This window comes from Massilioclostridium coli (assembly GCF_900095865.1).
Taxonomy (GTDB): domain Bacteria; phylum Bacillota; class Clostridia; order Oscillospirales; family Ruminococcaceae; genus Massilioclostridium; species Massilioclostridium facile.
This window is the reverse complement of the sequence record NZ_FMIZ01000006.1, coordinates 345,101-402,771: the sequence shown is the minus strand read 5'-3', so window position 1 is coordinate 402,771 and position 57,671 is coordinate 345,101. Positions and strand designations below refer to the sequence as shown.

General features: G+C 38.4%; 64 protein-coding genes (2 of these 64 running past the window's edge). 50 read left to right on the top strand and 14 right to left on the bottom strand.

The genetic code is table 11. The annotated features are described in order from the left end of the window. A protein-coding gene (locus BQ2683_RS04140) for a sensor histidine kinase (RefSeq protein ID WP_069987491.1) crosses the window boundary here: on the bottom strand, positions 1-925 show its 5' portion. 185 nt of this gene lie to the left of the window's left edge; only the first 925 of its 1,110 coding nucleotides appear in the window; the start codon lies at positions 923-925; its stop codon lies beyond the left edge, outside the window. Positions 926-1,481: 556 nt separating this feature from the next. Here BQ2683_RS04140 and gap point away from each other — a divergent pair. From gap to BQ2683_RS04050, 18 genes are all read left to right on the top strand, one after another. After that, positions 1,482-2,495 carry a type I glyceraldehyde-3-phosphate dehydrogenase gene (gene gap, locus BQ2683_RS04135; protein ID WP_069987490.1) on the top strand — a complete coding sequence of 338 codons (1,014 nt, stop codon included), beginning with the start codon at positions 1,482-1,484 and terminating at the stop codon, positions 2,493-2,495. A gap of 470 nt (positions 2,496-2,965) precedes the next feature. Further along, the gene (locus BQ2683_RS04130; RefSeq protein ID WP_069987489.1) at positions 2,966-4,150 is read left to right on the top strand and encodes an ABC transporter substrate-binding protein; all 1,185 of its coding nucleotides are present in this window, start codon (positions 2,966-2,968) and stop codon (positions 4,148-4,150) included. A 260-nt stretch (positions 4,151-4,410) separates the two neighbouring features. Continuing rightward, complete coding sequence (locus BQ2683_RS04125; RefSeq protein ID WP_069987488.1) at positions 4,411-5,310, top strand: DUF5685 family protein; 900 nt, start codon at positions 4,411-4,413, stop codon at positions 5,308-5,310. After that, positions 5,279-5,986 carry a J domain-containing protein gene (locus tag BQ2683_RS04120; protein ID WP_069987487.1) on the top strand — a complete coding sequence of 236 codons (708 nt, stop codon included), beginning with the start codon at positions 5,279-5,281 and terminating at the stop codon, positions 5,984-5,986. Before BQ2683_RS04125 ends, BQ2683_RS04120 begins: the two co-directional genes overlap by 32 nt. A 31-nt stretch (positions 5,987-6,017) precedes the next feature. Then, a complete protein-coding gene (locus BQ2683_RS04115; protein ID WP_069987486.1) occupies positions 6,018-6,545 on the top strand; it encodes a hypothetical protein in 528 nt (175 codons plus the stop codon). A gap of 390 nt (positions 6,546-6,935) precedes the next feature. Next, positions 6,936-8,270, top strand: coding sequence for a prenyltransferase/squalene oxidase repeat-containing protein (locus BQ2683_RS04110; protein WP_069987485.1), 1,335 nt, complete (start codon positions 6,936-6,938; stop codon positions 8,268-8,270). Next, a complete protein-coding gene (locus tag BQ2683_RS04105; RefSeq protein ID WP_069987484.1) occupies positions 8,267-10,411 on the top strand; it encodes a ComEC/Rec2 family competence protein in 2,145 nt (714 codons plus the stop codon). The genes BQ2683_RS04110 and BQ2683_RS04105 overlap by 4 nt, the downstream gene beginning before the upstream one ends. A gap of 3 nt (positions 10,412-10,414) precedes the next feature. Then, the gene (gene holA, locus BQ2683_RS04100) at positions 10,415-11,461 is read left to right on the top strand and encodes a DNA polymerase III subunit delta (protein ID WP_069987483.1); all 1,047 of its coding nucleotides are present in this window, start codon (positions 10,415-10,417) and stop codon (positions 11,459-11,461) included. Beyond that, positions 11,458-12,054 carry a ribonuclease M5 gene (locus BQ2683_RS04095; protein ID WP_069987482.1) on the top strand — a complete coding sequence of 199 codons (597 nt, stop codon included), beginning with the start codon at positions 11,458-11,460 and terminating at the stop codon, positions 12,052-12,054. The genes holA and BQ2683_RS04095 overlap by 4 nt, the downstream gene beginning before the upstream one ends. Continuing rightward, the gene (locus BQ2683_RS04090; RefSeq protein ID WP_069987481.1) at positions 12,051-13,439 is read left to right on the top strand and encodes an MBOAT family O-acyltransferase; all 1,389 of its coding nucleotides are present in this window, start codon (positions 12,051-12,053) and stop codon (positions 13,437-13,439) included. Before BQ2683_RS04095 ends, BQ2683_RS04090 begins: the two co-directional genes overlap by 4 nt. A gap of 83 nt (positions 13,440-13,522) precedes the next feature. After that, on the top strand, positions 13,523-14,575 hold the full coding sequence (locus BQ2683_RS04085; protein ID WP_186996725.1) for a DHHW family protein: 1,053 nt from the start codon (positions 13,523-13,525) through the stop codon (positions 14,573-14,575). A gap of 52 nt (positions 14,576-14,627) precedes the next feature. Continuing rightward, positions 14,628-15,392, top strand: a complete 765-nt coding sequence (locus BQ2683_RS04080; protein WP_069987479.1) for a polysaccharide deacetylase family protein — start codon at positions 14,628-14,630, stop codon at positions 15,390-15,392. Positions 15,393-15,402: 10 nt separating this feature from the next. Continuing rightward, positions 15,403-15,678 carry a GIY-YIG nuclease family protein gene (locus tag BQ2683_RS04075; protein WP_069987478.1) on the top strand — a complete coding sequence of 92 codons (276 nt, stop codon included), beginning with the start codon at positions 15,403-15,405 and terminating at the stop codon, positions 15,676-15,678. A gap of 151 nt (positions 15,679-15,829) precedes the next feature. After that, positions 15,830-16,129: a Dabb family protein gene (locus tag BQ2683_RS04070; protein WP_069987477.1), complete on the top strand. Its 300-nt coding sequence runs from the start codon at positions 15,830-15,832 to the stop codon at positions 16,127-16,129. A gap of 353 nt (positions 16,130-16,482) precedes the next feature. After that, on the top strand, positions 16,483-16,896 hold the full coding sequence (locus BQ2683_RS04065) for a bis(5'-nucleosyl)-tetraphosphatase (RefSeq protein ID WP_069987476.1): 414 nt from the start codon (positions 16,483-16,485) through the stop codon (positions 16,894-16,896). A 104-nt stretch (positions 16,897-17,000) separates the two neighbouring features. Beyond that, positions 17,001-17,816, top strand: a complete 816-nt coding sequence (locus BQ2683_RS04060; protein ID WP_069987475.1) for a hypothetical protein — start codon at positions 17,001-17,003, stop codon at positions 17,814-17,816. Positions 17,817-17,832: 16 nt separating this feature from the next. Then, positions 17,833-18,669, top strand: a complete 837-nt coding sequence (locus tag BQ2683_RS04055) for a hypothetical protein (RefSeq protein WP_069987474.1) — start codon at positions 17,833-17,835, stop codon at positions 18,667-18,669. A 139-nt stretch (positions 18,670-18,808) separates the two neighbouring features. Further along, complete coding sequence (locus BQ2683_RS04050) at positions 18,809-19,726, top strand: AEC family transporter (RefSeq protein ID WP_069987473.1); 918 nt, start codon at positions 18,809-18,811, stop codon at positions 19,724-19,726. A 1-nt stretch (position 19,727) separates the two neighbouring features. Here BQ2683_RS04050 and BQ2683_RS04045 read toward each other — a convergent pair whose 3' ends face one another. Next, a complete protein-coding gene (locus BQ2683_RS04045; protein WP_069987472.1) occupies positions 19,728-20,018 on the bottom strand; it encodes a sigma-70 family RNA polymerase sigma factor in 291 nt (96 codons plus the stop codon). A gap of 209 nt (positions 20,019-20,227) precedes the next feature. Between BQ2683_RS04045 and BQ2683_RS04040 the strand changes: the two genes are divergently transcribed. The 5 genes from BQ2683_RS04040 to BQ2683_RS04020 all read left to right on the top strand — a co-directional run bounded on the left by BQ2683_RS04040 (position 20,228) and on the right by BQ2683_RS04020 (position 25,023). Beyond that, entirely contained in the window at positions 20,228-20,599 is a 372-nt protein-coding gene (locus tag BQ2683_RS04040) for a helix-turn-helix domain-containing protein (protein ID WP_069987471.1), read from the top strand. A 12-nt stretch (positions 20,600-20,611) separates the two neighbouring features. Further along, positions 20,612-21,061 carry an ImmA/IrrE family metallo-endopeptidase gene (locus tag BQ2683_RS04035; RefSeq protein ID WP_069987470.1) on the top strand — a complete coding sequence of 150 codons (450 nt, stop codon included), beginning with the start codon at positions 20,612-20,614 and terminating at the stop codon, positions 21,059-21,061. A 390-nt stretch (positions 21,062-21,451) separates the two neighbouring features. Continuing rightward, entirely contained in the window at positions 21,452-21,727 is a 276-nt protein-coding gene (locus BQ2683_RS04030; RefSeq protein ID WP_069987469.1) for a hypothetical protein, read from the top strand. Positions 21,728-21,889: 162 nt separating this feature from the next. Continuing rightward, positions 21,890-22,663, top strand: coding sequence for a 23S rRNA (guanosine(2251)-2'-O)-methyltransferase RlmB (gene rlmB / locus BQ2683_RS04025; protein ID WP_069987468.1), 774 nt, complete (start codon positions 21,890-21,892; stop codon positions 22,661-22,663). A gap of 14 nt (positions 22,664-22,677) precedes the next feature. Continuing rightward, positions 22,678-25,023: a hypothetical protein gene (locus BQ2683_RS04020; RefSeq protein WP_069987467.1), complete on the top strand. Its 2,346-nt coding sequence runs from the start codon at positions 22,678-22,680 to the stop codon at positions 25,021-25,023. Between the two features lie 674 nt (positions 25,024-25,697). Here the strand turns inward: BQ2683_RS04020 and BQ2683_RS04015 are convergent. After that, complete coding sequence (locus BQ2683_RS04015) at positions 25,698-26,213, bottom strand: GNAT family N-acetyltransferase (protein WP_069987466.1); 516 nt, start codon at positions 26,211-26,213, stop codon at positions 25,698-25,700. Between the two features lie 161 nt (positions 26,214-26,374). Further along, a complete protein-coding gene (locus BQ2683_RS13795; RefSeq protein WP_069987465.1) occupies positions 26,375-27,715 on the bottom strand; it encodes an immunity protein Imm33 domain-containing protein in 1,341 nt (446 codons plus the stop codon). Between the two features lie 296 nt (positions 27,716-28,011). On the opposite strand from BQ2683_RS13795, the gene uvrC reads away from it, so the two are divergent. From uvrC to BQ2683_RS03995, 3 genes are all read left to right on the top strand, one after another. Continuing rightward, complete coding sequence (uvrC, locus tag BQ2683_RS04005) at positions 28,012-29,832, top strand: excinuclease ABC subunit UvrC (RefSeq protein ID WP_083256368.1); 1,821 nt, start codon at positions 28,012-28,014, stop codon at positions 29,830-29,832. A gap of 14 nt (positions 29,833-29,846) precedes the next feature. Further along, the gene (locus BQ2683_RS04000; protein WP_069987464.1) at positions 29,847-30,518 is read left to right on the top strand and encodes an HD domain-containing protein; all 672 of its coding nucleotides are present in this window, start codon (positions 29,847-29,849) and stop codon (positions 30,516-30,518) included. A gap of 411 nt (positions 30,519-30,929) precedes the next feature. Continuing rightward, the gene (locus BQ2683_RS03995) at positions 30,930-31,577 is read left to right on the top strand and encodes an Ltp family lipoprotein (protein WP_069987463.1); all 648 of its coding nucleotides are present in this window, start codon (positions 30,930-30,932) and stop codon (positions 31,575-31,577) included. Positions 31,578-32,076: 499 nt separating this feature from the next. Here BQ2683_RS03995 and BQ2683_RS03990 read toward each other — a convergent pair whose 3' ends face one another. From BQ2683_RS03990 to BQ2683_RS03975, 5 genes are all read right to left on the bottom strand, one after another. After that, positions 32,077-32,340, bottom strand: a complete 264-nt coding sequence (locus BQ2683_RS03990; protein WP_069987462.1) for an HPr family phosphocarrier protein — start codon at positions 32,338-32,340, stop codon at positions 32,077-32,079. Positions 32,341-32,585: 245 nt separating this feature from the next. After that, complete coding sequence (trmD, locus tag BQ2683_RS03985) at positions 32,586-33,323, bottom strand: tRNA (guanosine(37)-N1)-methyltransferase TrmD (RefSeq protein ID WP_069987461.1); 738 nt, start codon at positions 33,321-33,323, stop codon at positions 32,586-32,588. Beyond that, positions 33,313-33,834, bottom strand: a complete 522-nt coding sequence (gene rimM / locus BQ2683_RS03980) for a ribosome maturation factor RimM (RefSeq protein WP_069987460.1) — start codon at positions 33,832-33,834, stop codon at positions 33,313-33,315. The genes trmD and rimM overlap by 11 nt, the downstream gene beginning before the upstream one ends. A 13-nt stretch (positions 33,835-33,847) precedes the next feature. Next, the gene (locus BQ2683_RS13035; RefSeq protein ID WP_083256366.1) at positions 33,848-34,105 is read right to left on the bottom strand and encodes an acetate and sugar kinases/Hsc70/actin family protein; all 258 of its coding nucleotides are present in this window, start codon (positions 34,103-34,105) and stop codon (positions 33,848-33,850) included. Next, positions 34,086-34,622, bottom strand: a complete 537-nt coding sequence (locus BQ2683_RS03975) for a type III pantothenate kinase (protein WP_083256365.1) — start codon at positions 34,620-34,622, stop codon at positions 34,086-34,088. Before BQ2683_RS03975 ends, BQ2683_RS13035 begins: the two co-directional genes overlap by 20 nt. Positions 34,623-34,929: 307 nt before the next feature. Here BQ2683_RS03975 and BQ2683_RS03970 point away from each other — a divergent pair, with 307 nt between their 5' ends. The 6 genes from BQ2683_RS03970 to BQ2683_RS03945 all read left to right on the top strand — a co-directional run bounded on the left by BQ2683_RS03970 (position 34,930) and on the right by BQ2683_RS03945 (position 43,102). Further along, positions 34,930-36,063, top strand: coding sequence for a cysteine desulfurase family protein (locus BQ2683_RS03970; protein ID WP_069987459.1), 1,134 nt, complete (start codon positions 34,930-34,932; stop codon positions 36,061-36,063). 41 nt (positions 36,064-36,104) lie between these two features. Continuing rightward, complete coding sequence (thiI, locus tag BQ2683_RS03965; RefSeq protein WP_069987458.1) at positions 36,105-37,286, top strand: tRNA uracil 4-sulfurtransferase ThiI; 1,182 nt, start codon at positions 36,105-36,107, stop codon at positions 37,284-37,286. A gap of 62 nt (positions 37,287-37,348) precedes the next feature. Further along, positions 37,349-38,599 (top strand): competence/damage-inducible protein A, encoded by a 1,251-nt coding sequence (locus tag BQ2683_RS03960; protein ID WP_069987457.1) that lies wholly within the window; start codon positions 37,349-37,351, stop codon positions 38,597-38,599. 18 nt (positions 38,600-38,617) lie between these two features. Next, a complete protein-coding gene (gene srtB, locus BQ2683_RS03955; protein WP_069987456.1) occupies positions 38,618-39,544 on the top strand; it encodes a class B sortase in 927 nt (308 codons plus the stop codon). A gap of 29 nt (positions 39,545-39,573) precedes the next feature. Further along, positions 39,574-41,007 (top strand): SpoIID/LytB domain-containing protein, encoded by a 1,434-nt coding sequence (locus BQ2683_RS03950; RefSeq protein WP_069987455.1) that lies wholly within the window; start codon positions 39,574-39,576, stop codon positions 41,005-41,007. 580 nt (positions 41,008-41,587) lie between these two features. Then, positions 41,588-43,102 (top strand): hypothetical protein, encoded by a 1,515-nt coding sequence (locus BQ2683_RS03945; protein WP_069987454.1) that lies wholly within the window; start codon positions 41,588-41,590, stop codon positions 43,100-43,102. Positions 43,103-43,524: 422 nt separating this feature from the next. On the opposite strand, the gene BQ2683_RS03940 is transcribed toward BQ2683_RS03945, so the two are convergent. From BQ2683_RS03940 to BQ2683_RS03930, 3 genes are read right to left on the bottom strand one after another with little or no spacing between them, the layout of a single operon-like run. Continuing rightward, positions 43,525-45,054, bottom strand: a complete 1,530-nt coding sequence (locus BQ2683_RS03940; protein WP_076939115.1) for a YifB family Mg chelatase-like AAA ATPase — start codon at positions 45,052-45,054, stop codon at positions 43,525-43,527. After that, the gene (locus tag BQ2683_RS03935) at positions 45,044-45,496 is read right to left on the bottom strand and encodes a HEPN domain-containing protein (RefSeq protein ID WP_069987453.1); all 453 of its coding nucleotides are present in this window, start codon (positions 45,494-45,496) and stop codon (positions 45,044-45,046) included. The genes BQ2683_RS03940 and BQ2683_RS03935 overlap by 11 nt, the downstream gene beginning before the upstream one ends. After that, complete coding sequence (locus BQ2683_RS03930; protein WP_069987452.1) at positions 45,489-45,785, bottom strand: hypothetical protein; 297 nt, start codon at positions 45,783-45,785, stop codon at positions 45,489-45,491. Before BQ2683_RS03930 ends, BQ2683_RS03935 begins: the two co-directional genes overlap by 8 nt. 233 nt (positions 45,786-46,018) lie before the next feature. On the opposite strand from BQ2683_RS03930, the gene BQ2683_RS03925 reads away from it, so the two are divergent. After that, complete coding sequence (locus BQ2683_RS03925) at positions 46,019-47,728, top strand: proline--tRNA ligase (RefSeq protein WP_069987451.1); 1,710 nt, start codon at positions 46,019-46,021, stop codon at positions 47,726-47,728. Between the two features lie 385 nt (positions 47,729-48,113). Then, positions 48,114-48,413 carry an IS3 family transposase gene (locus tag BQ2683_RS13890; RefSeq protein ID WP_420806769.1) on the top strand — a complete coding sequence of 100 codons (300 nt, stop codon included), beginning with the start codon at positions 48,114-48,116 and terminating at the stop codon, positions 48,411-48,413. A 537-nt stretch (positions 48,414-48,950) separates the two neighbouring features. Here the strand turns inward: BQ2683_RS13890 and BQ2683_RS03920 are convergent. Together BQ2683_RS03920 and BQ2683_RS03915 are read right to left on the bottom strand one after the other, a co-directional pair. Then, complete coding sequence (locus BQ2683_RS03920; RefSeq protein WP_069987450.1) at positions 48,951-49,412, bottom strand: hypothetical protein; 462 nt, start codon at positions 49,410-49,412, stop codon at positions 48,951-48,953. Between the two features lie 78 nt (positions 49,413-49,490). Next, the gene (locus BQ2683_RS03915) at positions 49,491-50,324 is read right to left on the bottom strand and encodes a putative ABC transporter permease (protein ID WP_069987449.1); all 834 of its coding nucleotides are present in this window, start codon (positions 50,322-50,324) and stop codon (positions 49,491-49,493) included. A gap of 502 nt (positions 50,325-50,826) precedes the next feature. Here BQ2683_RS03915 and rpsJ point away from each other — a divergent pair. The 16 genes from rpsJ to rpsH all read left to right on the top strand — a co-directional run. Further along, positions 50,827-51,138 carry a 30S ribosomal protein S10 gene (gene rpsJ / locus BQ2683_RS03910; RefSeq protein WP_069987448.1) on the top strand — a complete coding sequence of 104 codons (312 nt, stop codon included), beginning with the start codon at positions 50,827-50,829 and terminating at the stop codon, positions 51,136-51,138. 73 nt (positions 51,139-51,211) lie between these two features. Then, complete coding sequence (gene rplC / locus BQ2683_RS03905) at positions 51,212-51,847, top strand: 50S ribosomal protein L3 (protein ID WP_069987447.1); 636 nt, start codon at positions 51,212-51,214, stop codon at positions 51,845-51,847. A gap of 15 nt (positions 51,848-51,862) precedes the next feature. After that, a complete protein-coding gene (rplD, locus tag BQ2683_RS03900; protein WP_069987446.1) occupies positions 51,863-52,486 on the top strand; it encodes a 50S ribosomal protein L4 in 624 nt (207 codons plus the stop codon). Further along, positions 52,486-52,782 (top strand): 50S ribosomal protein L23, encoded by a 297-nt coding sequence (gene rplW / locus BQ2683_RS03895; protein WP_069987445.1) that lies wholly within the window; start codon positions 52,486-52,488, stop codon positions 52,780-52,782. Before rplD ends, rplW begins: the two co-directional genes overlap by 1 nt. Positions 52,783-52,855: 73 nt before the next feature. Continuing rightward, entirely contained in the window at positions 52,856-53,689 is an 834-nt protein-coding gene (rplB, locus tag BQ2683_RS03890) for a 50S ribosomal protein L2 (RefSeq protein WP_069987444.1), read from the top strand. 22 nt (positions 53,690-53,711) lie between these two features. Then, on the top strand, positions 53,712-53,996 hold the full coding sequence (gene rpsS / locus BQ2683_RS03885) for a 30S ribosomal protein S19 (RefSeq protein ID WP_069987443.1): 285 nt from the start codon (positions 53,712-53,714) through the stop codon (positions 53,994-53,996). A 19-nt stretch (positions 53,997-54,015) separates the two neighbouring features. After that, positions 54,016-54,351 carry a 50S ribosomal protein L22 gene (gene rplV / locus BQ2683_RS03880; RefSeq protein WP_069987442.1) on the top strand — a complete coding sequence of 112 codons (336 nt, stop codon included), beginning with the start codon at positions 54,016-54,018 and terminating at the stop codon, positions 54,349-54,351. A gap of 21 nt (positions 54,352-54,372) precedes the next feature. Then, entirely contained in the window at positions 54,373-55,080 is a 708-nt protein-coding gene (gene rpsC, locus BQ2683_RS03875) for a 30S ribosomal protein S3 (protein WP_069987441.1), read from the top strand. Further along, positions 55,080-55,505, top strand: coding sequence for a 50S ribosomal protein L16 (rplP, locus tag BQ2683_RS03870; RefSeq protein WP_069987440.1), 426 nt, complete (start codon positions 55,080-55,082; stop codon positions 55,503-55,505). Before rpsC ends, rplP begins: the two co-directional genes overlap by 1 nt. After that, on the top strand, positions 55,505-55,708 hold the full coding sequence (gene rpmC, locus BQ2683_RS03865) for a 50S ribosomal protein L29 (RefSeq protein WP_069987439.1): 204 nt from the start codon (positions 55,505-55,507) through the stop codon (positions 55,706-55,708). Before rplP ends, rpmC begins: the two co-directional genes overlap by 1 nt. Positions 55,709-55,729: 21 nt before the next feature. Next, a complete protein-coding gene (rpsQ, locus tag BQ2683_RS03860) occupies positions 55,730-55,987 on the top strand; it encodes a 30S ribosomal protein S17 (protein WP_069987438.1) in 258 nt (85 codons plus the stop codon). 40 nt (positions 55,988-56,027) lie between these two features. Further along, positions 56,028-56,396, top strand: a complete 369-nt coding sequence (rplN, locus tag BQ2683_RS03855) for a 50S ribosomal protein L14 (protein ID WP_069987437.1) — start codon at positions 56,028-56,030, stop codon at positions 56,394-56,396. Between the two features lie 21 nt (positions 56,397-56,417). Then, positions 56,418-56,735, top strand: a complete 318-nt coding sequence (gene rplX / locus BQ2683_RS03850) for a 50S ribosomal protein L24 (protein ID WP_141720185.1) — start codon at positions 56,418-56,420, stop codon at positions 56,733-56,735. 16 nt (positions 56,736-56,751) lie between these two features. Next, a complete protein-coding gene (rplE, locus tag BQ2683_RS03845; RefSeq protein ID WP_069987435.1) occupies positions 56,752-57,291 on the top strand; it encodes a 50S ribosomal protein L5 in 540 nt (179 codons plus the stop codon). A gap of 15 nt (positions 57,292-57,306) precedes the next feature. After that, entirely contained in the window at positions 57,307-57,492 is a 186-nt protein-coding gene (locus BQ2683_RS03840) for a type Z 30S ribosomal protein S14 (RefSeq protein WP_069987434.1), read from the top strand. Between the two features lie 27 nt (positions 57,493-57,519). After that, positions 57,520-57,671, top strand: the start of a protein-coding gene (rpsH, locus tag BQ2683_RS03835) for a 30S ribosomal protein S8 (protein ID WP_069987433.1). The gene runs 247 nt beyond the window's last position; the window shows 152 of its 399 coding nt (coding positions 1-152); its start codon is at positions 57,520-57,522; its stop codon lies beyond the right edge, outside the window.

Below are 57,671 nucleotides of genomic sequence, written 5' to 3'. Positions count from 1 at the left end.
AACATTCCGCTAATTTTTTGGTGTAGGGCAGTCCAAGGCCAATTCCACTATGAGTTCCAGTATTAGGGTTATAGGAATAATAAGGAGTGAATACCCGTTCAAACTGTTCTGTGGAAATTCCTTCTCCATGGTCGGTTACCCGAATAATCAAATCTTCTTTTTGGGTACAAACCGAAATGGATACCAAATTATCAGACCCCCCATATAAATATCCATTGGAAATTAAGTTTAATAGAGCAATGTGGAGTTTTTCTACATCCGTTTGCATCAAAATAGGAGAATCTGGAAGATGATATTCAAACGTTTTGTTGGAACGAAGCAGGTTTGCCTGTACCAAAATAAAAAGTTGCTCTAACTCTTTTGTAATATCCACTGCAGTTAAGCGGAGGGAATTAGGACTAAGTTTACGGTATGCCAAACTGTTATTTACCATTTTTAACAGATGGTAAGCATTTTGTGAGATCTGTTTCAAATAATCTAAGGATTCATATTGTTCCTGCTGTTCCATTTCTTTATAGAGAAATGGCAGTACATTAAAAATATTTGTCAGGTATATTCTGGTTTCAACGCTAAATAAATCAGAAGATTGCATGGAAAATTCGTGAAATCTGGATAAACTGTTCGAATCGGTTTCTTCTAAAAGCCACTCCAAAAAACCACCATTTCCAACCGGGATATATCTAAGCCAAGCACAAGTATCCCCACAAATAAAATGGAACGATAGAGTAGTGGTAGGGTCTGACTGTTGGAGGGAAAAAAAGAATTCTTCCCAGATAACAGAAATATCTTTCGTATATTTTTGCTCTATTTTTCCGGCAGCGGGGTTGGACCATAAAATTTCTAATTGATTGGAACAATAAAATACTGGATTTTGAAAAGAAGAATAGTGTTCTTTTAAAATATCTAATTCTTCAGAAGTTACCATAATTGTGTAACTCTCCTTTGTCGTATTTTGTCGAAACAAGTCACTTTTAATTATAGCGAGAGTAAAATCAAAAGTAAAGGGAAGGATGAACAAAAAGTAAAAATAGCACTGTGAACAATTGTTATAGTAAGAAACTGTCATGTTTGTAGAACAGTATTGCAACTATAACAAAAAATAATTGCTGAAAATAATATGTTCCATTTTTCAAGCGGCATGTATGAAAAAGTGTTGGTAGATTCCGCCAGATGGTTCAAAATGATTGTGGGCCTAAAAAATGATAAATCATTTTGCGTTGTTTTTACAGAACTACTGGCATAAAATCAATAGAATAGAAAAAATTATTTTATGGCTTATTTTGTAGTGGTAATTGCAATAAGGCTGGTTTTTACCGCTATTTTTTTGTTAAAAAAGAAAAATTCGTGATTGTTCATATTTCTGACGTTATTCTGATAAAAAAATTTTCCAAAAAAATTCTGTTAAAATGTTGTCAAACTCTTGTATATTTTTGAATTTTGGTATATGATAAGTATATAAACTTATTTGGAGGTTATTTAATATGGCTATTAAAGTTGGTATTAATGGTTTTGGCCGTATCGGAAGACTGGTTTTCCGTGCTGCTATGGCTCAACCAGATGTATTTGAAATTGTTGGTGTAAACGATCCATTTATCGATTTGGATTACATGGTTTACATGACCAAATACGACACAATGCACGGTCAATTCAACGGTACAGTTGAAGCAAAAGACGGCAAACTGGTTGTAAACGGTCAAGCTGTAAACGTATACGCTTGCATGAACCCAGAAGAAATTCCTTGGGGCGAATGTGGCGCTGAATACGTTGTTGAATCTACTGGTGTATTTACAACAACAGAAAAAGCATCTGCTCACTTCAAAGGCGGCGCTAAAAAAGTTGTTATCTCCGCACCATCTAAAGATGCTCCAATGTTCGTAATGGGTGTAAACAACGACAAATACACAAGCGATATGAACGTTGTTTCCAACGCTTCTTGTACAACAAACTGTCTCGCTCCTTTAACCAAAGTTATCAACGATAAATTTGGTATGGTAGAAGGCTTGATGACTACTGTTCACTCCACAACAGCTACCCAAAAAACTGTTGATGGTCCTTCCAAAAAAGACTGGAGAGGTGGACGTGCTGCTGCTGGCAACATCATCCCATCTTCTACCGGTGCTGCTAAAGCAGTAGGTAAAGTTATCCCAGAATTAAACGGCAAATTAACAGGTATGTCCATGCGTGTTCCTACTTTGGATGTTTCTGTTGTTGACTTAACTTGCCGTCTGGCTACACCTGCTACCTATGAAGAAATCTGTGCAGCAGTAAAAGAAGCTTCTGAAACTACAATGAAAGGCATCCTGGGCTACACTGAAGATATGGTTGTTTCTTCTGACTTCCTGTCTGACCCAAGAACTTCTATCTTCGATGCAAAAGCTGGTATTGCTTTGACCGACAACTTCGTTAAACTGGTTGCTTGGTACGACAACGAATGGGGTTATTCCAACAAAGTGTTGATGCTCATCCAACACATGTATGGTGTAGACCACAAATAATTAGAACTTGTTCTTTAACAGCGGAGAGAAAATTCTCTCCGCTGTTTTTTTGCAAAAATTAAAATTAGAACGATTGAGATTTGTTTTTTATTTAAAAAAGTAGCATATTTGGATAGAGTGACTAAAATAGATATTTAGTAATTAAGACCACATTGGTTTACATTTACCAGTGATAAGCTTTTGCAAATAATGCTTTGTATCCTTTTCATAGAGAAATTTTATATTTAAAAAGTACTTGTAACACATAAAAGTAATACAGAAGAAATAAAGCATGATTCACAATTCCATTTAAAAATAAATTGCATCCTTAATTGGGATATTTACTGAATAAAGTGAACAACCTAAAAGAAAGGCAAAGTGGTATCTGATTTCGTTGAAAAATAGGGTTTCAAAAGGTATCTGGTGATTACTACATTTTTTTGTTCCCTGTTGTTCTACAATATAGGTAAAAAATGTAAGGATGTGAAATCATGAAACGGATTGTAAAATGGATGAGTTGTATTGTAAGCTGTTGTTTGTTAACAGGATGTACTGTTCAGCCTTATTCTTTACCAAGCAAACAGGCTGATCTGCCTGCCAATGATGTAACAGTTCAGATTGTATTGAAAGGGGAAGAAGGGGAATTTCTGCAAACCGCAGCAGAAGCTTATCAGAATCTTCATTCTAATGTTCAGATACAAATTGACCGGCTGCCAGATAATGCGGAATATAATACTGAGTTATTGTCCCGTATCCAAGAGGGGAATATTCCAACTGCTTTTTCGGTCAGTGGAAAAACAGATTTATCTTTTTGGCAGGATGATGTTGAAAATTTGTCCAATCAGGAATGGATATCCCCTGTAGAATCCAGTTTGATGAATCAGGTTACAATAGGGGAAAATTACTTTGCTTTGCCATTGGATTTGGTTGGGTATGGTATTTTATATAATCAGAAATTATTGGACAATATGCAGATCAATCACGATTCTATCGGAACATTAAAAGGATTGCAGGACATTGTGCGGGAATTAAAATCTAGAAAAGAGGAAACTTCTTTATCTAGCCCTATTTGTGGGGATGGGGACTTTGAGGACCTGTTTGCTACTTACACCCAGCTGGATGAAACAAATCACGAGTTCCATTTGCCAGAATCCTTTCAATGGTTTACCGAACTTGTGGGAAAAAACGATGTCGGAATGGATAGCGTTGCCATGTTATCCAACCAGAACGCAGCTATTTATCTAGGTGGAAGCGACATCATGCAAAAAATGAAAAAATCCGACGTAGGGCAACCAGATTTATTTTGCATGGCTCCTTTCGTGATTGATGATCAGGATAAATTAGTAATTGGGTGTGATTACCTCACCATTTATCAACCAGCAGAAGGAGCCAAGAAGGATTGTTTGTTGGATTTTTTGAATTGGATGTATTTTTCGGACGAAGGTCAGGATTTATTGCGAGAAAGCGGTGTACTCTCTCCCTATACCAATACTGCTTCCTGCCAGGTAGATTCGATGATTTACAGTAAATGCCGGTTAAAACAGATAATCCCCAGTGGGGCAGGATCTGCTCCGATAGGATGGTGTGGAGGAAAATTTGACCAAGCCATACAGAATTATTATTCCGGAACATGGAACTGGGAACAGTTATTTGCGGATTTAAAGTCCAGATGGTAAATAAAAAGAAATGATTTTGTTTTGTCTTATGGTTTATCGTAGAGTTTTATAGATGGAATCCAGTTAGGAGTTTTTGTCTTTTCAAAATAAATTGTTTCCAGCTTAACAATCGGCTTTATTTGAGCGCTATCCACATTTTGATGAAAAAAATTTCCTGTTTTTATAAACCGATAAGATATCTTTACACTTTTTTCACCACTTTACGCCCTTTTTAGAGTAGAATATAGAGAAGAAATCTGAAATGAAATTGGGGAATGTATTTGTTTGGTTATGTAAAGCCTTATAAACCTGAATTGAAAATTGCTGAATTTGAATGGTATAAAGGGATTTATTGTGGGCTTTGTAAGCAGATGGGGCGATTGTATGGACCCATTGCCAGAATGATGCTCAGTTATGACATGACCTTTTTAGCATTGGTTTCCCTTTCCTTAAAAGATCAGTGCCATGGTTTAAAACGGCAGGTTTGTATCGCGCATCCACTTACGAAAAAGAATTGTATGTGCGCTTGTGATGATTTGTCATTTGCTGCCCATACCGCCATGATTATGGCCTACTATAAAGTAAAGGATAATATTCGTGACAGTGGTTTTTGGGGAAAAATAAAATATGCTTTAGCTTTACCAGTTGTCAGCTTTACTCATCGGAAAGCAAAAAAATGCCAACCCGAGATGGAAGAGGTCGTAGCAGCGATGATGGAGCAACAATGGAAAGCGGAACAGGAAACGGTTACCAGTATTGACAGGGCGAGTGACCCAACCGCAACTGCACTTGGAAAGATTGCGGCAATGTTGGGGACAGATGAAAAACAAAAATACATCTTGCAAAAAGTTGGCTATATGCTGGGAAAATATATTTATCTAATAGACGCCTTGGATGATTTGGAAGATGATATCAAAACAGGTAATTACAATCCTTATCTTTTAAAATTTTACACAAAGCAGCCAACAGAAGAACAAAAAAAGGAAATTATTCAGTATGCCGTGGAGGTAACCAATTTAACAATTGCTCAATTAGCAGCTGCTTATGAATTGCTCGATATAAAGCGGTTTAAGCCGATTTTAGATAATATTATTTATTTAGGGTTAAAAGATACTCGAACGATAATTTTACAAAAAAGGGAGAAACAAAATGACAGATCCATATCAGATTCTTGGAATTAGTCAAAACGCTACAGATGAACAAGTAAAACAAGCCTATAATGTGATGCAACGGAAATACCATCCAGATAATTATGATGACTCTAACATGAAAAAATTTGCATCAGAGAAATTACAGGAAGCTACGGATGCGTTTGATTCTATTATGAATGAGCGTCGTAAAACGCAGGCAAAGAATAATAGTAACCCAACCATAACAATTGACAACCCAGAAACTGGTGGCAATAACTCTTCATATTCTTATGAACAGGCACAGTCTGGGGGCTATACAAACTATAATGCCAATTCCTCAGCTGGATTTACGGATATCCGTAATATGATCCAAAACAATCGTATGGTAGAGGCAGAAGAACTGTTAGATGGCATGGGACCGGAGAGTCGAACTGCTGAATGGTATTTTCTGAAAGGCACAGTGTTTTTTTCCAGAGGATGGATTGACGACGCTACCAACTATTTTTCCACTGCGAACCGAATGGATCCCAATAATGCGGAATACCGTGCAGCATTAAACCGTATGGCTTGGCAGCGCCAAGGGAATTTTGGCTCCGCACAAAATGGCCAATATCGTACTCCGCAAAATAATGTGGGGGGCTGCAGTGGCTGTGATTTGTGCAGCGGCTTAATCTGTGCAGACTGTTGTTGTGAATGTATGGGCGGCGACTTGATTTCGTGCTGTTAATCTATCTGTGAAAAAGAGAGGGAATCGAGTAATGAAATTAAGCCAAAAAGTTGCTTTAGGTGGTATGGTAACTGCTTTAAGCATAGTATTGATGTTTTTTACGGGGATTTTTCCATTTGCCATGTTTGCCTTGCCCGGAATTGCGGGGGTATTATTGGTACTCATTGTAATGGAACTGGGGCGCAAATATGCGTTGGTTGTTTATATCGGCGTATCCATCCTTTCCATTTTTATTTCACCGGATCGAGAGGCAGCACTGTTTTATATTATTTTATTAGGGTATTATCCAATTTTAAAATCAGTATTGGAGCAGATACCTTCTCGTATTGTAGAATACCTATGTAAGCTACTTTTAATTAGTATTGTAACAGTAGCGGGATACTTAGCCGTAGTATATCTGTTCGGAATGGAAGATATTGAGACTAACCCCTGGCTGTTGGCGGGCGGTTTTGTATTTGTGATTATTACATTTTTTATTTACGATTTAGCAATTACGCAGCTTGTACAATTGTATCAAGAGAAGTTCCGGAAACAGATTTTTAAACGCATTTTCAAATAATCAAAACATCGAAAGGGAGGCCTTTCGATGTTTTTTTACGATTGGTTTCCCATTTAAAAAATATATCCAAATTGTTGTTTATGCGTCTTATCAAAAAGTTTAATTTGTTTTATTCGTATAAGAGGATATCAACATCATTTTTGTCCTAAATTATAAGCAATTGTTTTGTTCTGTAATGATAAAACAGTAAATTTTTTTTGTTTAAATTTATGCAAATAGCTAAATATCATGTTTGTTTGAGCCCATCTATAGAAAAAATAAAAAAATATTGTATAATAAAAATAAGGAGAAAAATCGTTTTTATAACAGAAACATTGTAAAAATGAATGATAAATTGACATTTTCGCCGTACTGGTATGGTATTATGATGAATCAAAGGGGGGGGATGAAATGATAAAAAGATGTTTGGCATGCTGCCTAGTTTTTGCCTTATTCTTTTGTTTTGTTACTCCTGTTTTTGCGGAAACAGAGTCTTCTGAGTCCAGCTCCTCCATGGCTTCTTCCCAGCCAGAATCTACGATAGAATCCAACAGTTCTTCCGAGCAAACCAGTTCTTCTTTAGAATCTAGTTCTTCCCAGTTATCTTCCACAGTAGCTTCTTCTAGCCAACAATCTTTTCAGAATTCGACAACAACTTCTATTCTAGACCGTTCTTCTAGCCAGAAGGAGCCTGTTTCCAATAGTGGAGGTTTTGATGGGTTCGAGAATCAGGACGAAGCTGGTTTTCATTGGGATGACCAGATGACCGCTGCCTTGAATCGAGCAAGTACTTGGCTGGGCTTAAACGAGAAAGATGAAACTTATTTAATTGTGACTGGAGTTTGTGGAACCACAACGGATGTTGCTACCGCTACCAAAATGAAACAGAAAATTGTGGAACGCAATGGGGAATACCATCAGGCGTTCCTTTTAGAGCAGGATATTTTAAGCCTGGTATTTAGTGGATTAAATCCAAAAGACTTCCAAGGTCTTGACCTCATTCAAGTATTATACCAATACCCTGATTTGCCAACAGAAGGGGTTTATAGCATGGCGTTTGCTTTAATTGCATATGATAGCAATGATTATAGCTTGTCAAGGAACGCCAGAAATTCTCGAAAACGTCTAGTGAACTGGTTGTTGGAAAGCCAGAACGAAGATGGCTCTTTTGGAATGCCGGGTTCTGAAATTCGGGATACCGCTACAGTGTTAACGGCATTGTCCAATTATGTAGATCAAAAAGAAGTGAGTGACGCTGTCCGAAAAGGGCTTGTCTATCTACAGGATACTCAAAATAAAGATGGCGATTTTTTACAGGATGGAATAGCATATTCTGAGAACTTGAGCTATGTTATGATTGCGTTGAATTCCTTGGGAATATCAGTGAATGACTCCAGGTTTGCTCAGAATCATCAAAACTTGATGGATCGTTTGCTTGCGTATCAAGGGTCAGATGGAGGATTCTCGGTTCAAATAGGTGAGGAAAGTACGGTTCGTTCTACAGGACAGGCTATTTTAGCTATGGTGGCAACTCAGCATCAAATTAATCCGTATATCCAGCAAAATAACCTAAACTATCAATCATCAAGTGAAGGACAATCCGATGGAATGTCAATTCAATGGATTATAGCAGTTGTAGTTGCTGTTTTGATGATTGTCGGTATAGTGGTTGTTATTTATAACCGCAAAAAGAAACTGAGAAAACTGCAACAACTGGAAACGGAGAAAGAGGAAACAAAAAAATGACACGACCAATGTTAAAACTAGGTGGCGGTTTTGCAGCTGGTTTATTGGTTGCATCCTTTTTTAGTGGAAAGCTGATTTGGATATTGGCAGTTTTGCCAGCATCCATCAGCTTTTTATTTTACTTTAAGCGAAAATTTCGTCCGTTCTGTCTATTTTGTTTTTCTTTGGCAGTTGGAGTGGCATATTTGGGGTTTTATCAAGTATTTGTGTACCAGCCAGCTGTAGCGTGGGACGGAGAAACTGTTCCAGTAAAAGCGGTAATGTATGATTGTACAGAAGACACGAATGGAACGATGGAATATTTATTCCGTGTAAAAGAAATTGATCACAAAAAAGTTGCGGGCTACTATTATTTACGCAGTAATACCTCTACTCAATTGCCCTGTCAATATGGGGATATATGCCAGTTTACTGGAGAACTAGTACGGATATCAAAATCAAACCAGTTGACAATAGATGACCAAGCAAAAACGAAATATTTTTTCTTGTCCACAGATTTTGATGAAGTACAGGATTTTGAAGTAGTATCCCATAACCGTTTTTCCTTCCAAGCGATGTTATTCCAATTAAGGGACCGTATTATACAGGTATTTGAAGAACATTTGCAACCCGAACAGGCAGCAGTTTTATCCGGTATGCTATTGGGGCAGAAAGAAAAGATACCCTATTCTGTCACAGAATCCTTCCGACTAGCTGGATATTCCCACATGTTAGCGGTAAGTGGTTTGCATCTTTCGATTTTAATGGCATTGATAATAGGGACTTTAAGCAAAATCCGTGTGCCTAGAAAAGTTTCTTCTTTATTAGGAATTGTTTTTATCTTTTTATTTGCGCTGCTAACGGGTTGCTCCCCATCAGTTGTCCGTGCCGGTATTATGATGGGGGCAATTTTAATTGGAAAGTTAATGGATGCTAAAGCGGATTCGGTCAATTCACTGGGCTTAGCTGCTGGGTTAATTTTAATCATATCTCCTTTTTCTATTTTAAACCTCAGTTTTTTGCTCTCCTTTTCCGCAACATTTGGATTGGTGTTGTTGGCACGTCCGCTATCAAAACGGATATTTGAAAAAATAAAACTGAAATCCAGTTTGGTCCGATTTTTGGTGGAAGGGTTTAGTGTTGGGGTAAGCGCAACCATATTTACGATTCCAGTAATTGTTGCGTCTTTTTCTCAGTTCGTTTGGGTTTCCCCGATTTCCAATTTATTAGCAATTCCGTTGGCGACTGTTATTTTGTGTTTTGGCTTTTTTATCGCTATTTTAGGATTGCTTCTGCCACAGGTATCCTTTTTATTGGCCCCTATTTGTTATTTGGAAAATGCTTCTATTTGGGGGTTGGAACAGCTGGCAAAACTATTTTCCCATGTACCGCCTATTCCGTTGCATTATGATTTTGTCCAGCTCTGGTGTGTTTTGAGCTTGGTGCTAGTTCTTATTGCCGTAGGGATTCATAAAAATAAATTCCTTGCATTGGTCGCTTGCGCTTCGGTTACTTGTTTAGTAGCTGGAGCGGTATCCTATCAAATTACAGTTTCCAATCAAATGATAATGGCTATTGTGGATGGAAGTTATGGGTATAGTGTAATACTTCAAAAAGATGGTACCACTGTGTTGTTGAACTGTGGAGGATATCAGGGAGGATATCATACCCTTTCCTATTTACAAGGCAAGGGTACCCAAAAAGTAGATTTGTTGGTTTTAACAGATGCCAATAAGAAAGAAGCGGCAGGAGTTCCATTTTTATTGGAGAATCAACAGGTGGATTGGATATGTGTTCCGGAAGAAGGAACAATGCTCGGCGATATTATGCAATCTGACCTGAGTAATACTCGTGTAGTAGAGGATACTTCTATCCAAATCAATCGGGATGATTTTTGTTTGATTTTGGATAACCAGTCTGTTTTTTGTAAATGGGGAGAGGTGACGGTTGCCATGGGAAATTATCCTCCAGTACCGGAAGGTGAAATCGTAACATTTTATTTAAAAAATGGGAAAACTACCAGGAAACCCGTGGATTTTTCTGTGAAATATGATATAATTTTAGAGAATAACCAAGTGTTATTGCAAAATGGTGAAACCGTATATCAAACGGAATCCAACTTAGTGGAATTGGTCTGTGATGAGAAGGGACAGGTGAAATAAAGGATGCCTTATATATCGGATAAAGAGCTGGTGAAGCAGGTTCGTCAAAATCAATTTTATTCTGTATACTTTTTGTATGGGCAGGAAAATTACCTGTTGGAAAAAACAGCGAATCTTCTGTTCCGAAAAGCGGTTACTGGTCAACCACTATTTAATTTTGTAAAGGTAGATGGGGCAAAAGCGACTTTGGAGCAATTGTCCAACGAAGTGGAAACACTGCCTATGATGTCAGAACACCGTTGTATCGCGGTGGAAGATATGGACTTAGAAAAATTAGGGAAATCACAACTGAAACAGCTAGAACAGATGATTCAGGATTTGCCAGAAACCACTATTTTGATTTTTTGGTATCCTGGACGGGAAGTTATATTAAAAAAATCCAGCACATACCGTAATTTTTCTAAACTGGTTGAGAAAATTGGTTGTGTAACTGAATTTGTGTTAAAAACCCGTTCTGATCTAGTAAAAATCCTTTGCAAACAGGCAGAAAAATTGGGGAGTGCTATCAGTACAAAAGCGGCATATGATTTGATTGACCTCTGTGGGACAGAGCTAAATTCGTTATTACATGAACTAGATAAGTTGGCCTTTTATGCTTTGGGGAGAGAAATTACTAGGGATGATATTTTCCAATTAGTGACCCCCAGTGTAGAAAGCTCTTCTTTTGACCTTGCGAAAGCGGTACTACAAGGACAATATCAAAAAGCATTTCAGATTTTGGATAGGCTGTTATCCCAGCAACAGGATGAGATATTGCTTTTATCTGCTATGAATACTTCTTTTTTGGATATTTATCGTGCCCGAGCAGCACAAAGCGCAGGGCAGAATGAAGATGCGATCTTACAGGCGTATTCTTATAAAGGCAGGGAGTTTCGGATGAGGAACGCTATGCGGGATTGTTCCCGCTTTTCTATGGGGCAGATAAAACGCTGTTTGGATTGCCTGATGGAAGCGGATATCAAGTTGAAATCTTCCAGGGTAGACCACCGTATTATCTTGGAAACAGCAGTTGGTAAAATGATTCTGGCTAGGCAAGAGGTGAAGGGATGATTCATGTAGACCAAGCAATCGTAGTGGAAGGAAAATACGATAAGATAAAATTAAAACATCTAGTGGATGGCTTGGTAATCCAAACAGATGGATTCCGCATATTTAAAGATCGGGAAAAATCCGCCTTGATTCGGAAACTGGCGCAAACGCAAGGGGTAGTTGTATTAACCGATAGCGATACCGCTGGACTGGTCATCCGCAATTATATCCAATCCATTGCCCATGGTGGACGGGTTACCAATGTATTTATTCCCGAAATTTTAGGGAAGGAAAAACGGAAAGAAAAGCCCTCTAAAGCAGGATTCCTGGGAGTGGAAGGAATATCGGATGAAATTTTGCGGAAACGGTTGCAACAGGCAGGGATAGGATGTGAACAGCCTATTCAACGGACGCCAGTGACAAAATACCATTTGTATGAAGATGGTCTAAGTGGTGGGGGAAACAGCAAAAATAGAAGAAAATGGCTGTTTAAACAACTAGGTTTGCCAGAATATCTTTCCACCAACCATTTGTTGGAATATTTAAATCATGCTGTGGGATATGAGGAATATCAAAGATTAATCCAGCTGTTAAAACAGGAGGAAAACCAATGATTTTTTCCACATTTAGCTTTCTATTCTGTTTTTTGCCAGTATTTTTTCTGATTTATTATCTACTCCCAGCTAAAGTGAAAAATTACTGGATTACCTTGGGCAGTATTCTATTTTACTCTTTCGGGGAACCTATTTATATTATTTTACTGGTAAATATCGCAATTGCCAATTATATCATTGGCCGGTTATATACCAAATTTCAAAAGGATAACAGGGCAAGGGTTGCATGGTTGGTAGTAGGGCTGGCGATTAATTTAGGAATTTTTATTTCCTGTAAAATTATGCCGGATTATATTAGCAGCTATGTAAAGGTAACTACGGTTTACCATATTCCATTGGGAATTTCTTTTTATATTTTATCCTGTATTTCTTATTTAGTAGATATTTATTGGGGAAAAGCAACCATACAAAAAAATTTTATCTCTTATTTTGTATATCTTGCTATGTTCCCAAAAGTGCTGGCGGGACCGGTAATTAGTTACCAAAATTTTTCTGGACAGCTTGAGAACAGGACAATCTCTTTTTTCAATATTTCAGAAGGGATTTTATTATTTGGTAAAGGGTTGGGGAAAAAGGTTTTATTGGCGGATAACCTGTATCCATTGTGCAGCCAGATTTTAGCGGCAGACGATAGTTCCCTCTCTATTTTAACAGCATGGTTGGGAATATTGGCAATTATTTTTCGTTTCTATTTCGATTTTTCCGGCTATACCGATATGGCAAGGGGATTGGCAAAGATGTTGGGATTTTACTTGCCACGTAACTTTCGGGCTCCCTTTTCCTCCAGGAGTGTGACAGAGTTTTGGCATAGATGGAATATATCCATAATCCGCTGGTTCAAACGGTATATTTTTTATCCACTCAATGGTATCCACAAAGGAAAACTGTGGTTGGTATTCAATCTTTTGATTGTAATCGCAGCTTATTGCTTTTGGCGTGGTTTTGGATGGAATGTGATAATAGCGGCAGTTTTTTATGTTACTATTTTATTGGGGGAACGGTTTGTTTGGGGCAATTTTTTAAAAAAGATTCCCCGGTTCTTAGGGCAGTTTTACACCTTTTTCATGACGGTATTTGTGTTTGTTATGTTATCCCACCCCAATGTAAGTTCTGCACTTTCCTATTTAGGGGTTATGTTTGGTTGGGGGCGTTATCCTTGGATCAATAACGAAACAATCTATTTTTTTGCATCCTATCTAGTTATCTTACTAATTTGTATCTTTATCAGTAGCCATTTTTTAAAACATTACAAAGAGAGCTTATACCTCTACTATCCAAAAATTTACCATCTTTTAAAGCCAATGGTCATTTTTATCATATGGATTTTTAGTATTGCTTTTTTAATGAATAGCAATACTATCCCCTTTTTATGTTTTACTTTGTAAGGAAGAAGTGAATTTTTATGAGGCACAAATTAATCGTGGGGCTCTTTACCATTTTAATTTTGTTTCCCACAGTTGGTTTTTTCATGAGGAATTTAAAAAATAGCCAATCAGCTGAGTTTCCTTTGCCTTCTGCGACAAAAGTTGTAAAAGGGAATTATGATGACCAGGTGGAAGAGTATTTAAAGCAAACAATTCCAGGGAAAGATTGGCTGTTGGGATTAAAAACAAAAGCGATGATTTTAATTGGGCAAAAAAAGATTAATGGGGTCTATTTGTCGGGAAACCGTTTATTAGAAGATCCACAATTGCCTTCTAACCAGGCCGTAAATTCGATGAAAGATTATATCAATGATTTTTCCAATCAGTTTAACGGGCAGTCCTACATTACCCTTTTACCCTCCGCAGCAGAATTATATAAAGAGCAGATACCATCCTATATTCCCAGAGAAAATGAAGTGACTTTTATCAATAGTATGTATGCGAAAATGGATCCCTCGATTACCTGTTTGGATTCTATTACCCCGTTAACCGCAGCAAAAACAGAACAGATCTATTATAATACTCAGGATAGTTTGACCAGTTTAGGGGCTTATACTTTGTATAGTTACATTGCAAAATCCCTTGGTTTAGTGACGACAGATTTATCGGATTATAGTATTGAACATGCCTCCGACTCGTTCCGAGGAGACTTATACGAAAAAACGCGGTATGAAGATGCCGCTTTCGATAATATTGATTTATACCACTATACTAAAAAAGAACTGCAAATACAAGTAACCGAAATAAATGGGGGCAGCGCTTCTACCCAAAACTCGATTTATTATCCAGAATATTTACATACATCAGACCAGACAGATGTTTTTTTAAAGGGAAGTTCTGCACCAGTAACCGATATTGTCACCAATAACACCGAAGGAAAGAAAATGCTGATTTTTGGAGATGAAAATGCAGGAACACTGGTACAGTTCTATCTGCCCCATTGTGAACAGATTACTGTAGTAAACCTGAATACCTGGAATACATCTTATCAGGATTGTATTGACCTTGATTCTTACCATACTGCGTTGTTCCTTTACTCTGTAAATTCGTTAAAGGAGAGCTCTCAGTTTGTAAAGCTAAAGCAGTTTTTTGAATAAATGGAATGGGGACAATCTAAAGCCGCATAAACTGGCATGGGAGTGATAGTTTATGCGTATTCTGTTAGGCGGAAATAAGAAGTTTTATTTTTCTTTGCTACTGATCATTTCATTGGCACTGGGAATGGTAGCAGGTATCTTTTTTTGTTTTTTTTATTCAGATGCGAAAGAAAACCGTTTGTTGCCAGTATATCAAGTGGAAACATCTGAAGCAAAGGTCGCTTTGACATTTGATGTGGCTTGGGAAGACTCTGATTTAGAAGAAATTTTGGATTTATTAGAGAAATACGGAGCAAAAGCAACCTTTTTTGTCACAGGTGATTGGCTAGACCGGTGTCCAGCGGGGGCGCAATTGATTGTGAACTCTGGAAATGGGTTACAAAACCATTCCAATACCCATCCCCATATCCAAAAACTATCTACGGAAGATTTGTTGCAGGATACCGTAAAATGTGCTGAAAAAATACAGGCTTTTACGGGAAAACAGCCCGTTTATTATCGTGGTCCGTATGGAGAATACAATAATACGGTCATACAGGCATTATCTGATTATCAAGTAATCCAATGGAATATTGACAGCAAGGATTGGAAACTGGATGCAACAGTGGAGAGCATTACTCAAAATGTCCTTCCGAAAATGACTAACGGTTCTATTTTGTTATTCCATGTGGATTCGAAAGCAAAACAAACAGTGCCTGCCTTACAAAAAATACTTCCGGAAATAACAAAGCAGTACCAGTGTGTCTTATTAGAAGATTTGGTATTAACGGACCATTACCGAATTGACCACACAGGAAAACAGATTGCCACTACTTAGGAGAATCAAAATGGAACAAGCTAATTTTGTTTATATCTTACAGTGCAGAGATGGAAGCTTGTATACTGGTTGGACCTGTAATCTAGAAAAAAGGGTTGCTGTCCATTCTGCCGGCATGGGGGCAAAGTATACCCGTTCCCGCCTTCCGGTAAAATTGGTCTATTGGGAAAAATGTAATAGCCGTTCCGCTGCTATGAAACGGGAATATGCAATCAAACAGCTTTCGCGCCAGAAAAAGCTAGAACTTATCCAGAAAAATTGTTCTTATGTAAACGTTAATAAATAGTACATAATTTTGGATAACTTGAAAACAAACTGTAACAGGGAGGAGAAATCCCCCTGTTTTTGTTGTATTTTGGAATTTTTCTTGTTATAATAAGTAATAACAAAAATGCCATTTGTGGGTTTATATGAAATGAGAAAGAGGTCTGTGTTATATGGTGAAACATTTCGTGATTTGGAAATTAAAAGATGCTTTTACTGTGGATCAAAATATTGACCATGCCCGTAAAATAAAACGCAGTTTAGAGGGGCTAAAAGGTCAGATTGACGGTTTGGTTGATATTAAAGTACAGGATGAGTTGCTGTCATCCAGCAGCGGTACTGTATTGTTGGATACGACTTTTGTGGATGAAGCCGCTTTAAAGGCATATCAGACCAATCCAAAGCATTTAGAGGTTGCTTCTTTTGTCCGCTCTGTTGCACAGGAACGGTTAAGTGCGGATTATGAGTGTTAATAGGTTATGAAAAAAGAACATAGAATCAAAAAGGCGTAGTATTTACTGCGCCTTTTTGCAACGTCAAAAACGATATCGATACCGTTAGTATCTATTTCATTTATTTGTAGGACGCATAAAATTGGTTTTTCTAGGTAAGCTGTTCCTCTAATATTCCGTTTATAGTAAAAAAGAATTTATCATGGGGAGGAATCATTTTTATGTATATGGATACAATAGAAATAATTGTGTAATGATAGATATTTAGAAAGAATATTTGCTCCATTATTAAATTTTTTTCAAAATTTTAAGACTTTTTCCTTGTGGTGTGTTATAATAATTATGATTTATCTTATAGGATTGGAGGAAGTTGTATGAATTACGAAAAATCTTGTGGCGCAATCGTTTTTCGTAAGTTCCATGGGAATATTGAGCTCCTTTTGATTAAACACGCCAATGGAGGACATTGGTCTTTTCCAAAAGGCCATGTGGAAGCTGGAGAAACTGAAGTGGAAACCGCTATCCGGGAAATAAGAGAGGAAACAGGGATTGAAGTAATGATTGATCCTACCTTTCGTGAAATTGTTTCTTATTATCCAAAGCGCGATATTAAAAAGGATGTTATTTATTTTATTGCAAAAGCAAAAACCTACGATTACACTCCACAAGAAGAAGAAATTTCCCAAATTAAGTGGGTGGAATTGGACCGCGTCCACCAGCTACTTACCTATGATAACGATAAACAGCTGGTAAACAAGGCCCGTCAGATTATGAAAGATAGCTTTTAAGAAAAAGGCAGGCGTTCCGCCTGCTTTTTTACTAATTGGTAGCCATTCTATTTTGGCTGGTAAAATCCAAAATGATTTTTAGAAAATATAGGAGTTTATTACATATGAAAGACTTAAACCTAAATCAGGATGCAGCTTCTATTGTAAAGGAGTATTGTAAAAAATCCAATTTGGTAACCATTTTGGTGGTATTTGTTGTATTGGCAGTAATACTTGGTTATATTTTTACCCTTCATTTTTCCAGTAGTTTAATTCTTATCTATCTGCTGTTGGCGATTGGAGCGATATATTATAAAGCATATCACCGCAACCAATTGCGGTTCCAGTTAAAAACTATTTTATATGAATATTGTGACCCTGAAAAACAGATGGCAGTTTTCCAAGCGGTTCGTCCCCATATTTTTGGTCAATATTTAAAAAGGGAATTGGATTTGGATAGAATCCAATGCCTTGTTGTCATGGAACGGTTTACCGAGGTGGAAGAAGAATTGAAAAAAATCCAGGAAAAGAAACTTTCTAGCGCCTCTAAAATTTTTTATTATAACTTATATTCCAACCTATACTTTCATCAAGGAAATGCGGAAGGAATTGAGGAGCTAAAACGGAAAATTAGAGAGTTAGAACAGAAACGAAAAAATAAAAGGGTATCTCAACAATTGGCGCCAACAGCATTATTATTGATGAATACTCATCTGGCGCATTTAGAGGGAGATATTGACACAGAAAAAAGAAATTTAGAACGTATTTTAAGGGATGCTTCTTATCCATTTCAAAAAGTAAAGTTCCATTATGAACTAGGCATGTTGGAAGTAAAATTAAGTGATAATTCAGAAGCAAAAAGGAATTTACAATATGTTGTAGACCATGGTAAGGCTATGGTACAGGCGCAAAAAGCGGAACAAATTCTGTCGATGTTATAAAAGGGAGAGAAGAGCAATGCAAAAATTATCTTTTGGGCGCAAGGTATTATCTGTTTTTCTGACAATATTGGTTCTTTTGGATGGTATTGTATTTTTGAATATTACAGCGGTTAGAAACTCTTTATCCAGGGATGCTGTACATACAGCAATAGAAGAAGTCAACCTTCCAGAGAGAATCCAGAACGCTCTTTCCAATGATCCTGTTTTTTCCCAGATTACACAGGAACAATGGGAAAATGTGTTGAATTCATCTGGAATCCAAACATTAGTTGACCAATATGGAGATTATATTTCTGATTATTTATTGTATCAGGATGAGAGCAATGCAATTACAGCGCAGAGTGTAAAAACAGCGTTGCAACCAATGCTAGAAGAATTATTGGACGGTGTTTCTTTTTTATCGGATAGTATGAAGCAAACGATTATAGACAGTATCCCTTATGAAAGCATTGCAGAAGTGTTTCCTTCTGCTTCCTCTCAACTTCCAGAAGAGGCAACCCAATTTATGAGTACTTTGGCAAGCCAAACTGCTTGGGTATTGTGTTTGGTTTTATTAGCAGTATTTGTGTTAGCCCTGGTTTTTTCGGCTGGACCAAAACGTATTTTAACTTACTTAGGTACAGGTGTGCTATTATGTGGAGGATTTTCTTTGGCAATCGGAAAATTCGCTATTTTATTTATGGATGGTATGTCCAGCAATCCGGTATTTCCAATTGTTTTAAACCTGTATGACCAACAGATTAGCCTATTAAGTTTTATTACCATGGTATCCGGTGTTGTAATGTTAATTGTGGGTATTATCCTATGGATGATTTTTGGAAGTAGAAAACAGTCTTATTATACATTCCGGTAGTGCATCACAAGAAAAAATCCCAGATGGTAGATCAATCTATCCTCTGGGATTATTTTTGATTCCAACACTTTAAATATTAGGTAAAAGGTGATTTTTGTTGGGTAATAAAATATTATGAAAAAATGGGAAGGAAACGAATATGGGAACAGTATTGCTAAAAGCGTTTGGACTAGTATTTATTATTGCTCTGGCTTATTTTTTAAAAAAGGTAGAATTCTTTAAGGCAGAAGATGTAAACCTGACATCAAAAATTATGTTTAACCTTACACTGCCAGCGGCGGTCATTACATCATTTGCCCATTATCAAAACGATTATTCCCTATTTTTACTTTGTTTTGTTGGATTTGGCTGTGGAGGAATATTACTAATAGTAGCTTGGATAATATCACGCCGCAAATCGGATGAAGAACGCATCTTTTATATGTTAAACCTGCCAGGTTATAATATCGGGTGTTTTACAATGCCGTTTGTCCAAAGTTTTATTGGACAGTTTGGAGTTGTGGCAACCTGTATGTTTGATATGGGAAACTCCATTATTTGTACTGGTGGCTCTTATGCGGCAACCTGTGCTGTAATCAATAATGGAGAAAAGACTACTGTAAAGAGTATATTGAAAAAGTTATTTTCCTCTATACCATTTGATGTATATTTGTTGTTGATGGTTACCGCCCTATTAGGATTTTCTATCCCTGATGGTATAGTACAGGTAACTTCGACTATAGGGTCTGCAAATAGTCTGATGGCGATGTTGACAATTGGACTGATGTTTGAGTTAAAATCTAACCGTCAGCACGCTAAAAAGGTAGTTCTTTCCCTATTAATCCGTTATGGGTTTGCAGTGGTTACAGCACTGATATTTTATCATTGTCTGCCATTTTCGTTGGAAGTGCGCCAGGTATTAGTAATTATATCTTTTGCTCCTATCCCAGCATTGGCACCTGTATTTACCGCAAAATGTGGTGGAGATACCGAAATTGCGGGGTTGGTAAATTCTATCAGCATTTTAATTAGCATTGTAGCAATTACTGCATTAGTCAGTGTAATGGGGCTTCAATAAGCTACATCATACTGTATTGTAAACAGGTCTTTAATTTATGGACAGCAGCCCTGCGGATACGGGAAATAGTCGATTTATTGTTATGAAATATCCGTGCGATCTGCACGGTGTTTTTATTTTGGAAGTAATATAGTTTAATTACCTGCTGTTGTTTTGGAGTTAATTCTTCCTCCATAGCTTTAAATAGAGCCTTTTTTAGCCGTAAAAGCAGTTCTTGATTTGTCTCATAATCTTGACTAAGTTGAAACTGTTCAGGCAATGATAGAATATCATAGGATAATTTTTGTGTCATATCGGTACCTCCTGGAATAAAATAAATCGTTAGGAAACCTGATTGAGATCGAATTGTCTTTATTAATTTACACAATATGTGTTTTTAATATCATAACACACGGTTTGTGGATTGTCAATAATTTCAAGAACAAATGTTCTAAAATAGATTGAAAAAATAATTTTATTATGTTATGCTAATAATTGAACTTATAAACTGGGGGAAATGTAATGCTAGGGGACCGAATCAAACAATTAAGAAAACAGCATAAATGGACACAGGGAAATTTGGCGGAACAATTGGGAATCTCAAAAAGTGCGGTGGGGATGTATGAACAAAACCGCCGACAGCCCGACCATAAAATTTTATTAAAATTAGCCGATGTTTTTGGGGTATCGACTGATTTTTTGTTAGATGGGAAAGAATCCAATAAAATGGAAAATATGGATGATTTAGCAAATCAAGTAAGAACAATGCTGTTGGAACATGACGGACTGATGTTTTGTGGGGTTCCATTAAATGCGGATGATATCAATAATATTGTGACAATTGTAACAGATGCTACAAAATCTGTTTTGGAAAAAAAAATGGGGGACCAATAGGAGAGATTTAATATGGAGCAAATTGAACAAACTGTGGTTAGTTTGCTTACTGAGTATAAAACCCGTAATCCGTTTGAATTGTGTAATGAACTAGGTATAACGGTAGTCTTTCCAGAAATGGCGACCCATATTAAGGGGTTTTATACGAATTTAAATGGGATTGAGATTATTTATTTAAACTGTAATTTACCAGAATGGGAACAACGTGTGGTGTGTGCCCATGAATTAGGGCATGCATTATTACATCAACACATGAATAGCATGTTTATTACCTACCATACGAATTTGAATTCTGGTAGATATGAAAATGAGGCGGATTATTTTTGTGCTTGCTTATTGTTGGAGGACGAATGGTTTCAACCAAATTCAGAGTTTTCAACTTTGAAACAGATATCCGCTTACTCAGGGGTAGAATTAAGATTAGTAGAAATGAGAGCAAAAGCCTTGATGGCGGAAAATTAGAGGAATAATAGCAATGATTGCTATTATTCCTTTTTCTTTTGCAAACAAGTTATATTAAAAATAGTAATTTTTCCTGTTTTTTCTTGTTTTTTTGTTTGTTAAGCCTTTTTAAAAAATAAGAAAAATTTTTAAATAAAATCCTTTTTTTGTACTATACAAATAGTAACATTTGGATTTTTCAGTTTTTTCAACAGCTATTAACAAAAATAAAAATAGCGTATTTTCAAGGTTATCAACCTTTTCAACTAAGTTTTCAACGAATAAATTTTTGAAGTTATCAACTTTTTCAACTGTGTTTTCAACATGGTATTGACATAAATTTAATTACAAATCGTATAACCTCTTTTATTTTGGTCCAAACTTTTGTTAGATACAACTAGGAGGGATACAATGATTAAAGGGGTTAATCGAAAAATTGTGGAAATTAACAGGACGGGAAACGATTATTTTGAAAAGGCGATTTTATTTATAAACCCACAAAAATCCTATTCTTCTACCCAGCAGATTTACCAATGGGCAGAAGAATATTTGGATAGTATGTTGGAATCCGGTAGTAAACAAAATCGGTTAAAAAAGTGGTGTCAAAAACACTCTGTATGGAAATGGGGAATTATTTTTTTGACAGGGCTTTTGCTCGGGTGTGGTATTATGCTTTTATTTTTTTAATGATGATAATAGAAAATTCCATAGTTTGGTTGTAAAAACTTTGACGAAATAGGTGCAAAAAATAAGACGATATGGTATAATAAATAAAATAAACTGAAATAATGGGGAAGTATTTTTCCCTTAACAATATTGGATAGATCATAATGACAATTGGAGAGGACTATGGAACAGACAAAACGGGAGCAACATGATGTTATTACAGGCAGAAATGCCGTATTAGAAAGTTTAAAATCCGAGCGGGAACTAGATACGATTTATGTGGCTAAAGGCGAACGAAATGGCAGTATTTCTCAGATTATTGCACTAGCGAAAAAAAAGAATATTGTGGTAAAAGAAGCGGATAGCCGTAAACTGGACTATTTAAGCGAAGGAAGTAATCATCAAGGGGTTGTGGCAATCCCTTGTGCAACCTCTTATGCTAGTGTAGAGGATATTTTAGCTGTCGCAGAACAAAAAGGGGAAGACCCTTTTCTAATTATTGCGGATGAAATAGAAGATCCCCATAACTTAGGAGCGTTAATCCGTACCGCAGAGGCTGCTGGCGCTCATGGGATGATTATTCCAAAACGGCGTTCTGCATCTCTGACTCCAATTGTGTATAAAACATCAGCAGGAGCTGTTAATTATTTGAAGGTGGCGCGTGTTACCAACCTAGCGTCAGAGATGGAACATTTAAAAGAGCGGGGAATCTGGATTTATGGCGCTGATATGGATGGGCAAAACTGGTGTGAGACCGATTTTTCCGGTGGGGTAGCTTTGGTAGTAGGCTCAGAAGGGAAGGGAATTGGTAGATTAGTCCGCTCCAAGTGTGACGCTGTTGTTTCCTTACCAATGGAAGGCCAAATTAATTCTTTAAACGCATCGGTTGCGGGCGGTATTTTAATGTATGAGATTACCCGCCAACGGCTAAAATTACAAGCAAAGAACGTGAAATAAAGGTTGTGATGCAAATGGGCTCTACCAAGAAAGAGGAATTGTCGTTTGAATCCATGCTTAGGGATATTGAAAAACAGACCAATAATCTTCCAGAGCAGAAAACAGCCATCCCAGAAAATAGGATGGAAGAGGAAAAGATGGATTCAAAATCAAAGGAAAAGGAGAAAACAATCTCCAAATCGGAAGTCGCGTATTCTGTGCGAGAGATTATGGGAGAGGAAACGCAAAACCTTCCTGGTCAGATTAAATTTGACCTGGAAAAAGAGGAGCAAAATTCTCATTCAGAACAACAGAATAAAAAATTGGATAGCAAACAAAAATTGCAAGAATTTTTGGAAAGTACTACGGATATTTACAGTGGTAAACACCGTACTATTGTGACTTCTCACACAGCTACCATCCATAAGATTACTCCAGAAGAAGTAAATCGATTCCGCAAATTTGATCTGGCAGAAAGCCAGGTGCTGCGATATAAAGAATTTAAAAAGCTGCGCAAAGCAAAAGCCGCCCAATTTGTATTGGATACCGAACCGGAACAAAAACGGGATCCAGAAGATAAGCCAAACCAGGAGGTTCAACTTCCCGAGCTGGATCTCTATGAAGATGAGCCAAAAGAAGAAGCGGAATTGGAATATAATCAGCCTTCCGATGCTGCTGAGGTGGAAAACCGTTTAAAACGAATGAAAAAGCACAGTTTGTTGCGTTTGCTTGGTACGGCAGTGTTGGGGCTGCTAAGCCTTTATCCACCAGTTGCCATGCAGTTTAACCTGCCTATTCCACCAGTATTTACAGTGAATTCTTCTATTACTTATTTATTAATCTATCTTTTATTTGGATTAGGTGCGATATTTATTAATGTTCCAACTTTTATTTCAGGGTTAAAATCATTTAAGTCTTTGGCTGTGAATCGGGATACCTTATATACTATTCCAATGCTGGTTACGATTTTACAGGATTTATTCTTGCTTATTGTGGGTAGCGATGTACTGGAATCGAACCCCAATGTATTTTTATTGATGCCACTGGCAATATGGGGACTTGCTTTTCGGCAATTAGGTCAGTTCATGACAACACAGTTGGCAATCAAAAATTTTCCGTTTGTTTCTTCCACCCAGTACCAACAGTATGCCAGTGGTACGATTGAAAATAATGACCTTGCAGCGGCGTTTACCAAAGGGACAGTAAACCGGAAACCTTATGTAGGATATAATCGAAAAACCGGCTTTTTATCGAATTTTATTTACTACTCGTTTTTAGAGGATATTACAGACCAATTTAGTTTTTATCTTGTTCCAGCAGGTGCGGGGCTTTCCCTTGTTCTGGGAGCCGTTTGTGGATATATGGCCAATAGTTTTCCAGTCGGAATTACTGCGTTTACAGTGGGGATTTGTATCAGTGCCCCGTTGTGTCATCTGTTTTCGGTTGGTATTCCAATGTTACTGGCACAGAAAAAGCTTTCCCGCCATTCCGCTGTTTTATTAGGATATGAAGCCGTACAACAGTTTGGAAACTTAAATGCGGTACTGACATCTGCCCACGATTTATTTCCAAAAGGGACCGTTGTGTTACAGGGAATGAAAAGTTTTTCCCATTACTCAATTGACCATGCAATTATTGACGCGGCTAGTGTATTAAATGCCTCCAACAGTATTTTACGAGATATGTTTATGGAGGTACTACTGGGAAGGGAAGACCTATTAAAGCCAGTAGATAGTGTCGTGTTTGAAGATACTATGGGAATTTCTGCTTGGGTAGATAACCGTCGAGTGATAATCGGAAACCGGGAAATGTTAATAAACCATAATATTGAGGTTTTATCAGAAGAAAAAGAACGGAAGTTATGTCCAGAAGGCTGTGAAATTGTTTATATTGCGGTGTCCGGTATTTTGTCAGCAGCATTTATCTTTAGTGTGCGTGCGAATAAAGAAGTCCGTAACAGCTTGGAACAGTTGATTTCCAATGGTATTTATTTGGTAGTGCAAACGGTAGATCCTATGGTAACCCAACAAAAACTTGCCCAGGTTTTTCAGGTGGATGAAGAGGTATTTAAAATATTGCCTGCCCGGTTTCATGAACCTTACCAGAAACAAACTGGAGAAGTGGAAAAGGACGATTCCCCAGTTGCAAATAATGGACGTTTTTCTTCTTATGTAAAAGCTGTTTTAACAGCAAAACGGCTGCGCCCTACTATTTACCTGCTTATGACTTTATCCGTTGCCAGTATCGTTTTTGGCTTGGTAATCCTATTTGTTTTGGGCTCACTAAATTCCCTTGGGGATTTTAACCTCTTAAACTTATTAGGGTATGAACTGGTTTGGGCAGTAATAGCAGCATTGATTGCGCTGATAAAGCGGGCATAATGGAAGTATAGTATATTCTAATTAGAAGAAAAAATCCCATATTAAAATATAAATGGAGTTTCTTATCATAACGGATGCTTTTCATCTGTATTGATTTAGAAAAAAGAAAAGATAATAAAAATCTCCTGTGGTAGAATGAAATTTCCACAGGAGATTTTGTTATGCCAATGAAAAATAGGTCAGTTTGCTGGATAAAAAAATAAATTTATATTTGTGTGAATTATTACTTTTAGTATATAATATAGTTTAGAATTATCTGATAGGGTTTCAATAAATCATGGACTTTATTTATTATTAAATTACAAAAATATCCAATTTTAATTTTGGGTTTTATATAGTGATTTTTATTTCAATAGAAATTTTTCATTAGTAGGGTATTATTGGAATACTATTGAACTTAAAAAGTATATCATTCGCTGTTCCTCATTCTACAATTGATGTTAAAGAAAATCTGGACAGTATACAATTCTATTCTAATCAATATTGTCAATTTGAGAATCAATCTGTTGTAGAGAGGTTTTTGTAGAATACCTTGATGAATTGTTTCCTATGGATTGCAGCTATTAAAACATTCGATTACATCAGCCGGATCATGGCAAAGATAGATTTGAAAAATTGTTTGCTGTATTAACTAGAAAATAAATTTTCTCTGGAATAAGTCAGATAAAATGGGGTTATTCCGAAAAACAGATTGTTCCTTCCTGGCAAGAAAGCGCATTAGGAACCAATTCGATTCCCAATACAAACTGGTCTGGGATTCCATTGGTATTATGGATGCCAAATTCGGTTGTTTGACGGAATCCAAATCTACAATAATAATCTGGGTTTCCCACCAAAAAAGCGGCGGTATATCCCATGAGTTTAGCCTTTTCCAGCCCTACTTTTAATAGTTTTTCTCCTATCCCCTGATTGCGGTGCTCTAATTCCACACATAATGGGGCTACTAGGATATGTTCTTGCCATTTTCCTGATTTTGTTTGTATTAATTGTTTCGTAAGCATAATATGACCAATTAGTTGTCCATCTTTTTCTGCTACTAGCTCCAATTCTGGCAAATAAGCACCTGAATCTCTTAGGCGCAAAACAAAGTCCTGTTCTTTGCCATCACTTACTTGAGCTGTTTGGAATGCTGTTTGCACCAATTGTGTGATCGTTGGGGCTTCAAATTGAGTTGCTTGTCGTATTACCATGGGTGAGGTTCCTCCAATTATGATGTTTATTTACAATAAATTTTATTTTACGATTTAGTAGTTATTATGGGAGAATAGATGAGATGGAAAAAGGAAGAAAAATAAGAAAAAATCTATTTTCGTTTGTCTAAGCCTATTTTATTGGTTTTGTGGTAAACTAGCTAATTTGTTATTTCTATACATTTTTGAAAAATTCCATTTTCATCCCGGTAAAATGCGGAACCATAAGCAGAATTTAATAGTGGGATAATATCCGGGTCATAGTTACAGATTGTGTTCAAATCGTAGCGGCTCATATATTGCTGGTTTGTCAGGTATTCTTCTGTTTCATCGCCGGCTAGAAAGCACCATCCACTATCTAATTGTTTGTCATTTGGAGCGATGCGATAACAATACCCCACCTCATAACCTTCAACAGTGATACGGTCAGATGCGATGCAAAGGTCTGGTCCTTCCCAGTTTTCCAACAAGGGCTGCAATTCCTCTGGTGAAAGCAATAATGTTTTTCCTTCATTGTCCCCATGAAGGTTAGGACGATTTAAATGGACATATTCCAGTTGTTCCCCTGTAAATTCTTTCAACAGTTCATCTGCGCTGTGTTCAATTTTAAACTGCATTTCTTCTTCATAAAGTGGAATAACTTGATAAAAGTTAATTTCATCACCATTTGGCAAAACACAGCAACTAGCATCTGGTGGGAAAGCCCCTGGATTTAACAGCATGATACCGGATAGTTGGGTATTCTCCGCAAATGGGCCTCCGTTTGGCACAGTATGGCCCCATCCCAGCCAAGTATCCTGTTCACCAGGGAGACGGGCTAAAATTTTAAGCCATCTTAAAGGCCAGTACCATTTTTCATCACTATTTTGAATCTCCCAGTCAGGAGGCAGGCAGATCATTAATTCAGCGCGTTCTAGCTTTTTTTCTGCCAGTTCTAAAGGGACATTCATCTGATGGGCGCCCATCCCTAAGGTAACTAACTTGTAATAATCCTGACTTGGAGTTGGAGGAATAATACAAATATCTACATGGATATCTGGAGAAATCAATTCGTGGAATACATGTTCATAACTACCAAAATAGTTGGAAATATGTCTCTCCACTGTTTCCATTTCTTCCTCTGTATAAAGTTCTGGATCATACTGTTGCTGTTCCATTTCCTGTTGACACCAGGTAAAAAAGAGTTTGGCATCCTGGTCATCTGGGTTATCTTTTAGCACCTGCTCAAATTCTTCCATAGCCAGTGGGATTTCATCTAAATAATAATAGGCATATCCCATCCGAAAATGCCATAAGGGGTCAGATAGCCCTTGTATTCGGATCGATTGCAACAAGGTAATTGCATCTTGGTATTTTTCTAAATTATTATAAGCTCTTGCCAAATGGCTTATCATATCATAATCCCATTTTTCTTTTGGAATCGCTTTAATAGCATCTACAATTTTTTGGTATTCATCTTGTTCATGCCATTCCTGTAATTGTTTTAATAATTTACTGCCCATTTTTGTTTCTCCTATCTAATTTCCTCGAAATACTGTTTTAATCATAACATAGATATCATGGGAAACAAATAGATAAACTGCTAAATAATTATGATGATATTTTGTAATATTAACCAAAGAAAAAGAGAAAATAATTCCATTGGCTGCATGATAGCGAGTGAGAAGATAAATGTAAGGAATGTTAGAGAATAAAATGAAAAAAATCATGAAATTATGAAAACCGGGTTTCTTTTCCTTTCCAGAATATGATACAATAGTAAGGACAGTTCCCTTTATAACAAGGTGGGTGATATTTTATGGAACGGATGGAACGGCTTCAGGAAAAAGCGAGGCAATTAACAGATAAACCAGGAGTTTATCTGATGAAAGATAATATGGGTGAAGTAATTTATGTTGGAAAAGCAAAGCGGCTAAAAAACCGTGTTTCCAGTTATTTTAGAAAAAACAGTTCCCATAATGAAAAAGTGCGGAAAATGGTCAGTAATGTACAAGATTTCGACTTTATTGTCACTGACAGTGAATTTGAAGCCCTGGTATTGGAATGTAGCTTGATAAAACAATACGACCCAAAATATAATATTTTATTAAAGGATGATAAAGGTTACCATTACATCAAAATATCTTCTGACCCTTATCCCAAAATTACTTCAGAAAAACAGCATACAGGGACAGGGACTTTTATTGGACCCTATACCAGCTCCATGGCAGTAAAACAGACAGTAAATGAGGTAAACAAAGTATTCCGGCTTCCTACCTGTACCCGAAAATTTAATTTTCAGCGCAATACTCGTCCTTGTTTAAACTATTATATCAAACAATGTGCAGGGATTTGTTTGGGCAAAATATCAGAGAAAGAGTACCAGGAAACCATTCGGCAGGCAGTTGACTATATTAAGGGGGGAAGCACCCAGTCGATTGAAAAACTGACCAAAGAAATGGAACAGGCGTCGGAACAATTGGATTTTGAGCGTGCAATCCGGATAAGGGACCGTATTCAGGCAATCCAGAAAATTTCTGAGGACCAAAAGGTAATTTTGGGAAACCAAAAACAGATTGATGTCATTGCGATGGCACAGAATGGCACTACAGTCTGTTTTTCCCTGTTAAAATTCCGGCATGGAAAAATGGTGGATAAAAGTGATTTTATTTTTGATGATGTTTATGACCCTATTGAGGTGAGAAATGATTTTATTTCCCGTTATTATACTTCACATCCAGATTTTCCTAAGATCGTTTTAACAGATGAGGTGAATATTGACCAATCCCTTTTAACTGATTATCTCACCAAATTGGCTGGATATAAAGTGGAAATTCAAGTACCACAGCGGGGGGAAAATCGAAAGCTGGTACAGATGGCAATGAGTAACGCAGCAGAACAGCTTTCCTATAAAGTAAAACGTTCTGGACGCGCTATCGCTGCCTTGGATGAGCTAAGCCGGCTATTGGGGCTTTCTTCTACACCCGAAATCATTGAAGCTTATGATATTTCCAATCTGGGGGATAGCGGCATTGTTGGAGGAATGGTTGTGTTTGAAAATGGCCAACCAAAAAAATCGGATTACCGGAAGTTTGCCATTCATTCTACCAATACCAGGGATGATTATGGTTCCATGCGGGAAATGTTAGAACGGCGGTTTTCCCGTTATCAGACGGAACAAGGGGAATCCTCTTTTGGTAGGCTGCCAGACCTTATCCTATTGGATGGGGGAAAAGGCCATGTAGCTGCGGTAAAAGAAATTTTCCAGAAATATGGGATTGACGTCCCTTATTTTGGAATGGTAAAAGACGATAAACACAGAACCCGAGCGATCGCCAAAGAGGGTGGGGAAATCTCCATTGCCGCCTATAAATCGGCGTTTCATCTGCTGACCCGGATACAGGACGAAGTCCATCGGTATACTATTTCTTATCAACGGAATGTGCGGAAAAAAACCATGTTGGAGATGGAGATTACCCGAGTAAAAGGGATTGGGGAGAAAAAAGCCCTGGCAATTTTAAGACATTTTAAAACAAAAACAGCATTATATAACGCAACAGTGGAAGAACTTTGCCAGGTGGCAAAAATCAAGCCGGAAACGGCAAGGGAACTTCAGTTATTTTTGGAGCAACTAAAGTAAAAGGAGAATAAAAAATGGAATGCAGCAACGTGACATTTGAACAAATCAAAAACAGCCCGGAAATTCAAACTTATATTAAAATGGAAGACCAATCTTTAAAAGCCCTTGGATTTACCGAACATGCCTTTGCCCATGTGACCAGAACAGCGGAAAACGCTGGAAATATTCTGAAAGAGATGGGATATTCTGAGAGAGAACAAGAACTGGGGAAAATAGCAGGGTATATCCATGATATTGGAAATATTGTCAACCGGATAGATCATGCGCAAAGTGGGGCGGTAATGGCATTTCGTATTTTGGATAAAATGGGGATGACACCAGAGGAAATTTCGATCATTATTTCCGCCATTGGAAACCACGATGAAGGAACAGCGGCTCCAGTAAACGCGATTGCGGCAGCGCTTATTTTAGCGGATAAAAGCGATGTGCGGCGTACTCGTGTCCGCAATCGGGATTTAGCCAGTTTTGATATCCATGACCGGGTCAACTATGCAGTAACTCAATCCAGCCTAAATTTTTCCGATGAAAGCGATAATATTATTTTGGAATTGACCATTGACACGGACATTTCCCCTGTTATGAGTTATTTTGAAATTTTTATGGACCGTATGTTGCTATGTAATAAAGCCGCTGCTTATTTCCATAAATCGTTTGGACTTGTCGTAAACAAACAGCGTTTGTTATAATATAAAATTTTGATTTGATCACCTCTGCTTACTTTTTATAGCAGAGGTGTTTTTTATAGTGGGATTGTTCCTTTTAAATGGTGCATAGTATAAGCTTGATATAGAGTCTTAGAAAACTATGAGTGTTGGCATAGTAAATATATTGGAAAAATGTAATAATATTGTGGGTTTATGGGGGAAAAGCCGATTTGTCATTGGCTGAGCATAAGGTTGTCGTAATGTAATATTTTAAGAAATGGAATTGGTGATGGCTTCACTTTATCACAACTTACAAAACAAGTCGAAAAAAGTCGTTTTCCTTCTGCTGTTTTGTAGAAAAATCTCCTAATAATTTACTTTTAGGAAATACTGGTGTATTATTATAATATAATTTGCCGTATTTCTCAGCGGCATAGGAGAGGAATGAAGATTATGAAAAAGCTTTTTGTATTGTTATTTGCTATAATCGTACCTTTATCATTGGCGGCCTGTGACACAGGGACAACAGCAACTGGAGAAGAATCATCTAATTACAGTACGGATTATGCGGATGTTTTCTCGATGCTTGAGGATACTGTAAGCAAAGCATCTCAACCAGAGGTTACCCAAAGCGAATCTGGGAGCCAATCGGCAAATCCTGCTGACCAAATGACGATTGGACAGAGAAATGCCCTCGAGTCGGCAAAATCCTACTTGTCTTTTTCCGAGTTTTCGTATACAGGACTGATTGAACAACTGGAGTATGAAAAGTATTCCCACGAGGACGCAGTATATGCTGCTGACCATTGTGGCGCAGATTGGAATGAACAAGCTTTAAAATCAGCGAAATCTTATCTGGAATACTCTGCGTTTTCCTATACAGGGCTGATTGAGCAGCTGGAATATGAGGGGTTTACAAACGACCAGGCAACCTATGGTGTGGACAATAGCGGTGCGAATTGGAATGAGCAGGCAGCAAAATCAGCAAAATCCTACCTGGAGTACTCTTCGTTCTCAAGGGAGGGGTTAATTGAACAGCTTGAGTATGAAGGTTTTACGCATGAACAGGCGGTTTATGGTGTGCAGCAAAACGGGTATTGATATTATAGTTAAAAATGCACGATAATATTTCCAATATTACAAAGATAACCTTCCATACAGAGATGAAACTGGATGGATTTTAAAGTATTGGTCACCAAGAAGTTTTCTAGTGGAATCGTTTCATCAAATAGATGTAATGGGCGGAGATACTAAAAAAGTATCTTCGCCCATTGATTTCTGCCTATAGGCTTAAAAGACCTTGACAAAATGAGAACCTTTTACAGATGGAGATTGCATTTTGCTTGAGAATGGAATAAAAAATTTAGGAAAATCAATTTAGGGATTTTTGTATACATTTTTCCCACATAAAGGTACGGAATGACTACCCAAACTGGTTTACCAGTAGCAGAGCAAGCAATGCGATGGTAGTCCTCCAAACCTCTTCCAGAGGTAAGCAAGTACTGAACCATCTGGGAATGGAGCAAATCACTAGTTTTGATTTAAAAAGAAAAAAGCTCCATATCACAAAAGTGATATGGAGCCAAATCCAAAACGCAACTTATTCAGCAAAACCGCTTTCTACTAAAGAAACCAAACCTTCCACAGCTTCTTGTTCGTCAGCGCCATCAGCAATAATTCTGATGTTGGTACCGCCTACAATACCCAGGGACAGAACACCCAGCAAACTTTTTGCGTTTACTCTGCGTTCTTCTTTTTCCACCCAGATGGAAGATTTGAATTCGTTTGCTTTCTGGATAAAAAATGTTGCTGGTCTAGCATGCAAACCAACCTGATTTTTTACTGATACTTCTTTTACGTACATAAAGACACTCCTATTAAAGCTAATTAAAAATTTTATCAAAGTGAATGGGTTCAATCAACAATCCTAATTATACGAATTATTATTCAAACCGTCAACGTCAATTATACAAAATCCGGCGGATTTTTGGAAAGATTTCATACTATGGTAATTTCTCAATCAAAACGGATGATCTGATTGTGCAACATGACTATATAGTTTTCAACCTACTATGCAAAGTAACTATATTATTTTCGCAAAAATCAAAATTAAACTTCCTTATTTTTACAATTTTTAAGAAATTTAAGGTCATTCTCCGTTAAATCTGCTGAATCCAGCATATCTGGACGTTTTTTTAATGTGCGAAGCAGCGACATCTCTCTGCGCCATTTTGCAATATTGGCATGGTGGCCGGAAAGTAGAACCTCAGGCACTTGTTTTTCATGCCAAACAGGGGGACGGGTATACTGAGGATATTCCAGCAAACCATTGAAATGACTTTCTTCCTCAAAACATTCACTGCTCGATAATACGCCTTCCTGTAGCCTTCCCACACAATCTACCAGCACTAATGCCGAAAGTTCGCCTCCAGTCAGTACATAATCGCCAATGGAAATCTCTTCATCTACAATTTCCTCAATAATACGTTCATCTACCCCTTCATAATGGCCACAGATTAGGAGCAAATGTTCCTGTTGGGAAAGCTGGATGGCTTTTTTCTGGGTTAATGGTTTCCCTTGCGGAGACATATAGATGACATGGGGGGTGTTTCCGCTCTTTTGTACAATATCCTGGTAACAGCAGTAAATCGGTTCTGCCTGCATCAACATCCCCATCCCTCCGCCATAAGGGGTATCGTCCACTCTTCGGTGCTTGTCCATGGTATAATCCCTGATATTATGGGTATAAAGCTCTAAAATTCCTTTTTTTCTGGCACGGCCAATAATACTTTCATTTAGCACCGTTTCACACATTTCCGGAAATAATGTAGCAATATCAATCCTCATCTTCAAACAATCCTTTCAAAGGTCGGATTTCCATAATGCCGTCTTTTAAATCGGTACGGATTACTACATCGGGGATTGCCGGAATTAACCGTTCTTTTTTCTGGTCGTCTGTAATATGGTAAACATCGTTTGCGCCTGGCTGGGAAACTTGTGTCAGTTTGCCATATACTTTACCAGTATCAACATTTTTTACTGTCAGCCCAATTAAATCCTGAATAAAATAGGTATCTTCTGGCAGCTCTAACTCTTCCCGGTCAATATATAATATGCAGTTGCGCATTTTTTGTGCCTGTTCCATAGTATCTATGCCTTGGAGTTTGGCAACCACTACATTTTTGTGGACACGGGCGGACTCCACCATAATACTATTTTTTCCTTGTTTATCAAGATAAAAGGAATCAAACTCCGTTAAAAATGCAGAATCGTCGCACCAGGGTTGAATGCGAACTTCCCCTTTGATGCCATGGGTGGACACAATCTGTCCTGTTTCTAAAAATCTCTGGTAAGCCATAGTTCACCTCATACTATTTTGTGTTTTTTTCATATAAAATCAACAATCCATCCATTAACAGACTGGGATCATAGGTAACGGGATATTTACATAAGCGGATAATTGGCTCCGCTTGTTTTCCTGTTACCACGACTGTCAAACCTTCTCCTAATATTTCCTGATGTCGTTGGATTAATCCATCTAACAGGCAAGCATTTCCATATAGAATTCCTGCCTGCATAGCGGATACTGTATTGGAACCAATAATCGAATCAGGGCATTCTTTCTTCAATGCTGATTTGCGGCAGTTGGGCTGCCGTTGTACACAGGGCTTCCAGTGAACTGGATACACCGGGGATAATACAGCCGCCAATAAACATCTTTTTTTCGTTGAGTACCGAAACCGTTGTAGTGGTATTCATGTCTACCACCATAATAGGAGCAGGATATTTCTTTAGGGCAGCAACTGCATTGCATACACGATCGGCTCCCAGTTGTGCTGGATTTTCAATCCTCAAATTCAAACCAGTTTTAATACCGGGGCCAACCACCAGTATGTTTGCTTTGGTGAGTTTCTTTACTGCCTGTTTTACGACACTTGCCAAAGGAGGGACTACCGAAGACAAAATAACTCCTTCTATGTTAGAGCCGCTTAATCCGTGTAAATCCAATATCGACCGGATTGAAATCGCGTATTCGTCTGCTGTTCCTTCTAATTCTGTACGCAGGTAAGACTGGAACAGTTTGCGGTGGTGAGATGTCCCACATAAAATAAGATTGGAATTTTCAATGCAGATTGCTAACACCATGGAAAGAATCCCCTCCTCTGGATTTGATTGTAAAAATAAAAAGTATTCCTGTCAACATTATAAAGCAAACCGGGGAAAAGTCAAATCACATTCATAAAATTAACATGTTATACAGTAGATTTTGAACAAATGATGTAGTATAATAATATACACTAATATTAGTGTATATTATTTGTATTCTCAGATATTTGGCAATATAAAGTAAAATATCAGAATAGTTTTGAAATGATAGTGTAAATTCATGTACAATATTGGTCAAAAGTTAGGGATAATTTATTAGAATAATAAGGAGTCGAGTTCATTACCTATGGTTTATTTGGACAATGCTGCCACCACAAAAGTGCGTCAGGAAGCAGTGGACGCTGCTGTAAATGCTATGGAAAAACAATATGGCAACCCATCTTCTTTACATAGATTTGGTTTGGAAGCGGAAAACATTGTTACCGCTGCGAGAAAAACCATTGCGAAAACGTTGGGATGTACACCGGCAGAACTATTTTTTACTTCTGGTGCGACCGAAAGCAGCAATTTGGCGATATTGGGTGGTACAAAGGCAATGCGCCGCCGTGGGAACCGAGTAGTTACTACCACAGTGGAACATCCGGCCACTGGACATCCATTTGATGAATTGGAAAAGCAGGGGTTAGAAGTAATACGGATATCCCCAAGGGAAAATGGGAAGTTCGCCCCGGAAGATTTTGTGGAAGCTGTCAATGATCAGACCATTTTGGTTTCCTGTATGTATGTGAATAATGAAACAGGGTTGATTTTACCTATTGATGAAATTGGAAAGAAAATAAAACGGAAAAGTCCTAATTTGTTGTTCCATGTAGATGCTGTACAGGCGTTTGGAAAACTGCCTTTCCAGGTTGGGAGAATGCCGGTAGACATGATGAGCATTAGTGGACATAAAATTTATGCGCCAAAGGGGATTGGTGCTCTTTATCTTAAAAAAGGGGTGCGAGTACTGCCTAGGAATTTAGGAGGAGGACAGGAAAAAGGTTTGCGTTCTGGTACGGAATCCGTTCCAATGATTGCCGGATTTGGCACGGCTATTCAAGCGATTGCCCCCTCCATTCGGCGTAATTTATCCTATTATCAAGAATTGAACCACTATTTGCGGGAACAGATGGAAGGAATACCAGGAATTGTTTGGAATTCCCAGCTAGATGATGCCCCGTATATTTGCAATTTTTCTGTGTTGGGAATCCGTTCTGAAATAATGCTACATTTTTTAGAGCAGAAAGAAATCTATGTATCCAGTGGTTCTGCCTGTTCCAAAGGGGCACACAGTGGTGTACTCAGCGAACTAGGATGCTCTGACCAGCAAGTGGATTCTGCATTGCGGATAAGTTTTAGTTATGAAACTACCAAACAGGATTTGGATTGTCTGATTGCAGGGCTTCAGGAAGGTATGGCTACCCTAGCAAGACAGAAATAATGTGAATCCATCATAAAAACGGAAAGGATTATGATATAGAAATGAAAGAAATTATTTTGTTGAAAGAAGGGGAGATTGCCCTGAAGGGATTAAACAGGGCAACCTTTGAAGATATTTTGGTGAAAAATGTAAGGTATCGCTTAAAGGATCTGGGAAAATTTAAATATACCCGTGCCCAGTCCACTATATATGTCCGTCCAGAAGAAGATACCTGTGATATGGATGAGGCTGTAGAACGGATCAAAAGCATTTTTGGGATTGCAGCTTTTTCCCGTGCCGCTATTGTGGAAAAAGACTTTGAGTATATTAAGACAAAAGCGGTAGAGTATGTAGCGGAGGAACTCGAAAATGCCAGAACCTTTAAGGTAGAGGCAAAACGTTCTGATAAAAGTTTCCCAATGAAAACGCCGGAAATCACACGGGAATTAGGTGGATATTTGCTCTCAAAATTCCATCATTTAAAGGTGGATGTTCACAATCCAGATGTCGTTGTGATGGTGGAAATCCGGGATTTTGCTGCTTATGTTTACGCAAAACGTTACCAGGGCGCAGGCGGTTTGCCTGTTGGCAGCGGTGGAAAAGCGATGCTGCTGTTGTCCGGTGGGATTGATAGCCCAGTAGCGGGGTATATGATGGCAAAACGTGGATTGAAAATCAGCGCGATCCACTTTATTAGCCCTCCTTATACCAGCGACCGTGCGAAACAAAAGGTAGAGGAATTGTGTGAACTCTTGACCCCTTACTGTGGGGATATCCAGTTTTACTGTGTTCCATTTACAAAAATCCAGGAAGAAATCCGGGAACACTGTCCAGAAGAATTTTTCACAATTATTATGCGTCGCCTGATGATGAAAATTGCCCAGAAAATTTGTGCAAAAAATGAATCCCAAGCATTGATTACCGGAGAAAGTGTGGGGCAGGTTGCCAGCCAAACATTACACGCCCTTGCTACAACCGATGCGGTTTGTGAGATACCGGTTTTACGTCCTCTTATTGGAATGGACAAAACAGAGATTATTGCGATTGCCAATCAAATTGGCACATTTGAAACTTCGATCCAGCCATATGAAGATTGCTGTACCGTCTTTACCCCAAAACATCCAAAAACACGGCCACAGTTAAAATTTGTAGAGTTGGCGGAATCCAAATTTGATTTTGAACCATTGTTGGACGAGGCAGTAGAAAATACTACCATGGAAGTTAAACGGATGGAATTATATTAATGGAAAAGAGAAGAAAACGATCTGTATTAGAAAGATAAAAACAGTCCACAGGGGGTGGAAGAATGAATGCCGAATTAATTGCCGTTGGTACAGAGATTTTGCTAGGGGATATTTTAAATATTCACGCAAAATTTTTATCCAATGAGCTGGCAGAATTGGGAATCAACCTGCTGTACCACACAACGGTTGGCGACAATAAACAGCGTTTACAGGGAATCGTCGCACAAGCGCTTCAGCGCAGCGATTTAATTGTAGTAACTGGAGGGCTTGGCCCAACAAAAGATGACTTGACCAAAGAAACCGTTTGTGAACAGATGGGGGTCCCGCTGGTACGGGATGAACAGACCGTCCATAGGATCAAAGATTATTTTCAAAGGCTTGGAAAAGAGATGCCGGAAAACAACCTGAAACAGGCATTGCTTCCTGAGGGTGGGACAGTATTCCAGAATCAACATGGAACTGCACCAGGGATGGCTGTACAAAAAAATGGAAAGACCGCAATTTTATTGCCAGGGCCTCCTTATGAGCTGGTTCCAATGTTTCAGGAACAGGTACGCCCTTATTTGATGCAGTTTACAGATTCTATGATTTTATCCCATAGCCTGAGGATTTTCGGCTTAGGGGAATCCCGTGTGGATGAACTTTTGGATGAATTGCTGGACAACCAAAACCCTACGGTAGCTCTTTATGCAAAGCGGGGAGAAGTACTGGCAAGGATTACTGCGAAAGCGGAAACAAAAGAGAAATGTGAAGAAATGGTTTCCCACATGGTGGAACAGGTGAAACAGCGTGTCGGAGAATATGTATATGGCATGGATGTCTCCAGTTTGGAGGAAGTGCTGGTAAAACAGTTGATCCAGCACAATAAATCCATCGCTTTAGCGGAAAGCTGCACAGGTGGAATGGTGGCAGAAAAAATCACCTCTATTCCAGGTTCCAGCCAGTGCTTTTCATATGGGATTGTGTCCTATGCCAACCGGGTCAAAGCGGAAGAACTGGGAGTAGACCCAACTACATTGAAAACCTATGGTGCTGTAAGCCACCAGGTAGCGGAACAGATGGCCAGTTGTGCCAAGCAGCGAGGGCAGGCTGATATTGGTATTGGAATTACTGGTATTGCTGGGCCAGATGGTGGAACAGCGGAAAAACCTGTGGGTTTGGTATATGTGGGGGTTGCGTTTCACAACCAGGTCCGTTCGATCGAATTACATCTGAGCAGAGGATTACCGGATGAACGGCAGGATATTCGGCAGCGTACTGCAATGCACGTCCTTAGTTTAGCACTAAACGTTTTAAATCAGGAATTAATCTAATTAAAGGAGAAAACCAATATGAGTGATACTACTGCAAAAAAACCATCATGGATCAAACGTTTTTTTAAGTATTTCCTTCCTTGGAAGGGTGACCGCCCAGGAGAAGTAATCCGTAAAATTGTATTATTGGTCGCTTTGATTGTATTTATTGGTTCAGCGATTTATATTGCGGATTATTACTGGACTCGCCACAAATCCGATGTACTTTATGACCAGGTAGCTACTCTATATGATAGAGATAAAGATACAACTGCAAATGCTGATCCAGAGGAGGAACCAGTTAACCTTCCACCAGGATATAATGCAAAATTTGCTGATTTATACCAGATTAATCCGGATATTAAAGGATATATTGAAATTCAGGGAACCAATCTTTCTTTCCCAGTTGTACAGGGAAAAGACAATGATGAATACTTATACCACAATATCTATAAAAAATACGATATTTATGGGGTACCATTCCTGGATTACCGTTGTACTTTGGAACAGGATAAAACCAGCAACAATCTGCTAATTTATGGCCATCATATGAACGGAAAAAGGGTGTTTGGACAGATTACAAACTATAAGGATTTGAGTTTTTACCAGCAGCACCCAATTGTAAATTTTGACAGTGTTTATGAAGAAGCGGATTGGAAGATTATTTCTGTCTTTTTGGCAGATCCGGAAGACCAATCCTTCCAATACCAGAACTTTTTAGATATGGATGAGCAAACATTTAACAGCTATGTACAACAGGTTCGTGACCGGTCTTACTTTGATGCAGATGTGGATGTACAATACGGAGACCAGCTTTTGACCCTTTCCACCTGTTCTTACGAATTTACAGATGCACGTACAGTATTGGTAGCTCGTAAAGTCCGTGAAGGGGAAACTTCGGATGTCAATGTAAAAAATGCGGCAGTGAATAGCGATGCTGTTTATCCTGCAAAATATAAAGGCTAGTTGATACATAATTACAGAAAGGGATTGCCATGAAACGATGGATTTTGAGCGGTATTTCCTGTTTGTGCGCAACAACGGTAGGAGTATTTGGTGTGTTAGTGGCATACCGTACTTCCCAACCAGTAGAACCTACCTCCGCGGAACTACAGAAAATTTCCGATTCCATTACATCACAATATGCTTCTGAACCCATCAAAGATCCAGATGATTTGGAGTATATTACAATGAGTACTGAAGAGCTGGTGGAATCTTTGCCACCAGAATCTTTTGAGAATGTTTCTTCTACGAAAAATCAATTTTCTTCCCAGGAATATATTCCTCCCAAAACTACAGAACAAAATGCTGCTCCGCAGTACAGTCAGGTTACTGTGGATGATACAAAAGATAATCCTTCCAGTATGCAAAGCGCAGCTTCTTCTACTGGAGGTACAGGTTCTATTATTGCCAGCAGCATTCCAGCTCAGAGCTCGCAACAGGAGATAAATTCCCAAGATTCTTCTAGTAGTGGAGATCCTTCAGTGGGATCATCTTCACAGGAAGAACCCTCCCAACCAAGTAGTAGTTCAGAACCAAGCTCTGTTTCCCCACCTCCTTCCTCAAGTTCCAGTGAACCACTTTCTTCTAATTCTTCATCAGAAGAATCGTCCCAAACTCCTGTTCCGCCAGGCGGTGGGGATTACGAAAATAATCCTCAATGGATGTTGGTAAGTTTTAAAGGAAAACAGGATTATTATTTATCAAGTGAAATTCTACCATTTTATGTGGAGACGGAAATGTCTTCTAGTTGGTCAACAGAAGCATTGAAGGCACAAGCAGTAGCTAGCCATACCTATGCGCAATATAAAGCAATGAATGGACAAGCAGATGTAGTGCCAACCAATAAAAAACCCAGTGAAAAAGTAAAACAGATTTGCAAAGAAGTTGCGGAAGAAATGGTCTACTACAATGGCAAGCCAATTAATGCCATGTATACTGCTGCGATGGCTTCTTACAGCAGAAACTCTAAAGATGTATTTGGTGGTAGCTTACCTTATTTAGTTAGTGTTCCCAGTGAATATGAATCGCTTGGAAGCAACTGGGACTACAAAAGGGAAGTATCCAAAGATAAATTCCGTCAGTATTTAGAAAACTGGTTTGGTACAACTGACCTTGGATTAGATGGAGATATTTCTGGATGGATTAAAATCATCAATTATACAGCGGATGGATATGTGAATCAGGTTCAGGTTGGAAACCGAATGATGACAGGATGGGAATTATATAAAGCAACTGGCTGGGGAAGCGGTGTAAGAAGTGCCTATTTTTCAGTAGAAACCTCTGGGGATACCTTTATTTTTACCACTCGAGGATATGGACATTGCGTCGGAATGAGCCAGTGGGGAGCACATTTATACGCCCGTGAGGCAGGATGGAACTATAAACAGATTTTAACCCATTACTATAGTGGCACACAAGTTTATTAATATGACAAAAGAGAGAGGCACCTACTATGTTTTGCCTCTCTCTTTTTGTAGTTTTTTGTTTTCTACTAAGAAAGTATAGACCATTTCATCTTATAAATGATATAAACAATATCAATAAATCATTGCAAAGAAGTTTTATTGATTGCTGAAGACTATATTGTCTCCAAATAATATTGGAACATTTTTTAGAAACAATAATTATTTGTAAAAGGACGGTCATTATTCCTATCTTTATGTGCAGTAAAACTATTGTAAAAGGGGGATTTATATGTTATATCATACAATCTTTTATAAAATTACTTTGAAGATTCTACTGTAAAGTACTTTATTGGATAAAACTAATTTTTGGTAAATTGGTTTGACATTTTAAAAATAAAAAACAAGGATTTTGTACAATTGGATTTGGTAAAATCAATTGTTATCGTTTTATTTTAGAAGGAATGACAAAATTACAATTGTTTTTTAATGAAAAATCCCGTTTTTTACGGAAAAAAGTAAAACATACTGTATTATCTGAAATAGTATGGTATAATAATCAACATAGTATGATTGATATTAATAAAAAGGAGATCCTATTGATATGAATGATGAAAATAAAAACAATCCAAACCGGTCGGATCATATGGAAGATATTTTTTCCAGTAATACCATTCCGCCAATAGAACCTGAAAAACCGGAACAAGGACAAATACCAACTCCGGATGTGGCACCTACTACAGCATTTATCCCACAGCAGACACAGCCAATACCGGATCAAATGCAACCAACCACTCAAATCCCTCCAGTGAATCCACCTTATCCTCCAATAAACCAGCCTTCTCAACCATATACGACCAATATGGTACCTCCAACAATGGGGTATTCCCCTGAGGGAATGCCTCTTCAAACTCCAGGGGCTATACCCCCACCTCCACCAAAAAAACCATTGAGTTCCAAAGCAAAAAAAGGAATTATATTTGGCTCTATTGGCGGCGGTGTATTAATTATTGTTGCCATTATTTTATGTATTGTCCTGCTTGGCGGTGGGAAAAAATTTGACCTTGGAAAATATTATATGATATCGGTACAAGGGATGAATGGTAACGCAACTGCAGAAGTAATTACTAATGATTCGATTACGGATACAGAATTGATGAAAGACCTGGGGTTAAAATCCAACCAATATAGTGAACTGGTGAATTACGCAGGGTTTTTCCAATCGGTATCCGCTGAGCTTTCAAAAACAGAAGGGATTAGCAATGGGGATACCATTGAAGCTACATTGACTTATGATGAAGATTTGGCAGAAGAACTACATATTAAAATTAAAAATAGCAAATTGAGCCTTCAAGTAAAAGGACTAAAAGATGGTACAAAAATAGATGTTTTTGAGGATTTACAGGTTACTTTTACCGGTATTGCACCAAAAGGAGAAGTTGAGATTGTCAATAACAGCACAGATGATTTTGTAAGTGACATCTACTTTTCAGCAGATAAAACCAGTGGTTTGAGCAATGGGGATGTTGTAACAATTACCGCAAATTACGATAAATATCAAGCACAAGATGAATTGTTGGTTGTCACCCAAGAAACAAAAGAATTTACGGTAGAAGGGTTGAGCGAATATCTAACCAGTGCAGAACAAATCACCGATGAGGTGCGGGCAGCCTTGGATAATAAAGCAAAAGAGGCTGTAAACGCATCTTTGGCAGAATCTTGGTCCACTTATTATGAAAAATTTTCCGATAAATATTACTACAGTACCAATAAAATTTCTGTCAGTGATCCTGTGATCTCTACCCAAAGCTTACTGGTTGGAAAAGATCCAGAAGGATATTATTGGGATGGATATAACCGTCTTATTTATATCTATCAAGTAACGATTGATATTAGTTCTGATTCTACCTTTGGGGATAAACCAGATGGACCAAAAACCGGTTATATCGCAGTTGCATTATCCGATATTTGTATTTTAAATGGTGAAGTTGTGGTGGATAATGTAGAGAAACCTTCTCCATATGGGGATTGTTCTACCAACAATGTTACTTTAATTGATGAACTGATTAACGCCAATAAAGTAGAATATAATGTGATTGATATAAAACCTGCGGCATAGTGTTGTCGGCCAAATAAAATTTTATAATAACAAATAAGCACCTAGTTAACTAGGTGCTTATTTGTTTAGTAAAATGGTTAATTGCTGGATATTAAAGGCTTTTTACTTAAAGTATCAATAAAAATAAGCAATGAAAAAATCATAAGACAAGAAAGTTCGTGGCGGAAACAGGAATGCCAGTAGTTTATTTCTTAAACTTTTAAGACGATTATTCACTACCTTCGAAATCAATCGAAAGCTATCAATTCATAATGGTATTGATTCCTTAAATAAATGTAAGCGATAAAAATAACAACATCAATGATAATAGAACAGAGTATGTAATGCTATGAGAAAAGGATATTTTGTTCATCTAGAAATAGGTTGCTTTAATCGCAATATATAATTACTAGATGCATGGTTAGAGTGGTAGAAATTTAACTTTAATAAGCGGACCAATATTTTCGATCAAGGCTACGGTACTGGATGGCCTCAAAAATGTGCTCCTGTTGGATAACATTTTGGTTTGCTAAATCCGCAATGGTTCGGGAAACTTTTAAAATACGGTCATAAGCTCTGGCGGATAAACTCATTTTTTCAAAAGCCTGTTTTAATGTTTGTTTCGCCTGATTAGTCATAACACAGAATTTTTCCAAGTCCGCAGTAGGAAGCATAGCATTACAATAATACCCCAATTCCTGATACCGGTTTTGTTGTATCTTTCTGGCTTTTTCTACTCTTGCACGAATATCACGGGATGGTTCCGCCTTTTCCTGGGAAGAAAGCTGATCGAATTCCACTGGAGCAACTTCAATATGTAAATCCAAACGGTCCAGTAACGGCCCGCTAATTTTATTGAGATAATGACGTACTTTGCTGGCGGAACAACTGCATTCCCTAGTTGGGTGGCCGTAATAACCGCATGGGCAGGGATTCATAGCGGCGATAATCATAGTGGAACATGGATAGGAAACCGTAATGTTTGCTCGGTTGATCTGAACAACACGGTCTTCTATCGGGGCACGTAAAACCTCTTTGGCGTCCCGGTGGAGTTCTGGCAGCTCGTCTAAAAAGAGCACTCCGTTGTGGGCAAGGCTGATTTCGCCTGGTTTTGGTGGGATTCCTCCTCCTGTTAAACCAGAAGCGGAAATGGTATGATGAGGGCTACGGAATGGTCTGACTGTGGTTAAAGCACAATTTTCTGGAAGGATTCCCGCAATGGAGTGGATTTTTGTGGTTTCAATTGCTTCCTCAAACGTCATTTTGGGCAAGATGGAGGGAAGGCGTTTTGCCAACATGCTTTTTCCAGAACCTGGTGGACCAATCAGTAAAGCATTGTGACCGCCCGCCGCGGCGATTTCCAAAGCTCGTTTTGCGATTTCCTGCCCTTTTACATCCGCAAAGTCGGGTAAATTCTGTTCTTGTTGGGAAAAGTCTATCGAGAATTGGGCTGGTTCCAGCGAAGTGGCTTGTGCTAAGAATGAGGTTAATTTGGTAACAGAGTCTACGCCATAGACTTGAACCCCTTGTACTACACTGGCTTCCTTGATATTCTCCAGTGGGACAAAAATTCTTTGGAACCCCAATTGTTTTGCGTGAAGTACCATTGGCAGAATACCATTGCAACGCCTGATTTCTCCACCTAAAGATAACTCTCCGATAAAGATATCGTTGGTATTATTGTAATTTAATTGCCCTGTTGCCTGTAATAATCCAATCAAGATAGGCAAATCGTAGATAGGACCAGTTTTTTTGGTGTTTGCAGGTGCCAAATTGACTGTAATCCTGCGGGCGGGAAGTTCATAGCCACAATTTTTCATGGCAGCCCGCACTCTGTCTTTGCTCTCTTTGACAGCGGCATCTGGTAGCCCGACAATTTCAAATGCTGGCATCCCATTGGCGATATCTACTTCAATTGTTACATGGTATGCGTCCAAACCAATTAATCCAATGCTATTGATGCTACATAACACTTGCCGTTTCCCCTTTATTTTGTTTTTGTGTGGATTGTTTAATCTCCTGATAGATAAAATCGTTCATATCCTGTGCCATTTTTAAAACGGATTCCATTTGTTTTTGATTAAATTCCAAGGGAAAATCCCCTGGATAACGGGTTTCAATATAATAATGGTTTAAGTTGGCGCTTTCGTCCAGCCATTCCACAAATTTTTGGTCGTGTTTTACAGCTTGTTTACACAGCCAGGTAAGGTTATGCCCATCTACCAAGCGATGGGTTTTAAAAATAACATACGCCTTTAATGCTTTTTCCGCACATTGTTGACAGTGGAAAGCACAACTATCATAAAGGCGGGGGTCAGTAAATAGGAGCTCGGCCGCCAGACGATCCTGGTAAGCTGCGTCAATCCAGTCTTCGTAATCTTTACTGTCCCGGGACCAGCTTCCTCGTCTAGCCATATAATACAACCCCCTTTTGAATTGCCCGTTCTGCCAGAGAGTTTTGGGTATGGCTCAGTTCTTCCCATTGTGTTGGGCTGTATACGACTAAATCAAAAGGAATCTCGCAGTCAATATTGAGGTACAGGTCATGGCTTAACCCTTCTGAATGGTCGGCGATGACAATTAGTTTAAAGCTGGATAACTCATCTTTTACATTGTGTTTCCAGCTAAACAAGATAATTTTATTTGGATGGCAGTACTCAATAATTTCCTTTGTAACTTGTTGGATATATTCATTATGAATCATAAAAACCGCATCCTTTCTGACTGGTACTCTTTTAGTATTATTATAAGCCGTGTTTTTACTGTTTGCAACAAATTTTTCCAAAAGCTTGTTAGATAACTGTTTTTGCAGCAGTATTCTACAAAATCATTTATTTTGCAGGAAATAAAATAGATTAGCCAAGGAAAAATACTTGAATTTCCTGCCATAAAATGATATCATAAATTTAACTCATCAAACAAAAGGGAGAATGGATTATGTTATTAAGCCAATTGTTAGGGGAACGGTATCGTGAAAAACCTTCTGATGCTAGTATTCCAAGCCATATATTTATGTTAAAAGGCGGTTATATTCGTCAAGTTGCCAACGGTATTTTTTCTTTATTGCCACCAACGAAACGAGTAACGAGAAAGATTGAGGAAATTATCCGCCAGGAAATGGACCGTATCGGCGGCCAGGAAGTATTGTTCCCAGTGGTGCTGCCACGTGATTTATGGGATGAATCCGGCCGTTATGACTCTGTTGGAAGTGAATTATTGCGGTTTACAGACCGTTCCGGTGCAGGATGCGTACTCGGTATGACCCACGAGGAAGCCGCTGTGCATTTGGCGCGTTCTGAAGCAAAGAGTTATCAAAAGTATCCCTTTATGATTTATCAGATCCAAACCAAATTCCGTGATGAACCACGGGCAAGGGGTGGATTAATCCGTGTACGTGAGTTCACCATGAAGGACGCGTATTCTTTCCATACTTCCCAGGAAGATTTGGAACGTTATTATAAAATCTGTTTTGAAGCATATGAACGTATTTTTGCCCGTTGTGGTGTGCCAGAAGTAATTTCTGTTACTTCGGATAGCGGCATGATGGGTGGCGCGGTAGCAGATGAATTTATGCTATTGTGCGACGCTGGGGAAGATACCATTGTAACCTGCCCTCATTGTGGTTATCGTTCTAATATGGAAGTAGCTGAATTTGAGCATGAAGCCATTGAACGTCCAGAGAGCGAAATTCAAAAAGTAGCGACTCCAGGAGTAAAAACAATTGATGAACTGGTTGCGTTTTTTGAAGGCAAAGTTCCACCACAACAGATGATTAAAGCTACAGTGTTTGCTGTGGAAAACAGTGATAGAGTGGTAATTGTATTTATCCGTGCTGATTATGAGGTAAACGAGGCAAAATTGCGCCGTATTGTTGGGGCGAATGTATTTCCATTAACGGATTATTCTGATGTTGATTTGGCGTTTGGTTCTTTGGGGCCTTATCAATTGAATCCAGGAAAATGCGAAGTTTACTATGATGAAACCATTGCCCATGCCAATGATATGTCCTGTGGTGCCAATGAGGATGGCTATCATTATACTGGCGTGTGTATGGACCGTGATATTAAACCAGAAAAATATATTGATGTGGCAAAAGTAATTACAGGCTCCAAATGTGCAAAATGCGGCCAGGAGTTAAAATTAAGCCGTGGTGTTGAAGTGGGGAACATCTTCCAATTGGGTACCAAATACACCGAAAGTATGGGAATGACCTATACGGACAAAGATGGTACACAGAAAACTCCAATTATGGGATGTTATGGTATTGGTGTTGGACGTTTGGCTGCTTGTATCATTGAAGCGCATCACGATGAAAATGGCCCAATTTGGCCTTACGCCGTTGCTCCTTGGCAGATTCACATTTGTGCGTTAAGCAATAAGAAAATGGATGTTATGCCAATTGCCAAAGACTTATATGATAAATTAGGCGGACAGTATGAAGTGGTATTGGATGACCGTGGAGCAAACGCAGGGGTTCAATTTGCGGACGCTGATTTGTTAGGGATTCCAATCCGGATTGTAGTAGGAGTAAAAAATGCCCAGAATGGACAAGTAGAAATTTCTACCCGCGATAAATCTATCCAGGAAGTTGTAGATATTGCGGATGTCCCTGTTAAGATTGCGGAAATTGTAGAAAAGATAAAATAGTATCTAAACAGAGGGGCAATATTACCTGCACAGGTTCGTACAAAACAAACATAGAAAGTAAAACCTCCTATGATAGAATAAAAACTATCATAGGAGGTTTTTTACGCCAAGAAGCTACAGAAACATAAGTATGTATCAAATTGAAATAATCAAATTAAGAACGCAGGGATTTAGAGGACAAGAAATTTACCAAAAATTAGGATCTAATAAAAAACAGTATGAAAATTTCATAACAAGATACAACAAAAAAGGATGCCAAGATAAAATAGCTTGAAATAGAGAATGAACTAATGATGGATTTTCTCTCACTTACAGAAAGGAAGTGAGATTACAGGTAAAATACAATGTAATCTATCGGCATAGAGAACAGTATCCAATCAGTTCAATGTGTCGTTTCTTTGATGTATCGCGCAGTGAATATTATGGATACGTACAAAGAATAGATATAGTTCAAAAGATAAAAGAATGTCAGGATAAATACGATAGAACTTATGGTTATCACAGAGTACATATATGGCTTGAAAGACAAGGAATACACCGCAATCCTAAGACAATATTGTGTACAATGCAAAAGTATACTCTGTTATCGTCAGTAAGAAGAAAGAAGTATCGTAATTATGGAAATGCACTTCATAAATATCCAAATCTATTAAATAGAGATTTCACCTCCACAAAACCGAATTAGAAATGGGTTACAGATATATCATATATACACCACGAGGAAACTTGTATCAGGGATTTGTTTGATAATAGTATCGAATCTTACAAAATTGGAACTAAATTAAATATTGATTTGTGCTGTCTACTATTCGTGCTGTAAAGAGGAAAGAAAAAATCACTGCAGACCTGCAACTCCACAGTGACCAGGGCATACACTTCTCAAAAGTATTTTAAGCCGACGAAATCTTACAGCATTGCGCCTTCAATGTCAAGACACGAGAACCCTTATGATAATTGCTTTGGCGGAAAATTTTTTTCGATACTCAAAATAGAGTGAATTAATCGCGTTAAACTCAAAACTTTTCAGCAGGTTCGCTTGCTGATTGATAATATATTTCTTTCTACAACAATCAATGTATTCAAACAAAAACAAAACTGACTCCCATAGAATTTAGAAGTCAGTTCGTTGCTTAATTATTCGATTTCTATCATTTGAGGCTCTTTTTTGTACTGTCCGCACAATTTGGGGCAGAATATATTTTTTCTACTACCCTTTTTTATTCTATTTATTTGCTGCGTTAATGGCATCATCGCCTTTTTGTAATTCATCGCAAGCTTCCATATATTTATTTAGTGCATCAACATATTGGGAATAAGCGTTTTCATCCCCGGAAAGGACGGCTTCTGGATCCAATGACTGGAATATTTCGTTGGCCTCTGTGATGCCTTTGCTGGCAGTGCGGTAACATTCTTGTGCTTCCTGAAATTTTTCTGGAGGATCTAAGTCAGCCAATTTATGGATTTGTTCATCGATTGAATCAATCATATCTAAAAATTCTTGAAACCCTTCTACTGTGGAAGTATCCAAATTGGAGATATTTCCGATTTCCTCATTGAGATCTGCTGTTATTTGGGTATATTGTTCCACATATGTTTTTTCTTTATTGTCAATACATCCTGCAAAAACAAAGACAACACATGTTACTAATAAAGCGGTAACGAATAATTGGACTGCTTTTTTCATAATCAATAGCTCCTTTTTAAATCAATGTCAACATTATAGCATGTTCTTTTAGATTTGTCGATAGAAGGGGAACAAAGGCTATTTTTTTGTGGTTTTATTTATTTCTTTTTTCCGAGGTATAGATTTCATGGAAGGAAAAGCCTTTTGCAGACGACGCTCAAAAATAGATTTGTGTTGAGTATGCCGATAGTTTGCTTTTAATTCCGCAATTCTTTTTTGAAAGTTTTCTCTGTTCTCAATTTTTTTCGTGTTTAAATAGGAAGCAACGTTGGCAAAAAGCTGATTTATGGTAAGGTTTTTCAATTTTTCCTGTGGATGTGGATTTAATTTTAAAGAGAGATTATGTAGGTCTGCTTTAATTTGATTAATAAGATGGATTTTCTTCGACAGATGTGCTGCAATAATAGTAGCATGAATGGCATCCGCAATAAAAATAATAGCAAAAACAATTAAAATAACCTTACCTATATTAACAGGAATCCAATTGACAAACTGGTTAACAAATGGTTGTACTACTTTAATAATCACCAGTGAAAGGACTCCCCACGCTAAGGAAATTTGCAAACAAATCCTGCCATGAAGATTAAATTTTTTGTCGCTGTAATCCCACCATTTTGTATGGAATAATTTCTCCATCAGCCATCCAGTAAAATATTCCAAAGTGCTGGCAACCAAAATTCCACCAAGGAATAGATCGGTTAATCGGTCTTGATAGGAGCTTAATGTTAAGATAATTAAGCACATACCAACTCCGTAAATTGGACAGTATGGGCCAGAGAGATAACCACGGTTTACAAATTTTTTCTCATTATAACTACACAGGATGGTTTCCATGATCCATCCCATTACGCTATAAATGATAAAGTAAAAGAATAACTGATAAAGGGTAAATCCTTGTAGCGTAAGAAACATATTAAAACCTTCTTCCTATCTTTTCTTTCATATTCATTATAACATTTCTGTCGGAAAAAACGATAAAATAAAAGCAAATAAAATAATTTTTAAGTTCATAAATAATTTACAAATTAATTTTTGCAATCCCTTGCAATCTGAAAAAGCTATGTTATAATATAGAGGTATGACTGTACAAGATATGCGATGAAGCAGAAGGTGGCCATCCTTGCGGTGGGGAATTTCTGTGGAGTATGTCCGATTTCAAACCGGGCGACAAAACTTAATCTTTTTAACATGCAGACCGCAGGACTAGAAAGCATTGCTTTCCAAGCTGTTTAATCTAGGGTGACTTGCGCACTTATAGGATTAACTGCGTTTATGTTAAAAATAGGTGTTTGCAACATGCTCCGGAAAAACAGAATTTGTTTTTTCGGTTTTTTCATGTCCAAGCACGAAACACACGGCAACGTGTAAGTTTGGTCCAGCCCCCCTTGAACAAAATTTTTAGGAGGCGATGACTGTGGCAGTCAAAGAAAAAATCAGAATCAGACTGAAAAGTTATGATCACAACCTGATCGACGCATCTTGCAAAAAGATCGTTGAAACCGCAAAACGCACCGGAGCTCAGGTGTCCGGACCAATCCCTCTGCCAACCAAAAAAGAGGTAGTAACCATTTTGCGTGCGGTACACAAGTACAAAGATAGCCGTGAGCAATTTGAAATGAGAACTCACAAAAGACTCATCGATATTCTCAGACCATCTAACAAAACTGTAGAAGCTCTTCAGAGCCTCGAACTTCCTGCTGGTGTAGAAATCGAAATCAAGCTTTAATTTAGATTCGAAAGCTAAGCAGGTCATGTTGGGAGGAACCTCTCAACCAATAACCTTATAGGAGGAAGAAACAATGAAAAAAGGTATTATCGGTAAAAAAATCGGTATGACCCAAATTTTCGATGAAGTCGGAAACGTAATTCCGGTTACAGTAATTGAAGCTGGTCCTTGCGTAGTTGTTCAAAAGAAAACAATCGAAAATGATGGCTACCAGGCAATTCAAATCGGCTTTGGCGATATGAAGCCACACAATGTGAACAAACCACAGGCTGGACATTTCGCAAAAGCAGACGCAGCTCCAAAAAGAACACTGAAAGAATACAGACTGGATGACACAGATGCTTACAATCTGGGAGATATCATCAAAGCTGATATCTTTGCAGAAGGTGACATCGTTGATGTTTGTGGAACCAGCAAAGGTAAAGGTTTTGCCGGCGCAATCAAACGTCACGGTAGCAGAAGCCTGAAAGCCAGCCATGGTACTGGTCCAGTTGCTAGACAAGCAGGATCCATGGGTGCCGCATCTTCTCCTTCGAGAATTTACAAAGGTAAAAAGATGGCAGGTCACTTAGGTGCTGAAACCGTTACCGTTCAAAACCTGGTTGTTGTAAAAGTTGACGCTGAAAACAACCTGATCGCAATTAAAGGTGCTATTCCAGGACCTAAAGGCGGTATCGTTTCCATCACTAACAGTGTGAAAAAGGCATAGGAAGGAGGAAGCATCATGCCAAATATTGCAGTATTTAATATGGCAGGTAAAGAGGTTGCTAAAATCGATCTCGCAGATGCCGTTTTTGGAATTGAGCCAAATAAAGCTGTTCTCCATATGGCTGTTGTCAACTACTTGGCAAACCAGCGCCAGGGTACACAATCCACTCTGACCCGTACAGAAGTTCGCGGTGGTGGTAAAAAACCTTGGAGACAAAAAGGAACAGGCCATGCTCGTCAGGGATCTACCCGTTCTCCACAATGGACACACGGCGGCGTAGCACTGGGACCAAAACCTCGTGACTATAGCTATTCTCTGAATAAAAAAGTGAAAAGATTAGCAGTGAAATCTGCTCTTTCCGCTAAAGTTTTAGAAGAAAACTTGATTGTTGTTGACGCTATCACAATGAACGAATACAAAACCAAAGATATGGTTGCAATGCTATCCGCACTGGGTGCTGACAAAAAAGCGTTAATCGTTCTTCCAGAAGTTGATGCGAAAGTAATTAAAAGCGCATCCAACATCAAAGGCGTGAAAACAGCACAAGTAAACGAATTAAACGTTTATGACATCCTCAACAATGATAAATTAATTATTGTTCAGGCTGCTGCTCAGAAAATCGAGGAGGTGTACGCATAATGAAAGTTACTGCACAGGATATCATTCTGCGCCCTATCGTGACTGAAAAATCCATGGAAGGTATGCAGGAAAAGAAATACACCTTTAAAGTAGCAAAATCTGCAAACAAAATTGAAATTGCTCGGGCAATTGAATCTTTGTTTGGCGTAAAAGTTGCCAAAGTTCACACCATGAACTGCAAAGGCAGATATGTACGTCAGGGTGCTACCGCTGGTTACAAACCAGACTGGAAAAAAGCAATTGTAACCCTGAAAGAAGATTCAAAAGGGATTGAATTCTTCGAGAATATGTTCTAATTTAGAACCTATTCAAGGTAATGTATGGCAGCCAAAGTTGCTGTCGCTAAACCATTAAGAAGGAGAGAACACTGTGGCTATTAAAACATATAAACCAACGACCGCTTCCAGACGTAATATGACAGTAACCGATTACTCTGAGCTTTCCAAAGTTGCTCCTGAAAAAAGCCTGTTGGAGTCTTTGAAAAAAAATTCCGGTCGTAACAACACAGGTAAAATTACCGTTCGTCACCGTGGCGGCGGAAACAGAAAAAAATATCGTGTAATCGATTTTAAACGTGATAAAGCGGATATGAACGCAACTGTTCTTACTTTAGAGTATGACCCAAACCGTTCCGCTCACATCGCTTTGATCCAATATGAAGATGGAGAAAAACGTTACATCGTTGCTCCAGTTGGTTTGAAAGTTGGCGACGTTGTTTGCAGCGGTGCTGAAGTTGATATTAAACCAGGTAACGCACTGCCATTAATCAACATCCCAGTTGGTACTTTCATCCACAACATTGAACTGTACCCAGGAAAAGGCGCTCAGTTGGTAAGAAGTGCTGGTAATACAGCACAGCTGATGGCAAAAGAAGGTGCTTACGCACTGGTTCGTTTACCATCCGGTGAGTTGAGAAATGTTCCTGTTAACTGTATGGCTACAATCGGCCAGGTTAGCAACATTGACCACGAAAACGTAAAAGTTGGTAAAGCTGGTAAAACCCGTCACTTAGGTTTCAGACCTACCGTTCGCGGTTCTGTTATGAACCCTAACGACCATCCACACGGTGGTGGTGAAGGTAAATCACCGATCGGACGTCCAGGACCAGTTACACCTTGGGGCAAACCTGCTCTTGGTTACAAAACCCGTAAAAAACATAATCGCTCCGACAAATTTATCGTAAAACGCAGAAATGCTAAGTAGTTGTTGAAAGGAGGCAGTTGTTATGGGTAGAAGTATTAAAAAAGGACCTTACGTACAACCGGTTCTTTTAAAAAGAGTTCAAGAAATGAACGAAAAAGGTGAAAAACAAGTTTTGAAGACCTGGTCCAGATCTTCCACAATTTTCCCTGATTTCGTTGGCCATACATTCGCAGTTCATGACGGACGTAAGCACGTTCCAGTATATGTAACAGAGGACATGGTAGGACACAAACTGGGTGAGTTTGCTCCAACCAGAACTTACAGAGGACATGCCGGTTCCAAAACATCAAATAACGGCAAGAAGTAGGCCGAAAGGAGGATTTTAAATGGAAGCAACGGCTAAATTAAAATTTACCCGTATTGCACCTCGTAAAGTGCAAATTGTGCTTGACCTGATCAGAGGGAAAGACACAACTGAAGCAATGGCAATTTTAAAGCACACACCTAAAGCTGCTTGTGAGGATCTTGAAAAACTTCTGAAGTCCGCTTGTGCCAATGCAGAAAACAATTTCGGCATGGATAAAGATAATCTTTATGTATCTGCTTGTTATGTAACTCCAGGTCCAATCCTGAAAAGAATTAGACCAAGAGCTCAGGGTAGAGCATATCGTGTATTCAAGAGAACATCACATGTTACTTTAACTGTGAAAGAAAAGGCATAAGGCTGAAAGAGGAGGTAAACTATGGGTCAAAAAGTAAACCCACACGGCTTAAGAGTGGGCGTTATTAAAGATTGGGATTCCCGCTGGTTTGCAGGTAAAGCCGCTTTCGGCGATACCCTTGTAGAAGATTACAAACTGCGTAATTTCATTAAAAAGAACCTGTATGTAGCTGGTATTTCTAAAATTGAAATTGAACGTGATGCAGTAAGAACTAAAATTCATATTCACTGCGCGAAACCAGGTATTGTAATCGGCCGCGGTGGTGCTGAAATTGAAAAATTAAAAGCACAGATCGAAAAATTAATTGGTAAACCAGTTAATATCAATATTGTTGAGGTTAGAACTCCTGACCTGAACTCTCAATTAACAGCTGAAAACATTGCTGCTCAGCTGGAACGCAGAATTTCCTTCCGTCGTGCTATGAAACAAGCTATCGGAAGAACCATGAAATTAGGCGCTAAAGGTATTAAAATTTGTGTATCTGGTCGTCTCGGCGGTGCAGAAATTGCTCGTTCTGAAACTTATCATGAAGGTACAATTCCTCTGCAAACTATCAGAGCTGACATCGATTACGGTTTCGCTGAAGCGGATACCACTTATGGTAAACTCGGTGTTAAAGTATGGATTTACAAAGGTGAAGTTCTGAAAGGCGAAATGGCTCGCACAGAAGAACCAAGAAGAAGACCTTCTAACCGCAGAAGACCCCGCAGGGAAGGGGGTAACAAGTAATGCTGTTGCCAAAAAGAGTGAAATATCGTCGCGTTCATCGTGGACGTTTAAAAGGAAAAGCCATGAGAGGTAACAAGGTTACCTATGGTGATTACGGTCTTGCAGCTCTCGAACCAGCTTGGATCACTTCCAACCAAATCGAAGCAGCACGTATTGCAATGACCCGTTACATCAAACGTGGTGGTCAAGTATGGATTAAAATTTTCCCAGATAAACCAATTACGGAAAAACCAGCGGAAACTCGAATGGGTTCCGGTAAAGGTTCTCCAGAATATTGGGTAGCTGTGGTAAAACCAGGCAGAGTTATGTTTGAAATTGCAGGTGTATCAGAAGAAGTTGCTCGTGAGGCGATGCGTCTTGCTATGCACAAACTTCCAATCAAATGCAAATTCGTAACTAAGGAAGAAACGGATGGTGAGCAATAATGAAAGCAGTTGAAATCAGAGATTTGACTACAAATGACCTCAATAAAAAATTGGGTGACCTTAAAGCCGAGCTCTTCAACTTACGCTTCCAGCTCGCTGTTAATCAGCTCGAGAACCCTATGCGCATCAAAGCGGTAAAAAAAGATATTGCGCGCATTAAAACTGTTCTTCGTGAGCGTGAATTAAAGGAAAGCGTTAACTAAGTGTGAAGGGAGAATAAAGCTGTGATCGAGAGAAATCTTAGAAAAACTCGTGTCGGTAAAGTTGTAAGCGACAAAATGGATAAAACAGTTGTTGTTGCTATCGTCGACAATGTGAGACACCCCCTTTATAAAAAGATTGTAAAACGTACTGTAAAACTGAAAGCACATGATGAACAAAATGCTTGCAAAATCGGCGATACTGTACAGGTAATGGAAACCCGTCCTCTGTCCAAAGACAAAAGATGGAGAGTTGTTACAATTTTGGAAAAGGCTAAATAGTTTTACTAATTGATAGGAATACCGAAAGGAGGAACGCGCTGTGATACAGATGCAAACTTACCTGAAAGTAGCCGACAACACTGGTGCGAAAACTTTAATGTGTATTCGCGTACTGGGCGGTTCACGTAAAAGGTATGCAAATATTGGTGACGTAGTGGTTGCTTCGGTTAAAAAAGCAACACCCGGCGGCGTTGTCAAGAAAGGCGACGTAGTAAAAGCAGTAATCGTTCGTTCAGCAAAAGGCGTTCGTAGAGAAGATGGAACATACATCCGTTTCGACGAAAACGCTGCTGTTATTATTAGAGAAGATAAAAACCCAAGAGGTACACGTATCTTTGGGCCAGTTGCAAGGGAACTTCGTGATAAAGACTACATGAAGATTTTGTCTCTTGCTCCTGAAGTACTTTAATGGGAGGTGCAATTTAACATGATTAAAAAGTTGCACGTTAAAACCGGCGATGAAGTAATGATCATCAGCGGTAAAGACAAAGGCAAAAAAGGTAAAGTACTGGAAGTCAGCAAAAAAGAAAATAAAGTTATTGTGGAAGGTGCAAACATTGCTACCAAACACATGAAACCAAGACGCCAGGGTGAAGCTGGCCAACTGTTAAAAGTAGAAGCTCCAATGTACGCTTCTAAAGTAATGTTGGTTTGCCCTAAATGTGGCAAAGCTACCCGTGTTGCTTTCAAAGTGGAAGCAGATGGCACTAAAAAACGTCGTTGTGTAAAATGCGACGCTACTTTTTAAGTGAGGAGGGTACGACATGGCTAGACTGAAAGAACAATACAAGAGCGAAATTGCTCCAGCAATGATGAAAAAATTTGGTTATAAAAGTGTCATGCAGATTCCAAAGCTTGAAAAAGTGGTAATCAACGTAGGTGCTGGCGAAGCACGCGATAACTCTAAAGTTATTGATGCTATCATGAATGACCTGGCTACTATTACAGGTCAAAAACCAGTTGTTTGTAAAGCTAGAAAATCTGTAGCGAACTTTAAACTTCGTGAAGGCATGAATATCGGCGTAAAAGTAACACTACGCGCTGAAAAAATGTATGACTTTGTTGATAGACTGTTCAACATTGCTCTTCCTCGTGTAAGAGACTTCAGAGGAATCAATCCGAACTCTTTTGACGGTAGAGGTAACTACAACATGGGTCTGAAAGAGCAATTGATTTTCCCTGAAATTGAATACGATAAAATCGATAAAACCCGCGGTATGGACATCTGCTTTGTTACAACCGCTACAACAGACGAAGAGTCCCGTGAATTATTAACATTGATGGGCGCTCCATTTGAAAAGTAAGGGAGGATACAGAACATGGCTAAAAGATCTATGATCGTAAAACAGCAAAGGGAGCCTAAATATTCCACCCGTGCTTATAACAGATGTAAAATCTGCGGTAGACCCCATGCGTATCTCCGCAAATACGGTATCTGCCGTATCTGTTTTAGAGAATTGGCTTATAAAGGCCAAATCCCTGGCGTAAAAAAATCCAGCTGGTAAAAAGCACGAGCAAAGGAGGTTGACGGTATGCAAATCACTGATACAATTGCTGATATGCTGACCCGAATCAGAAACGCAAATTCAGCAAAACACGATACAGTTGATGTGCCTGCATCCAACATGAAGAAAGCGATTGCTCAGATTCTTGTAGATGAAGGTTATATTAAAAATTACCAGAT

Bases quoted from the DNA above. Each gene is read 5' to 3' on its own strand.
- gap (WP_069987490.1), top strand. From the start codon at position 1,482: ATGGCTATTAAAGTTGGTATTAATGGTTTTGGCCGTATCGGAAGACTG.
- BQ2683_RS04130 (WP_069987489.1), top strand. From the start codon at position 2,966: ATGAAACGGATTGTAAAATGGATGAGTTGTATTGTAAGCTGTTGTTTG.
- BQ2683_RS04120 (WP_069987487.1), top strand. From the start codon at position 5,279: ATGACAGATCCATATCAGATTCTTGGAATTAGTCAAAACGCTACAGAT.
- BQ2683_RS04115 (WP_069987486.1), top strand. From the start codon at position 6,018: ATGAAATTAAGCCAAAAAGTTGCTTTAGGTGGTATGGTAACTGCTTTA.
- BQ2683_RS04110 (WP_069987485.1), top strand. From the start codon at position 6,936: ATGATAAAAAGATGTTTGGCATGCTGCCTAGTTTTTGCCTTATTCTTT.
- BQ2683_RS04105 (WP_069987484.1), top strand. From the start codon at position 8,267: ATGACACGACCAATGTTAAAACTAGGTGGCGGTTTTGCAGCTGGTTTA.
- holA (WP_069987483.1), top strand. From the start codon at position 10,415: ATGCCTTATATATCGGATAAAGAGCTGGTGAAGCAGGTTCGTCAAAAT.
- BQ2683_RS04095 (WP_069987482.1), top strand. From the start codon at position 11,458: ATGATTCATGTAGACCAAGCAATCGTAGTGGAAGGAAAATACGATAAG.
- BQ2683_RS04090 (WP_069987481.1), top strand. From the start codon at position 12,051: ATGATTTTTTCCACATTTAGCTTTCTATTCTGTTTTTTGCCAGTATTT.
- BQ2683_RS04085 (WP_186996725.1), top strand. From the start codon at position 13,523: ATGAGGAATTTAAAAAATAGCCAATCAGCTGAGTTTCCTTTGCCTTCT.
- BQ2683_RS04080 (WP_069987479.1), top strand. From the start codon at position 14,628: ATGCGTATTCTGTTAGGCGGAAATAAGAAGTTTTATTTTTCTTTGCTA.
- BQ2683_RS04075 (WP_069987478.1), top strand. From the start codon at position 15,403: ATGGAACAAGCTAATTTTGTTTATATCTTACAGTGCAGAGATGGAAGC.
- BQ2683_RS04070 (WP_069987477.1), top strand. From the start codon at position 15,830: ATGGTGAAACATTTCGTGATTTGGAAATTAAAAGATGCTTTTACTGTG.
- BQ2683_RS04065 (WP_069987476.1), top strand. From the start codon at position 16,483: ATGAATTACGAAAAATCTTGTGGCGCAATCGTTTTTCGTAAGTTCCAT.
- BQ2683_RS04060 (WP_069987475.1), top strand. From the start codon at position 17,001: ATGAAAGACTTAAACCTAAATCAGGATGCAGCTTCTATTGTAAAGGAG.
- BQ2683_RS04055 (WP_069987474.1), top strand. From the start codon at position 17,833: ATGCAAAAATTATCTTTTGGGCGCAAGGTATTATCTGTTTTTCTGACA.
- BQ2683_RS04050 (WP_069987473.1), top strand. From the start codon at position 18,809: ATGGGAACAGTATTGCTAAAAGCGTTTGGACTAGTATTTATTATTGCT.
- BQ2683_RS04045 (WP_069987472.1), bottom strand. From the start codon at position 20,018: ATGACACAAAAATTATCCTATGATATTCTATCATTGCCTGAACAGTTT.
- BQ2683_RS04040 (WP_069987471.1), top strand. From the start codon at position 20,228: ATGCTAGGGGACCGAATCAAACAATTAAGAAAACAGCATAAATGGACA.
- BQ2683_RS04035 (WP_069987470.1), top strand. From the start codon at position 20,612: ATGGAGCAAATTGAACAAACTGTGGTTAGTTTGCTTACTGAGTATAAA.
- BQ2683_RS04030 (WP_069987469.1), top strand. From the start codon at position 21,452: ATGATTAAAGGGGTTAATCGAAAAATTGTGGAAATTAACAGGACGGGA.
- rlmB (WP_069987468.1), top strand. From the start codon at position 21,890: ATGGAACAGACAAAACGGGAGCAACATGATGTTATTACAGGCAGAAAT.
- BQ2683_RS04020 (WP_069987467.1), top strand. From the start codon at position 22,678: ATGGGCTCTACCAAGAAAGAGGAATTGTCGTTTGAATCCATGCTTAGG.
- BQ2683_RS04015 (WP_069987466.1), bottom strand. From the start codon at position 26,213: ATGGTAATACGACAAGCAACTCAATTTGAAGCCCCAACGATCACACAA.
- BQ2683_RS13795 (WP_069987465.1), bottom strand. From the start codon at position 27,715: ATGGGCAGTAAATTATTAAAACAATTACAGGAATGGCATGAACAAGAT.
- uvrC (WP_083256368.1), top strand. From the start codon at position 28,012: ATGGAACGGATGGAACGGCTTCAGGAAAAAGCGAGGCAATTAACAGAT.
- BQ2683_RS04000 (WP_069987464.1), top strand. From the start codon at position 29,847: ATGGAATGCAGCAACGTGACATTTGAACAAATCAAAAACAGCCCGGAA.
- BQ2683_RS03995 (WP_069987463.1), top strand. From the start codon at position 30,930: ATGAAAAAGCTTTTTGTATTGTTATTTGCTATAATCGTACCTTTATCA.
- BQ2683_RS03990 (WP_069987462.1), bottom strand. From the start codon at position 32,340: ATGTACGTAAAAGAAGTATCAGTAAAAAATCAGGTTGGTTTGCATGCT.
- trmD (WP_069987461.1), bottom strand. From the start codon at position 33,323: ATGAGGATTGATATTGCTACATTATTTCCGGAAATGTGTGAAACGGTG.
- rimM (WP_069987460.1), bottom strand. From the start codon at position 33,834: ATGGCTTACCAGAGATTTTTAGAAACAGGACAGATTGTGTCCACCCAT.
- BQ2683_RS03975 (WP_083256365.1), bottom strand. From the start codon at position 34,622: ATGGTGTTAGCAATCTGCATTGAAAATTCCAATCTTATTTTATGTGGG.
- BQ2683_RS03970 (WP_069987459.1), top strand. From the start codon at position 34,930: ATGGTTTATTTGGACAATGCTGCCACCACAAAAGTGCGTCAGGAAGCA.
- thiI (WP_069987458.1), top strand. From the start codon at position 36,105: ATGAAAGAAATTATTTTGTTGAAAGAAGGGGAGATTGCCCTGAAGGGA.
- BQ2683_RS03960 (WP_069987457.1), top strand. From the start codon at position 37,349: ATGAATGCCGAATTAATTGCCGTTGGTACAGAGATTTTGCTAGGGGAT.
- srtB (WP_069987456.1), top strand. From the start codon at position 38,618: ATGAGTGATACTACTGCAAAAAAACCATCATGGATCAAACGTTTTTTT.
- BQ2683_RS03950 (WP_069987455.1), top strand. From the start codon at position 39,574: ATGAAACGATGGATTTTGAGCGGTATTTCCTGTTTGTGCGCAACAACG.
- BQ2683_RS03945 (WP_069987454.1), top strand. From the start codon at position 41,588: ATGAATGATGAAAATAAAAACAATCCAAACCGGTCGGATCATATGGAA.
- BQ2683_RS03935 (WP_069987453.1), bottom strand. From the start codon at position 45,496: ATGGCTAGACGAGGAAGCTGGTCCCGGGACAGTAAAGATTACGAAGAC.
- BQ2683_RS03930 (WP_069987452.1), bottom strand. From the start codon at position 45,785: ATGATTCATAATGAATATATCCAACAAGTTACAAAGGAAATTATTGAG.
- BQ2683_RS03925 (WP_069987451.1), top strand. From the start codon at position 46,019: ATGTTATTAAGCCAATTGTTAGGGGAACGGTATCGTGAAAAACCTTCT.
- BQ2683_RS13890 (WP_420806769.1), top strand. From the start codon at position 48,114: ATGTGTCGTTTCTTTGATGTATCGCGCAGTGAATATTATGGATACGTA.
- BQ2683_RS03920 (WP_069987450.1), bottom strand. From the start codon at position 49,412: ATGAAAAAAGCAGTCCAATTATTCGTTACCGCTTTATTAGTAACATGT.
- BQ2683_RS03915 (WP_069987449.1), bottom strand. From the start codon at position 50,324: ATGTTTCTTACGCTACAAGGATTTACCCTTTATCAGTTATTCTTTTAC.
- rplC (WP_069987447.1), top strand. From the start codon at position 51,212: ATGAAAAAAGGTATTATCGGTAAAAAAATCGGTATGACCCAAATTTTC.
- rplD (WP_069987446.1), top strand. From the start codon at position 51,863: ATGCCAAATATTGCAGTATTTAATATGGCAGGTAAAGAGGTTGCTAAA.
- rplW (WP_069987445.1), top strand. From the start codon at position 52,486: ATGAAAGTTACTGCACAGGATATCATTCTGCGCCCTATCGTGACTGAA.
- rpsS (WP_069987443.1), top strand. From the start codon at position 53,712: ATGGGTAGAAGTATTAAAAAAGGACCTTACGTACAACCGGTTCTTTTA.
- rplV (WP_069987442.1), top strand. From the start codon at position 54,016: ATGGAAGCAACGGCTAAATTAAAATTTACCCGTATTGCACCTCGTAAA.
- rpsC (WP_069987441.1), top strand. From the start codon at position 54,373: ATGGGTCAAAAAGTAAACCCACACGGCTTAAGAGTGGGCGTTATTAAA.
- rplP (WP_069987440.1), top strand. From the start codon at position 55,080: ATGCTGTTGCCAAAAAGAGTGAAATATCGTCGCGTTCATCGTGGACGT.
- rpmC (WP_069987439.1), top strand. From the start codon at position 55,505: ATGAAAGCAGTTGAAATCAGAGATTTGACTACAAATGACCTCAATAAA.
- rplE (WP_069987435.1), top strand. From the start codon at position 56,752: ATGGCTAGACTGAAAGAACAATACAAGAGCGAAATTGCTCCAGCAATG.
- BQ2683_RS03840 (WP_069987434.1), top strand. From the start codon at position 57,307: ATGGCTAAAAGATCTATGATCGTAAAACAGCAAAGGGAGCCTAAATAT.